At 44.9% G+C, this 57671-nt stretch carries 58 protein-coding genes (1 of these 58 running past the window's edge); 11 read left to right on the top strand and 47 right to left on the bottom strand.

The features are described from left to right. The 15 genes from pgsA to D8Y20_RS13725 all read right to left on the bottom strand — a co-directional run. Positions 1 to 244, bottom strand: the 5' end (the start) of a protein-coding gene (pgsA, locus tag D8Y20_RS08455) for a CDP-diacylglycerol--glycerol-3-phosphate 3-phosphatidyltransferase (protein ID WP_121542684.1). 326 nt of this gene lie to the left of the window's left edge; the window shows 244 of its 570 coding nt (coding positions 1–244); the start codon lies at positions 242 to 244; its stop codon lies beyond the left edge, outside the window. 66 nt (positions 245 to 310) lie between these two features. Then, positions 311 to 619, bottom strand: coding sequence for a DUF3467 domain-containing protein (locus D8Y20_RS08450; protein WP_121542682.1), 309 nt, complete (start codon positions 617 to 619; stop codon positions 311 to 313). A gap of 69 nt (positions 620 to 688) precedes the next feature. Then, positions 689 to 1480 (bottom strand): nucleoside triphosphate pyrophosphohydrolase, encoded by a 792-nt coding sequence (gene mazG, locus D8Y20_RS08445; RefSeq protein ID WP_121542680.1) that lies wholly within the window; start codon positions 1478 to 1480, stop codon positions 689 to 691. Between the two features lie 248 nt (positions 1481 to 1728). Continuing rightward, on the bottom strand, positions 1729 to 2391 hold the full coding sequence (locus D8Y20_RS08440) for an Arm DNA-binding domain-containing protein (RefSeq protein WP_121542678.1): 663 nt from the start codon (positions 2389 to 2391) through the stop codon (positions 1729 to 1731). A gap of 629 nt (positions 2392 to 3020) precedes the next feature. Continuing rightward, positions 3021 to 3359, bottom strand: a complete 339-nt coding sequence (locus tag D8Y20_RS08435) for a hypothetical protein (protein WP_121542676.1) — start codon at positions 3357 to 3359, stop codon at positions 3021 to 3023. Positions 3360 to 3471: 112 nt separating this feature from the next. Beyond that, positions 3472 to 3672 (bottom strand): hypothetical protein, encoded by a 201-nt coding sequence (locus tag D8Y20_RS08430; protein WP_121542674.1) that lies wholly within the window; start codon positions 3670 to 3672, stop codon positions 3472 to 3474. 11 nt (positions 3673 to 3683) lie between these two features. Further along, positions 3684 to 4676, bottom strand: a complete 993-nt coding sequence (lpxK, locus tag D8Y20_RS08425) for a tetraacyldisaccharide 4'-kinase (RefSeq protein ID WP_236075356.1) — start codon at positions 4674 to 4676, stop codon at positions 3684 to 3686. Between the two features lie 14 nt (positions 4677 to 4690). Continuing rightward, positions 4691 to 5269 carry a hypothetical protein gene (locus D8Y20_RS08420; RefSeq protein WP_121542672.1) on the bottom strand — a complete coding sequence of 193 codons (579 nt, stop codon included), beginning with the start codon at positions 5267 to 5269 and terminating at the stop codon, positions 4691 to 4693. Positions 5270 to 6253: 984 nt separating this feature from the next. Next, positions 6254 to 6760, bottom strand: coding sequence for a hypothetical protein (locus tag D8Y20_RS08415; RefSeq protein WP_121542670.1), 507 nt, complete (start codon positions 6758 to 6760; stop codon positions 6254 to 6256). Between the two features lie 93 nt (positions 6761 to 6853). After that, the gene (locus tag D8Y20_RS08410; RefSeq protein WP_236075355.1) at positions 6854 to 7837 is read right to left on the bottom strand and encodes a CinA family protein; all 984 of its coding nucleotides are present in this window, start codon (positions 7835 to 7837) and stop codon (positions 6854 to 6856) included. Between the two features lie 11 nt (positions 7838 to 7848). Beyond that, on the bottom strand, positions 7849 to 8337 hold the full coding sequence (locus tag D8Y20_RS08405) for a phosphatidylglycerophosphatase A (protein ID WP_121542666.1): 489 nt from the start codon (positions 8335 to 8337) through the stop codon (positions 7849 to 7851). Next, positions 8321 to 9250, bottom strand: coding sequence for a thiamine-phosphate kinase (thiL, locus tag D8Y20_RS08400; RefSeq protein ID WP_121542702.1), 930 nt, complete (start codon positions 9248 to 9250; stop codon positions 8321 to 8323). The genes D8Y20_RS08405 and thiL overlap by 17 nt, the downstream gene beginning before the upstream one ends. 34 nt (positions 9251 to 9284) lie before the next feature. Beyond that, positions 9285 to 10511, bottom strand: a complete 1227-nt coding sequence (locus D8Y20_RS08395; RefSeq protein ID WP_121542664.1) for a transcription antitermination factor NusB — start codon at positions 10509 to 10511, stop codon at positions 9285 to 9287. Positions 10512 to 10626: 115 nt separating this feature from the next. Then, positions 10627 to 11865, bottom strand: a complete 1239-nt coding sequence (locus D8Y20_RS08390) for a multiheme c-type cytochrome (RefSeq protein ID WP_236075354.1) — start codon at positions 11863 to 11865, stop codon at positions 10627 to 10629. Positions 11866 to 12234: 369 nt separating this feature from the next. Continuing rightward, positions 12235 to 12633, bottom strand: coding sequence for a hypothetical protein (locus D8Y20_RS13725; protein ID WP_236075353.1), 399 nt, complete (start codon positions 12631 to 12633; stop codon positions 12235 to 12237). Between the two features lie 537 nt (positions 12634 to 13170). On the opposite strand from D8Y20_RS13725, the gene D8Y20_RS08380 reads away from it, so the two are divergent. Then, positions 13171 to 13632 carry a response regulator gene (locus tag D8Y20_RS08380; RefSeq protein WP_121542662.1) on the top strand — a complete coding sequence of 154 codons (462 nt, stop codon included), beginning with the start codon at positions 13171 to 13173 and terminating at the stop codon, positions 13630 to 13632. 124 nt (positions 13633 to 13756) lie between these two features. On the opposite strand, the gene D8Y20_RS13530 is transcribed toward D8Y20_RS08380, so the two are convergent. From D8Y20_RS13530 to sixA, 12 genes are all read right to left on the bottom strand, one after another. After that, positions 13757 to 14011 carry a hypothetical protein gene (locus D8Y20_RS13530; RefSeq protein WP_147434045.1) on the bottom strand — a complete coding sequence of 85 codons (255 nt, stop codon included), beginning with the start codon at positions 14009 to 14011 and terminating at the stop codon, positions 13757 to 13759. An 88-nt stretch (positions 14012 to 14099) separates the two neighbouring features. Further along, complete coding sequence (locus D8Y20_RS08370) at positions 14100 to 14399, bottom strand: amphi-Trp domain-containing protein (RefSeq protein ID WP_121542658.1); 300 nt, start codon at positions 14397 to 14399, stop codon at positions 14100 to 14102. Then, on the bottom strand, positions 14386 to 15756 hold the full coding sequence (locus D8Y20_RS08365) for a metallophosphoesterase (protein WP_161957602.1): 1371 nt from the start codon (positions 15754 to 15756) through the stop codon (positions 14386 to 14388). Before D8Y20_RS08365 ends, D8Y20_RS08370 begins: the two co-directional genes overlap by 14 nt. 2 nt (positions 15757 to 15758) lie before the next feature. Beyond that, complete coding sequence (locus tag D8Y20_RS08360) at positions 15759 to 16460, bottom strand: histidine phosphatase family protein (RefSeq protein ID WP_121542654.1); 702 nt, start codon at positions 16458 to 16460, stop codon at positions 15759 to 15761. Between the two features lie 12 nt (positions 16461 to 16472). After that, positions 16473 to 17672, bottom strand: a complete 1200-nt coding sequence (locus D8Y20_RS08355) for an HprK-related kinase B (protein ID WP_121542652.1) — start codon at positions 17670 to 17672, stop codon at positions 16473 to 16475. Position 17673: 1 nt separating this feature from the next. After that, positions 17674 to 18570, bottom strand: coding sequence for a GAK system ATP-grasp enzyme (locus tag D8Y20_RS08350; protein ID WP_121542650.1), 897 nt, complete (start codon positions 18568 to 18570; stop codon positions 17674 to 17676). Further along, a complete protein-coding gene (locus tag D8Y20_RS08345) occupies positions 18563 to 20191 on the bottom strand; it encodes an aminoglycoside phosphotransferase family protein (protein ID WP_121542648.1) in 1629 nt (542 codons plus the stop codon). The genes D8Y20_RS08350 and D8Y20_RS08345 overlap by 8 nt, the downstream gene beginning before the upstream one ends. Before the next feature lie 112 nt (positions 20192 to 20303). Then, a complete protein-coding gene (locus D8Y20_RS08340; protein WP_121542646.1) occupies positions 20304 to 21134 on the bottom strand; it encodes an arsenite methyltransferase in 831 nt (276 codons plus the stop codon). Positions 21135 to 21148: 14 nt separating this feature from the next. Continuing rightward, positions 21149 to 21796 carry a peroxiredoxin-like family protein gene (locus D8Y20_RS08335; RefSeq protein ID WP_121542644.1) on the bottom strand — a complete coding sequence of 216 codons (648 nt, stop codon included), beginning with the start codon at positions 21794 to 21796 and terminating at the stop codon, positions 21149 to 21151. Continuing rightward, the gene (gene arsS / locus D8Y20_RS08330; protein ID WP_121542642.1) at positions 21796 to 22761 is read right to left on the bottom strand and encodes an arsenosugar biosynthesis radical SAM (seleno)protein ArsS; all 966 of its coding nucleotides are present in this window, start codon (positions 22759 to 22761) and stop codon (positions 21796 to 21798) included. The genes D8Y20_RS08335 and arsS overlap by 1 nt, the downstream gene beginning before the upstream one ends. Before the next feature lie 113 nt (positions 22762 to 22874). After that, positions 22875 to 23429 carry a pentapeptide repeat-containing protein gene (locus D8Y20_RS08325; protein WP_161957601.1) on the bottom strand — a complete coding sequence of 185 codons (555 nt, stop codon included), beginning with the start codon at positions 23427 to 23429 and terminating at the stop codon, positions 22875 to 22877. Positions 23430 to 23533: 104 nt separating this feature from the next. Further along, entirely contained in the window at positions 23534 to 24004 is a 471-nt protein-coding gene (gene sixA / locus D8Y20_RS08320) for a phosphohistidine phosphatase SixA (RefSeq protein ID WP_121542638.1), read from the bottom strand. 78 nt (positions 24005 to 24082) lie between these two features. Here sixA and map point away from each other — a divergent pair, with 78 nt between their 5' ends. Beyond that, the gene (gene map / locus D8Y20_RS08315; RefSeq protein ID WP_121542636.1) at positions 24083 to 24835 is read left to right on the top strand and encodes a type I methionyl aminopeptidase; all 753 of its coding nucleotides are present in this window, start codon (positions 24083 to 24085) and stop codon (positions 24833 to 24835) included. 248 nt (positions 24836 to 25083) lie between these two features. Continuing rightward, the gene (gene typA, locus D8Y20_RS08310; protein ID WP_121542634.1) at positions 25084 to 26901 is read left to right on the top strand and encodes a translational GTPase TypA; all 1818 of its coding nucleotides are present in this window, start codon (positions 25084 to 25086) and stop codon (positions 26899 to 26901) included. 260 nt (positions 26902 to 27161) lie between these two features. On the opposite strand, the gene D8Y20_RS08305 is transcribed toward typA, so the two are convergent. The 11 genes from D8Y20_RS08305 to D8Y20_RS08255 all read right to left on the bottom strand — a co-directional run bounded on the left by D8Y20_RS08305 (position 27162) and on the right by D8Y20_RS08255 (position 39279). Continuing rightward, positions 27162 to 28475: a diguanylate cyclase domain-containing protein gene (locus tag D8Y20_RS08305; protein WP_121542632.1), complete on the bottom strand. Its 1314-nt coding sequence runs from the start codon at positions 28473 to 28475 to the stop codon at positions 27162 to 27164. Positions 28476 to 28873: 398 nt separating this feature from the next. Continuing rightward, positions 28874 to 29491, bottom strand: a complete 618-nt coding sequence (gene coaE / locus D8Y20_RS08300) for a dephospho-CoA kinase (protein WP_236075352.1) — start codon at positions 29489 to 29491, stop codon at positions 28874 to 28876. Beyond that, a complete protein-coding gene (locus D8Y20_RS08295) occupies positions 29484 to 30257 on the bottom strand; it encodes an A24 family peptidase (RefSeq protein WP_236075351.1) in 774 nt (257 codons plus the stop codon). Before D8Y20_RS08295 ends, coaE begins: the two co-directional genes overlap by 8 nt. After that, complete coding sequence (locus D8Y20_RS08290) at positions 30257 to 31630, bottom strand: sigma-54 dependent transcriptional regulator (RefSeq protein WP_121542630.1); 1374 nt, start codon at positions 31628 to 31630, stop codon at positions 30257 to 30259. Before D8Y20_RS08290 ends, D8Y20_RS08295 begins: the two co-directional genes overlap by 1 nt. After that, positions 31623 to 33170 (bottom strand): histidine kinase dimerization/phospho-acceptor domain-containing protein, encoded by a 1548-nt coding sequence (locus tag D8Y20_RS08285; RefSeq protein ID WP_121542628.1) that lies wholly within the window; start codon positions 33168 to 33170, stop codon positions 31623 to 31625. The genes D8Y20_RS08290 and D8Y20_RS08285 overlap by 8 nt, the downstream gene beginning before the upstream one ends. A gap of 141 nt (positions 33171 to 33311) precedes the next feature. Next, positions 33312 to 34505, bottom strand: a complete 1194-nt coding sequence (locus D8Y20_RS08280; RefSeq protein WP_121542626.1) for a type II secretion system F family protein — start codon at positions 34503 to 34505, stop codon at positions 33312 to 33314. A gap of 52 nt (positions 34506 to 34557) precedes the next feature. Next, a complete protein-coding gene (pilB, locus tag D8Y20_RS08275; RefSeq protein ID WP_121542624.1) occupies positions 34558 to 36255 on the bottom strand; it encodes a type IV-A pilus assembly ATPase PilB in 1698 nt (565 codons plus the stop codon). Beyond that, entirely contained in the window at positions 36255 to 37139 is an 885-nt protein-coding gene (locus D8Y20_RS08270; protein WP_121542622.1) for a shikimate dehydrogenase, read from the bottom strand. Before D8Y20_RS08270 ends, pilB begins: the two co-directional genes overlap by 1 nt. Before the next feature lie 72 nt (positions 37140 to 37211). Further along, positions 37212 to 38252 carry an AI-2E family transporter gene (locus D8Y20_RS08265; protein ID WP_121542694.1) on the bottom strand — a complete coding sequence of 347 codons (1041 nt, stop codon included), beginning with the start codon at positions 38250 to 38252 and terminating at the stop codon, positions 37212 to 37214. Then, positions 38245 to 38448, bottom strand: a complete 204-nt coding sequence (locus tag D8Y20_RS08260; protein WP_121542620.1) for a hypothetical protein — start codon at positions 38446 to 38448, stop codon at positions 38245 to 38247. The genes D8Y20_RS08265 and D8Y20_RS08260 overlap by 8 nt, the downstream gene beginning before the upstream one ends. Before the next feature lie 3 nt (positions 38449 to 38451). After that, on the bottom strand, positions 38452 to 39279 hold the full coding sequence (locus D8Y20_RS08255; RefSeq protein ID WP_121542618.1) for a sterol desaturase family protein: 828 nt from the start codon (positions 39277 to 39279) through the stop codon (positions 38452 to 38454). Positions 39280 to 39448: 169 nt separating this feature from the next. Here D8Y20_RS08255 and D8Y20_RS08250 point away from each other — a divergent pair, with 169 nt between their 5' ends. Both D8Y20_RS08250 and D8Y20_RS08245 read left to right on the top strand, forming a co-directional pair. Next, positions 39449 to 40141: an OmpA family protein gene (locus D8Y20_RS08250; RefSeq protein ID WP_121542616.1), complete on the top strand. Its 693-nt coding sequence runs from the start codon at positions 39449 to 39451 to the stop codon at positions 40139 to 40141. A 238-nt stretch (positions 40142 to 40379) separates the two neighbouring features. Beyond that, positions 40380 to 41312 (top strand): homoserine kinase, encoded by a 933-nt coding sequence (locus tag D8Y20_RS08245; RefSeq protein ID WP_121542614.1) that lies wholly within the window; start codon positions 40380 to 40382, stop codon positions 41310 to 41312. Positions 41313 to 41395: 83 nt separating this feature from the next. Here D8Y20_RS08245 and D8Y20_RS08240 read toward each other — a convergent pair whose 3' ends face one another. The 4 genes from D8Y20_RS08240 to D8Y20_RS08225 all read right to left on the bottom strand — a co-directional run bounded on the left by D8Y20_RS08240 (position 41396) and on the right by D8Y20_RS08225 (position 45367). Beyond that, on the bottom strand, positions 41396 to 43330 hold the full coding sequence (locus D8Y20_RS08240) for a DEAD/DEAH box helicase (RefSeq protein WP_121542612.1): 1935 nt from the start codon (positions 43328 to 43330) through the stop codon (positions 41396 to 41398). Between the two features lie 192 nt (positions 43331 to 43522). Continuing rightward, complete coding sequence (locus tag D8Y20_RS08235) at positions 43523 to 43804, bottom strand: hypothetical protein (protein WP_147434043.1); 282 nt, start codon at positions 43802 to 43804, stop codon at positions 43523 to 43525. 24 nt (positions 43805 to 43828) lie between these two features. Then, positions 43829 to 44957, bottom strand: a protein-coding gene (gene prfB / locus D8Y20_RS08230) for a peptide chain release factor 2 (RefSeq protein ID WP_201265589.1) whose coding sequence is annotated in 2 segments (ribosomal slippage) — positions 43829 to 44881 and positions 44883 to 44957 — 1128 coding nt in all. Because the reading frame shifts where the segments join, the coding sequence is not laid out codon by codon here. Between the two features lie 215 nt (positions 44958 to 45172). Then, complete coding sequence (locus D8Y20_RS08225; protein WP_121542606.1) at positions 45173 to 45367, bottom strand: hypothetical protein; 195 nt, start codon at positions 45365 to 45367, stop codon at positions 45173 to 45175. 223 nt (positions 45368 to 45590) lie between these two features. Between D8Y20_RS08225 and D8Y20_RS08220 the strand changes: the two genes are divergently transcribed. Further along, positions 45591 to 45974, top strand: coding sequence for an RNA-binding S4 domain-containing protein (locus D8Y20_RS08220; protein WP_121542604.1), 384 nt, complete (start codon positions 45591 to 45593; stop codon positions 45972 to 45974). 8 nt (positions 45975 to 45982) lie between these two features. On the opposite strand, the gene D8Y20_RS08215 is transcribed toward D8Y20_RS08220, so the two are convergent. Then, positions 45983 to 46384 (bottom strand): glutathione S-transferase N-terminal domain-containing protein, encoded by a 402-nt coding sequence (locus tag D8Y20_RS08215; RefSeq protein WP_121542602.1) that lies wholly within the window; start codon positions 46382 to 46384, stop codon positions 45983 to 45985. Between the two features lie 443 nt (positions 46385 to 46827). On the opposite strand from D8Y20_RS08215, the gene D8Y20_RS08210 reads away from it, so the two are divergent. The 5 genes from D8Y20_RS08210 to D8Y20_RS08190 all read left to right on the top strand — a co-directional run bounded on the left by D8Y20_RS08210 (position 46828) and on the right by D8Y20_RS08190 (position 50753). Beyond that, positions 46828 to 47784, top strand: coding sequence for a 3'-5' exonuclease (locus D8Y20_RS08210; RefSeq protein ID WP_255418416.1), 957 nt, complete (start codon positions 46828 to 46830; stop codon positions 47782 to 47784). Then, on the top strand, positions 47784 to 48197 hold the full coding sequence (gene arfB, locus D8Y20_RS08205) for an alternative ribosome rescue aminoacyl-tRNA hydrolase ArfB (protein ID WP_121542598.1): 414 nt from the start codon (positions 47784 to 47786) through the stop codon (positions 48195 to 48197). The genes D8Y20_RS08210 and arfB overlap by 1 nt, the downstream gene beginning before the upstream one ends. A 254-nt stretch (positions 48198 to 48451) precedes the next feature. Then, a complete protein-coding gene (locus tag D8Y20_RS08200; RefSeq protein WP_121542596.1) occupies positions 48452 to 49321 on the top strand; it encodes an MYG1 family protein in 870 nt (289 codons plus the stop codon). A 111-nt stretch (positions 49322 to 49432) separates the two neighbouring features. Beyond that, positions 49433 to 49744, top strand: coding sequence for a DUF167 family protein (locus tag D8Y20_RS08195; RefSeq protein WP_201265588.1), 312 nt, complete (start codon positions 49433 to 49435; stop codon positions 49742 to 49744). Positions 49745 to 49967: 223 nt separating this feature from the next. After that, entirely contained in the window at positions 49968 to 50753 is a 786-nt protein-coding gene (locus tag D8Y20_RS08190; RefSeq protein ID WP_121542594.1) for a spermidine synthase, read from the top strand. Positions 50754 to 51061: 308 nt separating this feature from the next. Here D8Y20_RS08190 and D8Y20_RS08185 read toward each other — a convergent pair whose 3' ends face one another. The 4 genes from D8Y20_RS08185 to D8Y20_RS08170 form a co-directional block, all read right to left on the bottom strand. Next, positions 51062 to 51733, bottom strand: a complete 672-nt coding sequence (locus D8Y20_RS08185) for a glutathione S-transferase (RefSeq protein WP_121542690.1) — start codon at positions 51731 to 51733, stop codon at positions 51062 to 51064. Between the two features lie 48 nt (positions 51734 to 51781). Next, on the bottom strand, positions 51782 to 54031 hold the full coding sequence (locus D8Y20_RS08180; protein WP_121542592.1) for a peptidase U32 family protein: 2250 nt from the start codon (positions 54029 to 54031) through the stop codon (positions 51782 to 51784). A 152-nt stretch (positions 54032 to 54183) separates the two neighbouring features. Then, positions 54184 to 56790: an ATP-dependent helicase HrpB gene (gene hrpB / locus D8Y20_RS08175; protein WP_121542688.1), complete on the bottom strand. Its 2607-nt coding sequence runs from the start codon at positions 56788 to 56790 to the stop codon at positions 54184 to 54186. Between the two features lie 322 nt (positions 56791 to 57112). Then, positions 57113 to 57574 carry a VF530 family DNA-binding protein gene (locus D8Y20_RS08170; protein WP_121542590.1) on the bottom strand — a complete coding sequence of 154 codons (462 nt, stop codon included), beginning with the start codon at positions 57572 to 57574 and terminating at the stop codon, positions 57113 to 57115. Between the last annotated feature and the right edge of the window lie 97 nt (positions 57575 to 57671).

The raw sequence follows: 57671 nt of genomic DNA, 5'->3' as shown, positions 1-57671 counted from the left end.
GCATCACCAGGGCTGTTGCAACCAATAATTTATCAGCAACGGGATCAAGAAACTTACCGAAGGCCGTTTCTTCACCACGCGTGCGAGCAAGATAACCATCTAACCAATCCGTAAACGCAGCCAATGAGAAGACAATCGCTGATACCCAGTAAGCCAATGGCGTTGCCAGATAAAACACGGCGATTAACACAGGGATAAGCACAACGCGCCCCAAGGTTAACTGATTAGAAATTGTCCACTTCATGTGCTTAAGTATCACTGCTGACTGACGCAGGTAAAGCAGCAATCATTACTTCCTTCAAATATTTCACTAATGTGTCAATTCCTGATCCGGTTTTGTAATAGGTGTTACAGTAGATATTTCTCCAAACACCGCCTCATAACGCGAAACATTTTCAAGCAGTGCAGCAGCAATGCGTTTTGCATGAGCGGGCGTGACCACAACACGCGCGTTCACAACAGCGGCAGGGGGGCTGGTAAGAATAAAATCAAGAATGAATTCCTCAGGTGTATGGCTGGAAATGAAATGATTGGCGTACGTGCCACGCTGTACATCTTCAGGCACCTGAACTTGTAACTCCTGTAGTGTATCACTGTTGTTTCCGTCTTTGCTTGCCATGATGTCATCCCTTATATATAGCGTGTAACTATTTGTTTATATTTAGTAATAAATTGTTTTAGATGTATTTTATTGCATGCTAGCTTTAACTTCTTCATACAATGTTTCCATTGTATCCAGGTCCATATTCGCTAATGAATCACCACGAGAATCGGCCAGTTTTTCCATACCTCTGAATCGAGACGCAAACTTACGGTTGGTTTGCATCAAGCATAACTCGGCGTCGAGATCGAGTTTGCGTGCAAGATTGGCCAACGTAAACAACACATCACCGAACTCATCTTCAATACGCCGGATGTCATTCTGATTCACAACTTCATGTTCGAGTTCATCGAGCTCTTCACGCATTTTCGTCATTACATCTTTCGCTTCAGACCAGTCAAACCCAACACGTGCTGCACGTTGCTGTTGTTTTTGAGCGTATTTCAGCGCAGGCAGAGGAGGGATTTCATCCATCAGGCTTTTACGATCTGCATGTTCGGCTTCCTTAAGGCTATCCCATTGATCCGTCAGATCATCAGGTTTTGCATCTTCAAAGACATGTGGATGCCTATAAATCATTTTATCGATTAAAGTATCGATAACATCGGCAAAGTCGAACTTCTCAGCTTCTTCTGCAATGCGAGCATAAAACAGCACCTGAATTAATAGATCTCCCAATTCAGACTTAAGCGGTTGCCAATTGTCATCAGAGTCGGCCAGTTCAATCGCTTCAATCACTTCGTGTACTTCTTCAAGTGTGTAACGTCGCAGGGAGAGCAGGGTTTGCTCTTTATCCCATGGACACTCCTTACGTAAAACCTCCATAAGGGCATATAGTTTTTCGTAATAATTATCCTTACCTTTAATTCTATCTGGCACCTGATAACTCCATACTTTACATAATATCCATTATGCGACGTTATATATTATTGTGCTGAGGCGATTAAGCTCTCATGTGAATATCGCCCTACAATGCATTATTACACTGATCACCCGCTTAAACGAAAATAAATGAGCAGAGAGCATTCTACATCACCTCTATTCTGAAACTAAATGAAGGAATCCAATCTTATGTAACCATCACCATAATACTACGATGAATTAAACAGAACATTATAATCAGATAACTACTCCAGTGCAGAATGTTGAATGCCGGGAATCCACATGCGCCCATGTACAACATCCAGACCGGGCTGTGTTAATTGCACAAGCCATTGATCGACATTTTCAATATGCACGGCCTGTTGTTCATATAACCATGCGATATCTGTTCTTAGTCGATCAAATGAAATTCTAAACCCATGTTCTTCGAGTTGCTGATGCAGAGCACATTCTTTGATCGCATATGAGTTGCTCTCAGCAATAGCTTTCAGAATCGCCAGACGACGCAGTTCCAACTTCTTCTGCTCAGCCTGATCCAGAACTACAGGCTGTCGATTTGGAACAGGACGGGCTTCATGCACATGCGGTTGTTGATGTGTAGTTGTCGTGTTCTGTTGTACAGCAATTTTTCGTTCCAGTTTCTCTTTTTTCTTAATCAATCCAGGATCAATATTTTGAGCTAGCAGTGCTTTGGCTTCCTCGCGTTTCAGGCGCGCTTCATCGAGACTTACCGATGGATAAACCCCGAACGCCAGCGTCTTCTGTTTGCCATCAAATCGATAAGCAAGCTTCCAATATCGACCAGATGATTTCACTAAAAGATAGAGACCGCCACCATCACTGACCTTAAATTGATTCCTGCCAAAAGGTACTTTGGTTTCACTAATTTCAGATTCAGAAAGCGCCATCAGAAAGCCTCATTGTTGGTTCTTTTAATAATTGTATTTATCTAAAAAGAACCAACAAATCAGTGTTAAAATGATAGTTGGTTCATTTGTTGGTTTATATTGTAATGAATAAGTTTGATATGGCAAGGAATATGCACTCTATGTCTTTTATAGAAATAAATGCAACGCCTCAAAGTTGGTTCTTTATTGACCGGCATTGATGTTGGTTTCTTTTGTGATAATCCAACAAGAACCAACAGATAAAAAAGAACCAACAAATCACCGTGTTGGTTCTTTTGTTAGAGCACACTGCGGTTGTATTATTTTGTTGAACAACCAACAAACGGTTCAATGCAATCCTTTATTCATAGCGCGCTCAAAAATGACCTTATATAACAAACGTCACAGCGATATTGGTGCCCTTCTGGTGTCTTGGTCTGCGAATCATGATGCAAGAGCTCTCAGGTCAATATATGGCTTCAAATGCTGGATTTATCATTTATTACAAGCGTGTTAGATTATTTATTACGAATATTTCTTTATAAATCAATTTAACATGCTGATATATAAGCGTTTTAATGATTCATAGCGCATGTTGTACCCAGACGCATTATTATCAGGCTGCTGCATGTATATTTTTAGTAAAACCGTTAAAATTTCTTCAAGCTAATCAGCTTGAGTTGCTGCTTCGGGATAGTTTCGCTCAACAGTTTCGTTATATATAAAACTGTCATGCCAGCGAAATATGTGCGTGAACGTTCATTACTTCTGGGAAGTGTTTTCTGGATAAAACCTGACCACATCATCTGATGATATTTAAGATCATAAATTAATAACGCAGCGCCCATCTCGCAGCTGGTGATCAGACATAGATCAACACGTATAAGCTCAAAGTAACGCTGCAAGCGATCCTCTTCTGAATGAGCCTCTTTAGTTTTTGTTTCACTCTGTTCCTGATTAATTTTATCCTGTTCATTATTGCAGAGCATCAGATACCTGCTATTCGGAAATGCCGCTTGCTGCTCTGTTACATCCGATGGTGTGCATCGATCATCAACGTATTAGGGCAGCTGAACAGTTAGTACGCCCCCTACTTCTCTTTCACCAATCCAGCGCAGACACATCTTTTTTCTCTTTGATGATGACTTTTTTTGCTCCGCATACCGAACAGTGGAATCTACTCACATTCGCTACAAGTTCGTCGACAGATGTGAGTGGCGTTCTATGCAACACCTTCTCAACGTGTTGGCAGAAGTCACAACTCTCACAGTATAAATAGTAATCAGGTGTATCTGTTGCCATCTATATCTCCATCACGCTTTTACTTTGATAACTTTTACGATCTGTTCGACAAGGCCATCTTCTGCTTCGATCTGTTGTTCAAGGACCCACAGGGGCATATCACAGGGCCAGAGAGGCAGTAGTTTCACCGCATCCTTGGCGGTGGTCACCATGGAGCGATGTGTTTGCAACAGCTGTTGAACATCTTGCCGTGTATAAGCGTGATGATCGGCAAAACGATCATATTGTGCAATATCAAAACCAAGCCGTTGAAGATCGGCGATCACACGTTTAGGCCGCGCAATCCCAGTAATCAGATGAATGGGTTTAGATGCTTCCAGCAGCACATCATCCTGAGCATTCCAGTCCCGAACCAGTCCCGCCGAGGCGGACCAGTGCCACTCTTGCTGGTTTGATAAAGAGATAGCCTCAGCCAGGCCACTCCTTACAATAATATCTGCCCGAGCTAATGCACTTACGGGCTCTCTTAATGGGCCAGCCGGTAACAGACAACCATTACCAACCCCTTCCGCCGGCACCAGTACGATATCACACACACGCGTTAACTGCCGATACTGAAATCCATCATCGAGGATAAGTATATCCCCATGGTCAGCCGCCAGGGCGGCCCCTGCAATGCGATCGCGCCCGGCAATGACCGGACAATCTGTTAAACGATATAAAAGAACAGCCTCATCGCCCACTTCATGGGCTTTGGAGTATTGTGAAATAAGATGTGGTGTTTGGTTGTTGGCACCATCACCGCGCGACAAGAGTACAGGACGGAAACCCTCTCTTTTTAACGCAGTCGCCAACCATGCCACAAAAGGCGTTTTGCCACTGCCACCGACGGTAATATTGCCCACGGATATCATCGGGATAGATGGTGCAACCGCCCTTTTCAGGCGCTGCTGCTGATCAAACCTTGATAGGCCTGCATAGATAAAAGATACAGCACGAAGCAACAGATTCGGGGCGCGCCTGGTATTCCACCACATGTATTCAATGCGCTGATGCAGCATCATCCTCTACCTCAACCTCAGAAAAACTGGCTGTAGAGCACCAGTGCAAGAAACAGGAATGTACCCGTTAGCATCGAATAGATCACCCGTTTACGTTGTTTGGGCAGACTTAAGCCCATCATTGTACCGCTGAGTATCGTTAACATCATCACCACCACCATCGCGATGACAGAATAGTTGAATGAATCCTTTCCATTGCCTTTGTGCAGACTCATGAATCGCCCATACCAGCTTGGTGTATAGACTTTAATCACTGCAACATGCTGATCACGCGTGGAGGGGCGAATTTTGAGCCATCTATTTTCACCGTCCCAAAAGAGATAATAGATATCCAAATCGGAATCCCATTTTAACTTGGCCCTGCCCAACGGCGCACTGATCTCGCGTTTTGCCAGTGCGTCTTTGGCAATCTGCTTTAGTTTATCTGCATTCTGCTGCATGGGTTGATCGAGAGTAATACGAAAGCTATCAGTCGAAGTCTCCGGTTTGATATCGGAGATATAAAGCACACCGGTAATAAAAAACATCACCGTCATTGGAAAAATAACCGAGGCCATCATGATGTGCATTTTTATCAATGTGTATCGTTTAATCATGACCCCTTCTCCAGTGCGTTCATTGCATAACTATCAGCCTATAAGCTGATCATAGCCAGCTCATTATTCCAGTGACACCATACGATTATCTTTGTGAGGAAAATCTTACCGTTTGTTGCGGTGGCGTGATATTTTTGCCGCATATGATGCATCGACTGCCCCAGAAACCGTTGATACACAACAAATCTTATTTTGGCATCTGATATGCTTTATGTTTATTACAATGTTCGTTGCACTGGCATTGTGACTTGTATGTCTGGGCCGATGAATACTGATCGGGAATTTATAGACTCTGGTTGTGCGATTCCCTGCACTGGGAAACCAAATACCAAGGTTGCGATGCCCACCTTTTTGTAAGGGTTCAGTTCATATAGGTCACAACGCCAGTGCAATGCACAAACAACTCCCCAAGGCCTGCCAGCCCCCTCCTCTTTTTCTGGCAGGCCTTTTTGTTTCTCTGTAGCTATTATTTCCCAGAGCCTTATGCGTCGTTTTTTCAGACGTTTAAAAGTAAACAGTGGTGAATACTGGATTCATATCCTCATCAACCCTTAAGTCAGCGTTTTTATTATAAATCAGTCACTTATAAGTGATCTTATCCACCAGGAGCGTGTTGATGTCACAAAAAGTAAAAAGTATTTCATTATTGAATCATAATATTGGCAATATATATCCATAACATACTGTTTTAAAAAGCATATATTATTTATGCATAAATTTTATGCAAACAACCTGTTGTATGTCATAAAGCCTTAAAAAAGCCCCTTTTACGAACTCTATCCACACAGTTATACACAGGTTATGTGCACAACTGAAAAAGCCTTTGTATTATAAGGCATTTGCCCAAAACAGGGCTCTGGAAATCGTGTTTGTCCTCTACATTCCGACACTTTTCCATTCCGGTGTTTTCGCATGTAGCAGTCGATCATTTTCCAATTAATCGGGGAAAGTTTGGAATTTGTTACGATTACCTATCACCTTAGTTCACTTACTAAAGGGGCCACCACCAGAATAATTAAAAGTGCGAACAGGCTTCACTTCTTTCTCGATTGTTGTTGAATACTGTATATTTGTAACGATGCTTTGCAGGCTCATGCTCACAATTGGGGTGTTTTTATATTGCGCATAAATAAGCGTTTCTGATTTGCCTGTATTGGATAACAAAATATCGGTTTTTGTAGGTTGCCCCCAGGATCGAATCACATCTTTTTTGCTCATGCCAACAGCAAGTTGTTTAAACCTGATCAATTTACTTACTTCGGCGGCCGTCAATGTGCCATGCCCTGCTTTTGAAGCATCATGCGCAGAGTAATCATGCATTTTTCGATGGCTGACTTCTTCCCCTGCATTACAAGGTTCATTTTGCCAAACGACTGAATCGAATGCTCCAGGCCCTTTGCATTTATAAATGCTTCCAGCGTATGAAAGTGCAGGGCCCATCAGCAGCAACACCATGCTCCATGACAGCCCTTTCAGAAATTGTATGGTCATCTCATCTCTCCCAACCCTTACCCAATGCTGTATGAGTATAGCAGAAAAATGCGTACTTAATTTTACTTATCAGAGAAATATTAGGTTTTAATTTCAGACTTTTGATTTTTCAAGTTTGTGTAACATTAAAGTCAGAGACTGGATCACTGCCCTGCTCTGGATTTCATGGCGAGCACCTTGTAATTGCAGACAGCGACTCGTTGTACTCTGGCCATCTTGTGCAACGGCTACCCAAACGGTGCCAACCGGCTTTTCTGCGCATCCACCACCGGGGCCTGCGATGCCACTGGTGGCGATGCAGATATGTAATTGATCTGAATCACCGGCATCCACCCCGCCATTGGCCATGGCTATCACAACATCCTGACTGACTGCACCGAACTCTTCGATCAATTCGGGATCAACATCAAGCTCATCCTGCTTAGCCTGGTTGCTATAGGTGACCCAGCTGCGATCCACCACCTCGGATGAACCGGGTACGCGGCATAAGCGTGATACAATGCCACCTGCTGTGCAGGACTCCACAGTGCGAATCGATATTCCTTTTTCTTTCAGGGTGTTTATAACCTGTTCTTCAATCATCAAACCGGCGTTATTCAGGCATGGAATCTGTGCCGGTTTATCCAAACTGGCGCTCATACCGGGCTCTAGTTTAATCGGCAGCGCATCGCTGGCAGCAATATATAACGGCAATAACGGCTCTCCATTATTCAACGCCGCCAGCCAGCTATTGCGTTGATAGGCGATCTCACCGATGGGCAATAACAGTGTTTGATGATGATCATGTTGAAAATGAAGTGCGTGACGTGTTGGATTATCCAGAGTGATCGGCGTGCCCGGAACTTCCTCAATAAAAGGTTCAGCGACAGTATTCAGCTCTGCTTCTGTAGCAAAAAATATCTGAATGTCAGCCTTACTGTTTTTCCATGCACCCGACTCAAGCAAACCAATACTGACATCCGTTGCACCCGCAAATTGTAGCCATGCGCTAAGCCAGCCGGTGGATATACCTGCACTCATCAGGTTTTGCAGGCCGGCATCGCTGATGATCAAGCTAGCCTGAATAGAAGGTTTCAAGGCGGACATTATTAGCTAAGCAGCTGAAACAAGACGGTAACGGCAATGGCCCCCATCACACCTGCAACCAGATCATCGGCAATGATAGACCACCACGGAGCCCCCAGTTTTTCAGCCAGCGAAACAGGCCATGGTTTGAATATATCAAACAGGCGAAATGCGATAAAAGCAAATACCAACGTCTGAACACTATGACCAAGTTCAGGCACAAGCATGGCAAGGCATAGCCATTGACCAGCCCATTCATCAATGACAATCCAGCCGGGATCTTTATCTCCGCTCAGGGTCGGTATTACCTTATAACATACCCAGCAACCAATAATGGTAACAATCAGCGTAGCAACGAGCAGCGTGTCTGTGCCTGCATACTCAATAATCAACCAAGCTGGCAACAGGGATGCAATTGAACCCCAGGTGCCCGGTGCTGAGGGTAACCAGCCGCTGCCAAAACCTGCTGCGATCCAATGATTGATTGTACGCTGATCAGCTGAAGTGGTCATAACCTTTACTCCCGATATCTACTTTCTTGCCATTCAACAACAGAGCTACGCCCGGCTTTTGTCTGCAATGGCCGATCTTCAGTGCCAGTTCATCCGGGAACGCCATATGCGCCGGCGCTGTAAAGAGCAGTGCATAATCTTCACCACCCTGCATAACGTTGTTCAGTGCTGCCGATTCACCCAGTTGATCAGAGAGATAGGCCCAGTCCGGTACCTTGTTGATCTCAAGTTCCATGCCAATCTTTGATGCATGGCAAATGTGTTCTGCATCCTGCAACAAACCATCACTAACATCGATGCAGCAGGCGATACCGCGCTCTCGCAAGGCGATACCAGCTTGCAGTTGCGGCGTGAGTGTTTCGAAATGCTGAATGAATAGACCATCGTACTCTTTATCAAACCACTGCTTTAGCCCGGCAGCATGAAAGCCCAGTTTACCGCATAACCAGACGACATCACCCGTTTTTGCTCCATCCCGGCGCATGGCGCTACCTGCTGGCAGTTCACCTGCAACCGTAACCGATACCGCATTGGTGGCACTTTTGCTCGTGTCTCCACCAGCTAATTCAACATCGTAACGTCTTAGAGCAGCAGTAGCGCCCTGCCCCAATAACTCAACCGCAGTGCTATCAACCGCCATCACATTCAACCAGACGCAGACAGGTTCTGCACCCATGGCAGCCAAATCGGACAGGGCTGAACAGACAGCCCGATCAGCCGCCTTATCGAGTGAGAAATCATCAGGCCAGTGTACGTTCTGTACCGAAGAATCTGTACTGACCACCAGCTCACAAGCTGCTGTCGGTTTGTGAATGGAGCCATCATCACCAATACCAAATGATGTGAATCCTTTTGCACTACCACCAGCACCTTTAAACAGGCGGTTGATGAGTTTAAATTCGCCTTCCGCCATCAGAAGCACTGGCTGACAGATTTATTTTGTTGCACTAGGCGGCACACTTTGTGACGCAGGCATGGAAGAAACCATCATGATCCATGCTTGGAAGCAATCGCGTTTGGTCAGTGATGGTGAGGGTATGCTTCAAGCCATCAAATACTTCTTCATTCTCCTGCGTATGAATCGAACAGACAGCATAGATCATGCTGTTATCGACTTTTAGCACCCTGAGTGATTCGTTCATCATCGCACCCTGAATCTGAGAGAGTCTGTTCACCGCTTCCTGATTTTGAAGGTATTTGGCATCGGGATGACGACGCAAGATACCCGATGCAGAGCAGGCCGCATCCAGGAAGATGGCATCAACACTATTGTCTTCAAAGCTAAGCTCCATCGCATCACCTTGCAGAATCTCAACATGTTCACAGTGCAGGCGTTTCAAATTCTCCTGCAATCTGGGGATACGTTTTTCACTCAGTTCCACTGCCACGATGCGGGCCTTGGGAAAACGATGCGCTAACAGGGCTGTTTTACCACCGGGTGCGGCACAGACATCAAGCAGTAGACCATCAAAGTCATCCGGTAGTTTCAGCGCCATCACTGCCGCCTGTGCAGCCTGGTCCATGACAGTGAATGCACCAGCATCAAAGCCGGGTAGAGCCGTGACATCAGTGCCAGACGGCAATAACACGGCAAATGGCGACAGAGCTCCTGCTTCTACATCAATACCGGATGCTTGAACCTCAGCCATCCAGGTATCCCGACCTACGAACAGGGCTAAAGAGAGTTTTGGTGGTGTTTTTAGAGCGGCACCGAGTGATTGTACCTCTTCAGCGCCAAAGGCATCTCTCCACTGGGCATAGATCCACTTGGGTAGTTCGGCACGCTGATTGGGTTTGAGTTTTTTAGGTACCTGGTTCACGCTCACCTTGCGCAACACCGCATTTACAAACGGGGCGGCTTTAGGGCTGAGCTGCTTGATTGCCGAAACTGTTTCAGAGACAGCGGCATGTACGGGTACACGCATATGCCGCAATTGATAGGTGCCGACTGCGAGTGCGGCATAGGTAAAATCGTCGGGCTTGGTTTTAATAAAGCGGGAAAAATCGGCTTCCAGAGAAAAACTGCGGCGCAATACACCGTAAACACATTCATGCAGTAATTTGCGATCGCGTAGCTCCAGATGCGCTGCGGCACGTTGCATCACAACATCAGCCTTCTGCTCATTATGCAGGACCTGCTTTAAACATTCGATTGCTGCTTTGCGTACCTGCATGGTTGGGTCCCGGTGAAAGAGTATGATAAATCAGAAGATTGGTAATGCGGTAAAGCCTTCACCACTTCTCTTATAAAGAAGTGAATTATGGTGGCCTACAACACTAGAGCAAGTATCAATGCGCTTGGTTAAGGGTAATCACCTCTTCATAGAGCAGATAATCGTTTTTAGCAGTCTGTTCATTGGCCTTGCGAATATGTGCTCCAGCTACAGCAGTCAGATCATCTGATAGCAGGCTCTCATAAATCCCTTTGTAAAAATTATCGGGAATCACCCGTACCCTATAGCGCACACTGCGGGCGTCTGTTGGTAAGGGATTGAGTAAGAACTGGCGTGTTTCACCCGGCATGATGCGGGTATCACGCAACTCTTTCCAACCATCACCCTGGTAAGCAACCTCTCTAATGATCTCCCACTGCTGATGTTGAATGATGCTACCTTTACCGTTCAAGGCTTCTGCTTCAACAATCACTTTGGGTGTGACATACGTTGGAAATGCGTGCCCTATCCATGTGGATGCAATGCTGAAATAGACACTGTTCTTTTGCTGAGTGAGTGAAAAAGTGAGCCCCTTTTTGACCATTTTTGGATCGTGGATACCTCTGAATTCATGGGCTCTATCCGGCATGTGACAGACTTGACATGTTACTCCTTTATCGGGAAAAGAGCTGTTTTTCCATTCTGTTAAGGTGTTTTCTAAAGGTTTTCCATTAATTGCCATATAGTCAGGAAACTGATGGCATGATGCACAAAACTGCGACTGTTCAAAGTCCTTGGTAGCTGTGAACCCGCCATGGGCCGGAGTATCTTGTTTACCTACTGCTCCACTCACTCTGGGTGGTGGCCCGAAACGATCGCCATTACGTACATGACAAACGGCACAACTCACGCCGGTGTGTCTCAGAGGGAGCCGTTTAGCATCTGGATCATTCACATCATAATCGGCATCAGCATCAAATCCTTCGGCATGTTTCAGACGCAAGAGAATCGAATCATCCATGTCTGTTGAATCTGTATAAAGTTGCTCTTTCAAGGGTGCATGGCACACCAGACAATCATTGGCATAGGCAAGCCCCTGGCCCGGAAACTGCCCCACTAGACCTGGTGAGTAGGCGTGCGCATGCAGACTCTTTTTCCAGACATTAAATTGAGCGGCATGGCATTGTGCGCATGCCTCCGGACGCAGATCTTTTTCAAGTTCAGACCAGTTGTGAGAAGATGGAACTTTTGCCGATGGTTGATCCCAGTAGCCAAGTGGCAGACCTGGATCGATGGCTGCAGCCATCAGCATCAATCCGCCAATGATAGAGATCACTGCCAACACGGACTGCTTCAAACTCAAGGGTTTCGTCACTATGACTCCATACTCATTTTATAACTGACTAGTCCAGCTGCGCACCGTATCTTAGTCAGCTTAAACATATTCTTGGCAACAAATACTCCAAATGCATATATAGAGCGTGGTCTATTTCGAGGGTACGGATGTTTGTTTACCTCGGCTTGATTTGAAGCACTGAGTTATCTTTGGCTCTTTTTTTGTGGCGCAAAAAGCAGGATCCGTTTGGACAAGCTTTAGATCGCCCGTAGGGTAAGGTGAGGCTCATCCAATTCAGCCATTGCGCCAAATGCTGATTCAAACAATCCGTGTCCCTCACCCTTCGAGCAATTAAAGCTAATTCAATCAAAAGACCGCTATCACGGTAGCGTCGCTACTTAGCTCCTATTACTTTGCGCGTTGTTCTTTCATGAACTGCATACGATAGGCGCGATAATATGCCGCCATCGCAGTGAGTTCTTTTGAATTTTTTCCAAACTGTTTTCCTTTCATTGGATTAAGCATGCAGTAGTTGATCATCTGATCCAGTGTCACTACATCACCTACCATCTTGACATAATGTGGGAAATTCTGATTACGATCTAAATTCAACAGTTCATGATCTGCATGACATGAGAGACATGCCAATCCTGATGTACCTAAACTTTCATCTTTCCACATTTTGGCACCGAGGGACGCAGCTTCCTGATAGTTTTTGAATGCAGGTTTGCGAATCGGTGTCTTTTGATTAGCAGCATCCTCATCCATCGAGCAAGGGTTCTTCATGGAACAAGGATTGGGTTTCATGCTGCAAGGATTGGAGTGTTTTTTCATGGCGCATGGATTGCATGGGTTCATATGTTTTTTCATGCTGCATGGGTTACACGGATTCATATGTTTTTTCATGCTGCATGGGTTACACGGATTCATATGTTTTTTCATGGCGCATGGGTTACACGGGTTCATATGTTTTTTCATACTGCATGGGTTACATGGGTTCATATGCTTTTGCATCCCGCATGGATTGCATGGGTTCGCATGTGACCCAGCCAGGGCCGGGGTGCTAAACAAACCTATGCTGATAAGCATGGCGTAAATTAATCTTAATATATTATTCATCGATATCTCCTCCATCATAAATGCCGGTACTCCGGTCATGATGTGGAAGTCGGCATTGCCTCCCGCTTCTTACAACAGATGTTAGAAATATCTCCTGCTATTTAGGAGATGGGTTCTATTCGCTTGCGTGTATATAGATTATCCCGCAAGTTGCATGCTCCCCAACAATAACCATAATAATATTATAGTTTGGTTTATTAAAATCCTATGCTATAAATTATATCCATGATGCTGCATGTAATTGATGATAGTGAACTCATTCGCGAAACCACTGACGCCATTCTTTCTGATGCAGGCTATCGCGTATGTTATTTTGAATCAGGTAATCAATACATGCAATATCTGAATTCCGCCAGTTTTGAGTCTCCTATCGCTGTTATTAGCGACATCTCAATGCCCGGTATCAGTGGTTATGATTTGGCATTGGCGATACGTAAAGTCTTACCGTTCCAAATTATCTTTTTTATCTCAGGAAATGCTTATTGCGAACACAACAAAACAGCAGTTCAAGAGACCTGCATGGTTTTAAATAAGCCTATTCATCCAGAAGCCTTACTAGAAAAGGTCAGAGATGTCATTCTACCATGCCACAAACACCTTTCTGAAAAGGCAAACAACCCACGCTCAACATGCGTGAATGCCGGGTTATATGATTGTCCGTTTTGTTCACGTAACTTGCTTACATAACAATCACCTTATCAATGATTGTCCGTTTTCTAAGCGTTGAAAAACACCGTGTGACGTAAATGACCCCCAAGACTCTGCACGTTTTGCACGCAGAGTCTTGGGGGGCAACGATTGAGATAAAGAATTAATGCCCTTTAGAACAAGGATTACACGGATTCATTTTATGTTGCATATCGCATGGGTTGGCATGCTTTTTCATGGCACATGGATTACATGGGTTCATCTTATGTTGCATGGCGCACGGGTTACATGGATTCATCGTTTTTTTCATTGAGCATGGGTTGCACGGGTTCATATCATGATGGCCTGCAAATGCAGGTGCAGCAGACAGACCCAAGGCAAGCAGCAGTGCGATAGCTAATGTTGTCATTGATTTCATATTCATATCCTCTCTTGAATTACTGATGCTTAGACGAGAGTAGACTGTAATCCTTACAGTTCAATAACAGTATTTTGATAAAATAGGCTTAGCCACCCTTTCTCTTTTCTTTCTGTTTGCTGCGAATGGCTAATGATTTTTTTGCCGGCTTCGTATCAACATCATCATGCCATGTCACGCGGATATTTATGCGGTTGCGTCCTTCTTCCTGAGCAGCAGCAAGCTTGAAATGCAGCAACCCTTTTGGAATCATGATAATCTCATCACTGTCATCGCTGAAACTTAATTCACCACTTTCCAGGCCATCGGTAACCGCTTGCATAAGGCTTCGCAGAGATTTTGTATCTTCCAACGATTCATGATGAAAAACTTTCTTACTTTGTTGCATGAAAATCTCCTGCGTCCGCCAAGATGGATTCGGGATGAAACACTTTAATATCGCGATAGTCTGTACTGATTCCTAGAATATAACCGGAGGGTTGAACAAGGGTAACGCCAGCACCTGCACCGCGTAGCCCTTCTTTTCGTCGGGAGTGACGATCCAATGTCACATCACATTCAAAATGAAGCAGTTTTTTTCGCAGAGCAATACGTTGACCTCGATGTAAATTACGGTGTCCATGCACGATGGCATGTATACCCGCATCACGCACTTGTTTGGCACCAATTCCGGACAATGGCATATCTATCGTACGGTATTTGGTACGGATAGTGTTCGCTACAGGTCCGTAATAAAATTCAAAGGGACTCCCCTGAATCTGTTGCTTGAACTGCTGATTCAAAAAGCCGGTATTATTATCACGTAACATCACTGCAATTCGGTCATCGATACCTGCGTGTACGAACAGGAATGAACCCTTGCGATATGCAAGTCGCATACGCTTGAAAAACCAGTAGAATTCCCCTTCTTGTGATAAAAACAACTGCTGCCATTTAACTGCTGCTGCATAGGCTTCACGCAGACTCAGTCCGGCCTGTTCACACAACATCTCGAAGCGCTCAGCCTTATGTTTAATTTTAGCCATCTCCCTGCTGATAGATTCTGGAGGCATCACCCATGAGGCCATCTCTGGAAACTGCTGCCACCAGGCCTCAGTCGGAAACAAACGTTTGATACAGGTTTCTTCATCAGGCATCGCTTTCAGCGCATTGTTGTCAGACAGATACTCATCCCGAATTTCAAGCAGAAAAGGAATCGCTTTGGCTCCCATTCGGATAAAAAAATGACCGTTATGTGGATCTTCTGTCTGGCCTACACTGCGCATACCGAATAAAACACGAATATCATGATTACCTGCTAGGAGTCGCACACGTGCTCCTGTTTTGATAAACATGTGCAATACACGCAACAGACGAAGATTACTCGGACCTTTATCAAAGAAATCACCGCCAAAGATAAAGAGCATGGATCGTCCCTGTTCTGTAAGTTTAAAGTGATAATCATCCTTACCTGTTTTCTTTATACCGCCACTGGCAACCAGAGATGCTAACAGTGCATCACCATCAGCATGTAGATCGGAGATAAAAACGGTCGAACGATGTGGCCACTGCCAATCATGCGATTGCAGTAGTGATTTTACCGTACTTCGGCTTTTCAAACCGCTGGTCTTGCGTTGCCTAAGTCCGTGTTTACTACAATCAAGCCAGTCACGCGTGGTCTCAGGCAAGGCTATAGGTAAAGAATCATCCAGCCATTTGAGGCCATGGTAATCGGGTAGAGAACATTGCTTTTTCTTGTTTGTCATCATTAGTCCGTATAATTTGAATGCTGCGAACGTATTTTCCATTCGCCTGCGCGGTGTTGCCACCCTGTATCTTCATTCAGTGTAAAATAGATTGGTTCAGCGTGAAACATGCTAAGTTTTTTAATATCATCAAAACCCAACATGGATTGATCACAAGCAGCGTGCCGAAATGCTGCCCCGTGACCTATAAATAACTGCATTAAGGATGCATTTTCAGGCAGTGTAGACATTACCTGATTGATGTAGGCCGACACGCGTTCGCCTGCCTGCATCAATGACTCTGAACCCGGATATGGTAGCCGATAATAACTATCAGATTTCCACCCGGAAGGTGGTCTTTCATAACGAGGATCATCCTGCACGACCTGTTCGATTTCGGAGATAGAAAGATTGGCCAGACTACCAACTGATCGCTCACACAACTGCTCTGTTTCGACCAGTGAATAGCTTTCATTCGGAATAATAGTTGCCAGTTTCCGACGAATAATTTCTGCGGTGCTCCAGGCACGCAGCAGAATTGAGCTGTGTAGTGTAGGAGCGATGGTTAAATCATGCTGCTGACTGAATCGAATGAGTTTCGCGATACAGTTTTCCACCTGTTCTTCCCCTTCATTTGTAAGAGGAAAAGGTTGATAGGCTCCCGGTGTGGCGGCTTGATGATGATAATCCCCATGCCGAATAAAGACCGCATAATTGGTACTCATATATCTACCTTATTAAACCGGATATCTTATTTTAGGCCCATCATCGACCCTTACTGTTTCGGAAGCTGATTTTGTGACTGTATTGTATGATGGTGAGATTTCACATAACTGCTGTAGACAAAATTGTTGTACGCATTCAAAATCAACACGACCGCTCACTTCATAGACATGAACCCCTGCAAGCATGCAAATATAGGCATCTCGATTCAGATGCGTATGATCACGATAGAAACTACCATCGGCATATTGATAAAATGGCCCTGAAGATTTCATAATGGCATCGAGCAGTTCGCTTCGTTCTGCCAGATTCACCTCGGTAACCTGTGTTTGAACCTGACTATCGTGTGACCAATTCAGAATCAGAAAGTGTGCCAGTTCAGGCTCAGCGGAAAAACGTGATTCACCATATACCGCGGCAATATCGACATCATACTTTTCTTCCAGATTCCACAATGCTTGCTGTGGTATGTCTTGTAACTCGGCAATGCGCTCTTGGGGTAAGATCTCTTTCAATTGCGGGTTATGCAGCAGCGTACCTGGATTCACACGCGGAAGTTTAGGGATGCCACGCGCACACATGCCCTCTTCATCTGCACGAATAAATAGGCGATCATTCGTGACATAATCAAAACGCGGATCAGACATCAAATGCAGCATCGTGGTCGATTTTCCACCACCGGAAAAACCGGCAATAGCGATAGCTCTATTATTTTCAGCCAATGCTGCTGCATGACAGATTAAGTAACCACGTTGCTGTAATAGGTTTATATATTGGTTATTAATGAAATTAATCACTTGATTGCTATTCGTAATACATGGGCCTGCTGCAATCCGATGCTGCAAACTTTGCAAAAAAGTCATGCCGGTTCGCACCTTATAAATGCAACGTCCGTCATCCAGGTCGAGATATGCATCTTTCTTTCCACGTTTACCTGCTTCACGTGACCAGTCATGCAACGGCAAGTCAAGATTGATGACTGGAGATTCTATCGCTACTACTTCTATCGCAATACCATCATTCACAGATGAAGTACTCTTAATAGGAGACACGATATGTTGGAAATAATGACGCAATATATTCAGCAACTGCATTGAATTGCTTCGAATTAGAATCTGCATTTCTGGTAGCGCCAGCTCTAGTGTCTCTTCACACAGGCTAACATCTGCAAGCATCGTGCTGCGCAGCTCTTCCTTAGTTATTCCGTGACTCATTTTAACCACCTTTCAATGTTTTTACTGCATAGTCAACATAGAGCGTTGCAACATCAATACCGATTCCCTCTTTTGCACCTCGAAAACCTCCAAAAGCTGACACTTCAAAGACTATGGGCCCCGTTTCTGATTCAGCCACATCGACAGTAGTGAAGTCCATATTAAATGGTTTCTGAGCCGCATAGGCCAGATCAATCAACTCCTGTGAAGGCTTATATGCAGCATATTTTCCACCACTGAGGATGGTGGTATTCCAAGTATCCGACTGCGATACCCGCGCATATGTACCCAGATATTCACCACCTAAAAAGACCATACCAAGATCTCGGCCCGGCAGAACTATTTTTTTCTGGATATACATCATCGGGTGCTGCTGCTGAAAGCTGGAAATCTGCTGGCGTTGCACTGTCTCTGAATCAGCGGCATCAATTACCATCATGCCGCGCGCCTTGGTTGAATAAAGTGGTTTGAATACTGCGCTACCAAAGCGGTTTACCATTTCAAGCGCTTTTTCACTATGTTCCGTAATGCAGGTCGGAGGCATCGGGATTGCATGATTATGGAGGGTAACGGTGCAGCTTAATCGGTCAATCAGGCGTAAGATATTCAATGCAGGGCTGAACACGCGTACACCTGCAGCTTCTGCTACACGTAACAACTCCAGTCGATCAAGTGAATTGGGACTATATTCCGAACCTATTTTTTTAACCAATAATCCATCAAAATCGCACAGATTAAGACCTCCGTACCGTAAAGCATTATCGGCCAGATCAAGCCACACATCCTGTATATCAATCACAGGGCATGGTGCCCCGGTGCGCATCATTACCGCTTGGGCAAGCACTTCACTGGACCATTTCCCCGGCAAACCGATGACTCCAATTTTAAGGTTAGTCACTGAATATCTCCTTGATTGGCAATCGGTAACGCTGGGGTTTCTTCATGTCACATTGCGTTACCTGTAACAACAGATAGTGCGCACGCAAAAACATACGCTGTGCCATGGATTCGTCCAGAATAAAACGTGTTGAGGTAGCAAATGAGCGCGCCAGGCCAAGAGCCAGGCGAACCTCAAATGTATGGTCATTGTTCTTTTTTGCATACTTTCGTGCAATAGCATAAAAATCACACACCTGTTTACGAATACGGCGGCGAATAGAGCTATCGAACACCTGCAATCGATAATTTGAGACCATAAATACCGACACATCCTGTACATAATCCATATAGGTTGAGCGATGCAGGTCGATAAAACGAATGCTTTTGCTTTCCGGGTCATACAGGATGTTATCAACATTGAAATCGCCATGGATCAGAACGCTGTTCGGAAGAGACAGCTTTTTCTCAATTTTTTCAGCAGCTACAAGCAACGACTCAAATGTAGATAGCGTCGATGCACAAATCCGTGCATTGCCCTGCCGAAATGATGGGTGCACGGCATAAACATCAGCCAGACGTTTGCGTGTCTGGCGAATAAAACCGGCAGAGACAGGAATATTGGTTCGGCTAGTTTTCCAAACCGAGGTCACTGTTTTACCAAGCGCTTGAATCGCCTGAGTCATCATACGCATCGGTTCATGCAGTACAATTTGCTCCAGCGTCATCCCGTTCAAGTGCTCAATCAATAAGGATGCTCCATCACTGCGTTTGTTGTAAGCCAGTACTTGCGGTGCCAAACCTGGATACACTGCATGCCAGGTTTCCACTCCATGCAGTTCTTCTTTAAGTTTGCGTTTCTCTCCACTTTTATAGATCACCCGAGGCTGATCACTGTCTATCTCTTGAATTGATGAGATACCACTGCCAGAGCGTGTTTCTGCAAGCTGCTGAATATCTATATTGTCCATCATATTTTCGCCCTTCCAGGCGGTGATAGTCTCCTGCATTGCGTGATAACGCTGCATATCCATAGGTTGACCAATATTGTTGGAAATAATCGATTCGCTGATGCGCAACAGTGCATCACCCATCTGGCCAAGGCTATGCGCAACAAACAGACCGGTAACCAGATCTTCTGTATATTTTTTCTGCTTCAACTGAGCTGTAAACGCTTTCAATAACTTTTGAGAGATTCGGTTCAGTTTGTACTCACCGTGACCGATTTTAAGAGCAAGTCGTGTATCACTTCCCATCAAGGCATCTTCAATCAGCACCATACTTTTACAGACCTGTCGCAGTGCCGGCTGATAAGCTTTCAAATCAAGCCGGTGATTATGCCGTAAATCACCAAGTTGCTGTATGCAATCACGAGATAGAATCGTGATATTTGTAAGCTCTGTTGCAATAATACCGACAGTGCGAATGGTCACGCCTTCACCAATCTGGCTATCACTCAGCATTTCTATGCAGCTGTTTTGAATGCGCAGGTTAAGATTATATGCATAACCTCGGCGTTCCATAACACGCTGAATCAGGCTTGCATCTTCCTCTTCGGTATATTGTTGCAATAGCTGTATCTGGGAACCGGATTCCACCAATAAGAAAAGGAGATTATTACGCAGCGTTTTCGCTAAACGCATGAGAAAATCAACCTCACTCTCTTCTTTGTTTATATGAAACTTTCATAGTTGAAAACATACAGGCTAACATACAGAATACCATAGAAATTGCAGGGTTTGAGACCTTAGACTATCAGCAAGAAGCCCCTGAACAGCAACCGCCCGGCTTCTTCGCTTCAATGTAAGCCGATACAACATACGCTTCCACGCCCCGACCGGGTGCCCAGTCACGAATAAATTCGCGCGAACTGTCTTTTGGAATAATACTAATTTGCTCAAAACCGGCATCGGCCATCATGATCTCCAGCACATCAATCATGGATGCACCAGCCATACAGCCTGCATGCAATATCGGATCATTTTTCATCTCATCCGGCATCTCCGCTGTTGCCACCACATCGGAGATGGCCAGGCGTCCACCCGGTTTCAACACACGAAATGCGTCAGCAAATACCAGTTCCTTATGCGGTGAAAGATTAATCACACAGTTAGAAATAATGATGTCGGCAGTGTTATCTGCAATCGGCAGGTATTCAATCTCCGCAAGGCGAAACTCTACATTGCTGAATTTTCCTTTTTCGGCGTTGTTACGCGCTTTGGATAACATGGTGGGGGTCATGTCGATGCCAATCACATGACCGCTTTCACCAACTTCACGGGCCGCCAGAAATGCATCAAAACCACCACCGCTACCAAGATCAATAACCACTTCACCCGGACGCAGTGAAGCAATTGCCCGCGGATTACCACAGCCAAGGCCCATATCGGCACCATCCGGTACATTAGCCAGGTCATCTTCAGAGTAACCCAAGCGTGTGGAGATCAGTGTATTGATCGCCGCATCATCAGAGACGCCGCAGCAACTGGATTCCACACCGCAACAATCACCATCATTACTGGCATCTGCCACTTCCGCATAAGATTTACGCACGTGCTGACGCACATTATCAGCTTTTACACTCATTGTTTTCTCCGTAGTTAAATGGTTTTCAATATTTTTATTATGTCAGATGGTTCCATACGTTTGGTATAATCCACATCTACAAAAGCACTCATCACCTTGCCATCAGGTGCAATAATATAGGTCGCAGGCATAGGTAGTTCAAAATGATCATTGCCGTGACTGGCTGGCAAATCGATGCCAAAACTCTCATAAATAGGCCTCAAGCTTTCAGGTAAGGTGAATACCAAACCATATTGCTTGGCAGTTTCATTGTTCTGATCACTCAACAGCGGAAACGTAAGGTTTCCTTTATCCCGCGTTTGCGCAGCAAATTCCGGCAGTTCGGGAGCTATGGCGATCAATTGAGCGCCCGCAGCTTCAATGTCAGGCAGCGCTTTCTGCAAGGCCTGCATCTCCAAATTACAGTATGGACACCAGCTGCCTCGATAGAATGTGATAACAACCACACCACGCTTTAGCGCTTCAGACAATTTTACTTTCTCCCCATTCAGTTCAGGGAGATCAAAATCAGGAGCATGTTGTTGTCCAGCTTGTAAAGCCCGTTCGGTTAAGCCTGAAGATTGTAGTATCTGCACCGCATCATTCATGGTCCTTACAATATTATCGGGAACCTGGGCTACGAATCCGCGGTTAAACGCTTCAAGTTCATCATGTAGTGCCATCACTCCTCCAATGCTCCGCCGCAACTGGAACCCTGGCCGGCAGTACAGCCATAACAGTGATCCATCACAACAATTGAAGATCCGGAGATCTCCTGTTCAATCAGTTCAGAAAGGTGCGTAGCTAAACCACCCTCTCTGTGTATGGGAAGATTCAGCATTTGATTAAAATCACAATCATAAACATAACCTCTCCAGTCCACGCTTATTAAGCTTTTACACATCAGTCCATCGAGGTTTTTTTCGCTATAAACTTCTTTAAGTAGCTGCATATAAGATGCGAATTTTCCTTGTGAAATAAGTGTACTACCAAAACGTTTTATGGGCATATTGGTGATGGTAAAGAGTTGATTAAAAACAATGCCAAAACGCAAGTGCAGTTCGCGTTTATAAGCAATTTCCAGTTCACTCTGTGAAGGCGGCAGGTTTGCCCCCTGTGGATTATAGACCAGTGTTAATGTTAAACCTGAACCCTCGATACCATACCCAAGTGCATTCAAACGCTGAATGGCTCTAATGCTGCTATCAAACACCCCTTTACCACGCTGAGCATCAACATTATCACTCAAATAACAGGGCAGCGACGCAACGACTTCGACCTTGTATTTCGCAAGAAACTCAGCTGTATCACTATAGTTTTCTTCTTCCAGAATGGTCAGATTACAGCGATCAATGATACGCACGCCCATAGCACTAGCCTGCTCTACGAGGTAAACAAAATGCGGATTCATCTCCGGTGCGCCACCGGTCAAATCAAGTGTTTTGATATCTTGCACACGCAAGTAGTCAAGCACGGTTTGCACCGTTTTTTTATCCATAATTTCGGTGCGACGAGGACCTGCATCCACATGGCAATGTAAACAGGTTTGATTACATAAATAGCCTAAATTAACTTGCAGCGTATTGAGCTTTCCACGAGTGATGGCAGGGAAGTCAGTCTTCTCCAATAATGGCAGTGTTGCATGCATATATACAATATCCTCTGTTAAATTAAATTTGAATCAAAGTGAAGTGTATGCTGAGTCGACTCAAACGCATTTACATTACAGGAAATATCATCACATGATAAAAAACCGTTGGATCAGGAACGATAAGCGATATCACCGGCGATAAAGGCTTTCTTCAATTTCCATTTAGAGATATTTGCACCTGTTCGGTCTGCACGGGTTAAATTAGCACGTTTCAGGTTTGCACCACGAAAATCTGCATCACGAACGTTGGAGAATGAGAGGTTGGCTTCGTTCAATATTGCACCACGAAAATCTGTACCTTCAAGGTTACAACCCTGCATATTGGCATCAGAGAGCTTGGCATTTCTTAAATCCAGACCGGACAAGTCCAGACCTCTTAAGTCCACACCTGTCAATGACCAACCACTGCTGATGCGTGCGCGCAATAGATCCAGGTCAATGCGAATGCCATGCTGATTGGTATTAATTAATACCGCCCCATCAAGACTTACACCTTGAATATTGGCATTTGATAAATTAGCTCCGGAGAAATTACAATTCGAAAGATTGGCTCCTGACAGATCAGCTCCGGATAGATCCTGATTTGAAAAATCCAAGCCGGACAAATCTGCACCAGCTAAGCTATTCCCAGCCTGTATTGCAGCAATTACCTCTGAAACTGTCATATCCCCTCCCATGAAAGATTGTGATGTTAAAAAGCCTGTGTCAAAGCGCAAGCAATAATTACAAATCAGCACCCGATAACTATACTAATCAACCATTGCATACGTTAATGCTTGTCATCAAGCAGTGTTGGATTGATCTGCCATAGGATTGACCAACCAGTTTCTCTGCATTCAAGACATACAACGCCACCATTGCAAAAGTGAACCGCTTCACGCTGTGGATCACCACAGATAAGCAATCCGGCCAAACGCTGCATATATGGAAGATGACCAACCAGCATAACATCATCATTCATACTGGCCAGATGAGCAGACCAGGTAGATGGATCATCATTGGGGCCAAGCTCAAGCGCTTGTTCACAACGGATGCCGCCCCAGACTTGAGAAAATAGATTGGCACTCTGTTCTGCTCTTAAGACACCACTATGCACAATACGAACCGGTTTTGGTTTCTCAAACAGGCTTAAAAATTCAGCAGTACGTGTCACATCGTTATGCCCCTGAACAGACAACGGGCGTTTTGGATCTTCTTGTTTCTCTTTAGCTAAACCATGTTGAACCAGATATAACCGCATGAGTATCCTCCAACAGATGACCTAATCAACAGATTACGTCAGCATACGGCCACCCTACAAGTAATTTCAGGAGTCAGCATGGTTAGCATCAAAACAGAACAAGATATCGAGGCTATGCGGCCAGCATGTCATCATGCTGCGGATACATTAGTCATGATTGAGCCTTATATTAAAGCAGGCATCACCACCGATGATATCAATGATCTGGTACATGATTTCACGATCAAGGCTGGTGGCATCCCTGCCCCGCTCAACTATCACGGTTTCCCCAAATCAGTTTGTACGTCGGTAAACCATGTTGTCTGCCATGGCATCCCCACCAATAAAACACTCACAGATGGTGATATTGTTAACGTCGATGTCACCACCATCATTGATGGCTGGCATGGCGATACGAGTAAAACATTTTACGTCGGGAAACCCAAAGTTAAAGCTGAGAAAGTAGTGGAAACAGCACGCAAAGCACTGGAGCTCGGTATAGCACAAGTGCGTCCTGGCGCAACACTCGGAGATATTGGCCATGCCATTCAAGTCTATGTGGAAGGCGAACGAATGTCGGTTGTACGTGAATATTGCGGGCACGGTATTGGTCGCGTGTTTCACGAAGACCCACAAGTGCTGCACTACGGTAAAGCGGGCACAGGCATGAAACTCAAAGCCGGCATGGTCTTTACCATTGAACCGATGGTGAATATTGGTAAAGCGGCAGTAAAACTCCTGGGCGATAAATGGACCGTGGTCACGCGCGATAAAACACTCTCTGCTCAGTTTGAACATACGCTGGTTGTTACTGAAACGGGCTGTGAAATCCTTACTGTTCCTTCATTATAAACATTCAGTCTTCAAGTATAAGATGATCTTTCTAATGACAGAAAAGAAATCCCTTTGGAGCACAAAGAAAACCTAATCAAACCTTAGAAAACGATTGTTTAAAAAACGTTCACGATGATAAACCTTGATTTTTGTCTGTGCCTTTGTGGCTTCGTGGTAGATATTTTTTTACAACCAACATCTTATTACTTCCAAATAGATGGTAAAACGCTAATATGCGCGCCACTTAGAATTAGAGGTTATTATATATGACACGCAAATTACGTAATATCGCCATCATCGCTCACGTTGACCATGGCAAAACTACACTGGTTGATGAGCTACTGAAGCAATCTGGTACGATGGACAATCTCCGTGCAGACATGGAAACATGTGTTATGGATTCCAATGACCTCGAAAAAGAGCGCGGCATTACCATTACTGCAAAAAATACTGCCATTCGTTTTGGTGACACCCACATCAACATTATTGACACCCCCGGCCATGCCGATTTCGGCGGTGAAGTAGAGCGTGTATTGAACATGGTTGATGGTGTGGTTCTGCTGGTTGATGCCCGTGAAGGCCCAATGCCACAGACCAAATTTGTTACCTCCAAGGCATTGGCTCTTGGCCTCAAACCTATTGTTGTAATCAATAAAATTGACCGTGAAGGATCCGATCCTGATGCCGTAGTTGACCTCACATTTGACTTGTTTGCATCACTTGGTGCAACCGATGAACAGTTAGAATTTCCTGTTGTCTATGCATCTGCTAAAAACGGTTATGGCATGCTTGATCTGAATGAAAAGTCCGACAACCTGCTCTGCCTGTTTGATACAATCCTTGAACATGTTCGCCCGCCTGAATGCGATCCTGATGCACCTCTGCAGATGTTGGCTACGACCCTGGATTGGGATGAATACATCGGACGTGTTGTGATTGGTCGTATTGCTAACGGACGTGTGAAAGTTGGTGAAGAAGTTACCGTTATACACGCCGATTCCAGACAGGAAAATTTCAAAATAAGTAAACTACTTGGTTTCCTCGGTCTGAACCGTGTTGAAATCCAGGAAGCGGAAGCAGGTGAAATTGTTGCCATGGCCGGTATTGAACACATCAATATTGGTGAAACGATTGCATCGAAAGAAACACCTATTGCACTTCCAGTGATCCATGTGGATGAGCCTACCCTCTCTATGGAGATACACGTCAACAAGTCTCCATTGGCTGGTACTGAAGGTAAATTCATTACGACGCGACAGATTCGTGACCGTTTGATGAGAGAGATTCGTACCAACGTGGCGATGCGTGTAGAAGATACTGATTCTGCAGATGTATTTAAAGTATCCGGCCGTGGCGAACTACACATCGGTATTCTTTTAGAAACCATGCGTCGTGAAGGTTTTGAAATGGCTGTATCACGTCCAACCGTGATTATTCGTGTAGAAAATGGTGTAAAAGAAGAACCTTACGAGCATGTAACTGTTGATGTAGAACAGGAATATCAGGGCGCTGTGATTGAAAAGCTTGGTAAACGTGGTGCGGAAATGACCTCCATGGCGACCAATGCAGATGGTTGTACGCGTATTGAGTTCATGTGCCCTACGCGCGGCCTGATTGGTTATACATCTGAGTTTCTAACGGATACCCGTGGTACTGGTATTATGCATCATGTCTTCCATGAATATGGTCCATTCATTGGCACTCTTCCTGGCGGCCGCATCAATGGAGTTTTGATCTCCATGGAAAACGGTTCATCTGTTGCTTTCGGCCTGTGGAAACTTCAGGAACGTGGCAGAATGTTTATTGGTTCCGGTGAAACAGTGTATGAAGGTATGATCATCGGCATCAATAATCGCGATGCAGATATGTGCGTTAACCCGATCAGAGAGAAGAAACTGACCAACGTACGTTCGTCCGGTAAAGATGATGCAATTGATCTGGTTCCACCTTTGAACCTGAGCCTGGAACGCGCTATCGAATTCATCTCTGATGATGAGCTGGTAGAAATCACTCCAAGCTCTATTCGTCTGCGTAAACGTCTGCTGAAAGAACACGAACGCAAACGCGGAACACCTAAAGGGTAAACTTGTAATCACACTAAAGGCCTGTCCCAATGGACGGGCCTTTTTTTTGGTTCACCGTGTATTAGTGAAGATCATCACAATGGCACTGTTCGGTGTTGCTTAGCTATAAAACAGACTTAACTACGGAACGAATTTTTACGCATTGATTACTTCTTTTTCAGTAAAGTAGCTCTGCTTTATAATCAATCGATTCCATCACCATGAAATAATCAGTCCACACCATTCATATTTTTTTAATTCGCCTGCCCTGGATAGCTTATCTATTCTGATATTCGGTAGCAGGTTCTGCCACTTTCTTTGGCTTGATACATTGCAGTATCAGCTCTGCTAACAATGCCTTCCACATCTTGATCGTCTGGGGATGCCAGACAAATACCGATACTTACGCCTATCGAGTACTGTGAGTCATTCAGAGCTAAAGGCTTACCAATGGCAGTAATTATTTTTTCTGCCATCCGGCATGCAAAATTTCGGGAATTGCCATCGAGCAGAATGATACTGAATTCATCGCCGCCAATGCGAGCTACGGTATCTGTCGCACGGGCACATTTCAGTAGGCGCTTGCTAACTTCGACAAGAGCCTTGTCACCCCACTCATGACCCAATGCATCATTGATCGGTTTGAAGTGATCAAGATCCAGCATCAATACAGCTATAAAGTTTTTGTTACGGCGTCCATGAGCAATAGCCTGTTGCATGTGATCAAAAAACAATGCGCGATTGGCTAAACCGGTAAGATGATCATGATAGGCCATATTGTTGATCTTCTCTTCTGCCTGTTTGCGTTCGGTGATATCGAGGTGTAAACCGACATAGTGTGTAGTGACATCATCATCGCCTTTTACCGCAGTGATCATCAGCCACTTGGGATATATTTCTCCACTCTTGCGCCTGTCCCAAACCTCTCCCTGCCATTTCCCGGTGCGCTTGAGAGTCTTCCACATCGACTTATAAAAACTCGCATCATGACGTCCCGACTTAAGTAGGCTCGGGGTCTGGCCAACGGCCTCTTCCATTGTATAGCCAGTGGTCTTTGTGAAAGCATGGTTGACCTTTAGAATCACTCCACTGGCATCAGTGATCACCATGCTTTCTTGTGATTCAAATGCGGCGGTTACGATATGCAGCTCAGCATCTGCCCGTATGCGCTCTGTAATATCATGGATAATTGAAAAGAACAGGCTTTTGCCCCTGAAACTCACCAGTGAAATGTGTGATTCTACCGTACGTATATCACCATTGGCCAAACGATGTTCAAAGGTGAATATATTCTCTTCTCCTACAATGGCTTTCTTTCTGTCGCGATCAATTTCTGACTCATGCTGTGCATTGATCTGGCTTACATGCATGCCACGCAATTTTTTCAGCGGATAGCCATAAAATTCTGCTGCTGCAGGGTTAGCATCCAGAATGATACCGGCTTGATAATCAATTAATAACATGACGTCATGATGTAGCTCAAAAAGCTGGCGAAAATACGCTTCGCTTTCTCGTAAGTTATCATCACTAAGCCGCTGTTGATCTGAGAGAGGTCGTGCTATCCACGCCTCGGGTATGATTCCAGATTTATCCATGGTTTAAAGGGTAATGGAGGTTTAATCGTACTGGGTAACCGCGCATTAGTACCTCCTTTCTATCTTAAGACGAACTGCAGTTATCGACCGGATACTCTAGTTACAAAACATAGATGGCTAGGAAAGTGCTGGATTCTTGCATCTTGCCAAATGCCCTAGCATTCCAAGTAAAAAACTGAGGCGTTATTTTTCTATGTAAATTGAGGATATAGAAAAACAGGGGCAGAAGTCCAATGACTTAATTTATGGGTATTTGATAAAAACGTTATCCTGGAGTGATGTTACGAGACTATTGGTCTTCTAATTCATATCACAAGTTTGGGCATTTATCCGAGTTTTTTTAGAAATAGAACGCTTCATAAGCGCCCACACATCGCAAGCAACAGTGAACCATTTCTTTACGCATTGAACTGCTTCGATATAAACGAATGTGTTTCAATAACCTTTTCACGTAACGACTCAAAATTATCATTATTTAAAATAATATAATCAGCAGATTCCCGGCGTAGCTCATCGCTACATTGACGCGCTACGATGGCATCGAATTGTGTATTGTTGCGATCGCCTCTGGCTATTACACGTGCACGTCTGAGCGCAAGATCAGCCATGACCACAAGCACCGCATCCATACGTGATACACCACCGGATTCCAATAACACCGAAGCTTCGATGATCGCATAACTGCCATGTTGCTGCTGTAACCACACATCTTCCTGATCTCTAATGAGCGGATGCATGATGCTATTCAGTCTGGCTGTTTCTGTTGCATCAGCAAAACAGTGCTCGGCAAGCGATGCCCTGTTAAGTGAGCCGTCGGAATTTAATATGGCATCACCAAAAGCCTTGGTCAATTGCTCTAAACCTGTGGAACCGACCGCCACAACATCGCGCCCGACCTGATCCAAATCCAATACAGGCACGCCCATTTCTGCAAATATTTTAGCAACACTGCTTTTTCCACTACCAATACCGCCGGTCAGGCCAACGCTTGCAATCATGCTTGTGCTATCATCCATTTATTCCGGCAAATTGAAGGTACCAATCAAGAATGATATCCCCCCACACAAACCAGATCATACCGGCTGCGGCAAGGTAGGGGCCAAATGGAATCTCAGTGCGCAAACCACGCTTGGCCAGTACAATGAAAATAAGCCCAACGATAGTACCTACAATAGAAGATGCGAGTACAATGAATGGCAGAGCCTGCCACCCCATAAAGGCTCCTAGCATGGCCAACAGTTTAAAGTCCCCTGCCCCCAAGCCTTCACGCCCGGTCAGCATGAGGAATAGTTTGGCCACAAGCCAGAAAACACCATAGCCAGCCACAACACCAATCAATGATGATTGCCAATCACCCTGCCAATATGAAAAAATCAACCCGATGGCAATGCCCTGATAGGTTAACACATTGGGTAAGAGATAGGTTTCCATGTCAATCGCACTCAATACCCAGAGTAAGAAAAATAGCGTGAGTGCAGCCAGTAGAACCAGCGAGATACCATAGTGATAGGCCAAGCCTGCTGAACCAAGCCCCATTGCCAGTTCCATCAGTGGATAACGCCAGGAAATGGAGTGCGCGCAATGTCGGCATTTCCCCTTCAATATTAACCATGACAACAGAGGGATATTATCATACATCGCTATAGGATGATCACAGTGAGGGCAATGACTGCCAGGAAATGCTATCGATTCATGTAATGGAATACGGTGCACACAGACATTGGCAAAACTACCGACAATTAAACCGACGATACCAAATAAAATAACTAGTTCCATACCCATTATGTTTCATCCTCTGCTGGTAATGGTTTTTTCAGTCGATAGCGCAAGGAGCGGAAACTGATACCTAACTCAGCAGCGGCCTTGGTAATATTGCCATCGGTTTTGGTCAGTGCTTCATCAATTAATTGTTGTTCTGCAGTCGCCATAAAACTGTCCAAATCATTATGTTCTGCCTGCATACTAGCCAATGAAATAGATGTAAGGCTATCAATGCCGGAATACATCTCATCCAATAATGATAGATCCAAATCTCCGGAATCCGACAGTGCCAACATACGTTGCATGATATTCTCCAGTTCCCGCACATTACCCATGAATGGTAATTTGCTGAGATATGGCAAACATTCATCACTCAATCGCGCTTTCCCTTCACTGTATTGATGTATAATACGCTTGGCCAGCATGGGGATATCTTCACTGCGATGGCGAAGTGCAGGCATATGTACAGGTACCACATTGAGTCGAAAAAACAGATCTTCCCGAAAGTTCCCTTGCTCGACTTCAGCTTTCAAATCGCGATTGGACGCAGCAATAATACGTACATTTACATCCCGTTCCTGATCATCACCTACGCGCCGAATACGTTTTTCCTGCAGCGCTCTGAGCAACTTCACCTGAACAGATAGCGGCAATTCCCCCACTTCATCGAGAAACAGTGTGCCGCCATCAGCCGATTCCATCAGTCCCTTACGATCAGAATCAGCACCGGTAAAAGCCCCTTTACGGTGACCGAACAACTCAGATTCAAACAGGCCCTCGGGGATAGCCCCACAATGAACCGGAATAAACATCGCTTTGGCACGAGGGGAATGGGCATGTACTAATCTTGCAGCCAGCTCTTTGCCTGTACCCGATTCTCCAGAAATAAGTACGGTAAATTGAGATTTTGCAGCTCTACACAAACGCTGGCGAACCCGTTGCATTATCACTGAATCACCGATTAACATCTCTGTTTCGTCACTGCTATCAGGACATGGTAAATCTGTAGAAACTGATGTTTGATCTGCATTGGCTTCATCCAGAGCCAGCTCTACAGCCGCAGCCAATTCTTCAACAGAGACGGGCTTGGTTAAATAATCAAAAGCCCCCTCTTTCATCGCCATGACAGCGGTATCCGAACTCGCATAAGCTGTGAGCAATAACACTTTAGCATAAGGTTGAGACTTTCTACTGGCCGCAATTACATCGAGCCCTGCATCACGACCTTGCATGCGTAAATCGGTTAGCACCACATCAAACATATGTTTCTGCAATAACACTTCAGCTTCAATCGATGAACCGCAAGAGATGACTTGGTGCCCTTGTAACTCAAGCCCCAACGATAACACTTTGCGTGCATTCAACTCATCTTCTACCAGCAAAATATCAGCCATGCTTAACCTCCATCCTTGACGTTTCTACCGGAGAAATAGCCAGCAAAGGCCCCTCTACTGTAAAGCAAACTACGCCTGCATTTGAATGCGCTATAATTGTCCAATCATTGACTGAACAGACATGTTTAACCGTGGCCAGGCCCAAACCTATGCCTGCCGAACGCCCACTAACAAAGGGCTCAAATAGATGTTCACGCACAGTATCTGCAATTTCACCTTGATTACTTACGTCCAATTTCCATCTGTTCTCATCACTGCTCAACGTTATCTCTACAGGACTATCTTCTTCAAGACGATTTGCCAGGGCATTCGACAGCAAGTTGTCCAATACCAGCCGAAAATGATCTCTATCAAGGCACACTTCATCTACATCCGTGTTCAGATGTATATATTGACGATCTTTTTCATCAAGCAGTTGCAACGAGGCATGAATCAAATCCGACATGCATGTGAGAGATTCAGATGCGTACAATGGTTTAGAATATTGTAACATCATGCTGACCAGTCGATTCAAGCGTAACATTTCATCATGAAGGATGCCCTGCACCTGTTTGGTATTGGCAGGACTCTCCCCCATGATCTCAAGGCCATAAGCCATGGTTTGAATCGGATTGCGAATTTCATGCGCTAACATCGCAGCCATTTGCCCCAATGCGGCCATTTTCTCTTGTTGAATTAACTGTTCTTTCAATTGTTTCACTTCACTGACATCTACCACCGTTAGTAACCAGATAGCATGATCTTCAACCCATAATCGTCGCACAGCCAACAACAGTGCCTGATCATCTCTGCCATACTCACACTGAAAACTGTTTGCTTTTGAATCTTGCAGAGCCTGATGAAAAAAGTCAGCCAACGGAGGGAATAGTAAAAGTGTTGCGAGCGAATCACGTTTTAATAATGTAGTGGCTGCCATGTTCATATCAATGAAGTGCAGATGTTGATCCAGAAGAATCACGCCTTCACCCATCTCAGCCATAATTCTGTCGTGCAGGTCTTTAAGTTTGCGATGCTGTCGAACGGCTTGATTGCTACTAGCGCTTAAGCTGGCATGACGACGCGCAATAAAGGCCATTACTCCGCCAACAAGTATGAGAGCAGATACCTGCAAAAGCACATGTAATGCCTGTTGGCTGGTTAGAAAGGTATCATGACGCAACCATAATTCGCCATAGACGGCCAATAAATATGTGACACATGCAAAGGTACTAATGATTAATGGTAGCAGGCGCTGTGCATGGACACCTGATGCAATGACTATCAGGCCGAGTAAAATTGCAAAAGGACTTGAGTTGCCACCGGAAGCGAGGACTAACAGGCTGGCAAGAACAGCATCCGAGCCATACTGGAAACACCATTGATTGAAATGTGAAATATGAGAAAAACTTAAAACGGCTTGCATGGTTAATAGAAAAACACTCGCAATGCCGATCAGCATCATCAATGTTTGGTTTGCAGTTGAATACATAGGGTAAAACCATATGGACAGAACCAGTGCAATCACTGATATCGCCAGCGCACGGTAAAAAATCACCTGCATATCATGCCTGTACTGTGTATCCCATTTGCCATATTCGCTTTCCTTGTGTCGCGCATGAGCTCTTGTGCCTGATAATATTTGTGTAGAAACAAATTGTTTTTATGCCATAGCGGATGAAGTCATCAACCTTGAATATGCCGATTAGACGAGAGAGGCCATCTGGAAGATTGGCAGGTACATTGAGACCACCAAGCCACCAATAACCACACCAAGGAATGCCATAATTAACGGTTCCATCAATTGCTGCATATTGTTTACAGCGGTATCAACCTCTTCTTCGTAGAAGTCGGCAATTTTTGCCAGCATATCTTCCAGACTACCTGTCTGTTCACCGATGGATATCATTTGCGTTACCATCAGTGGGAAAATTTTACTGGCTTCTAATGGTGCCGTTAGTGTCTGTCCCTGCGAGATGGAATCTTTGGATGATAGAATAACCTGTTCAATCACTACATTTCCAGATGTCTCAGCCACCGTATCGAGTGCTTCCAGAATGGGTACGCCGGCCGCAGACAAGGTTGAAAACGTGCGGCAAAAACGTGCGACAGATGCTTTGCGCAACACATCCCCCAAGACAGGTAATGCCAGTAATAGTTTATCCAGTTGGTAGCGGCCATTCGGCGTTTGGTACAGTGCTCTAATAGCTAATACCAGCACAATCGGGGTACCGATAATGAGATACCAGAATTCGACAAACACATCGGATATCGACATGGCAATTTGGGTGGGCATGGGCAGCTCCCCACCAAGATCAGCAAACATCTCACTGAAAACAGGAATGACAAAAATCATCAAAATGGATGTTACAATAAAGGATACCACCAGAATCGCGATCGGATAAACCATCGCTGATTTGATTTTAGCTTTCAAGCTCAGGGCCTTTTCTTTGTAAATACACAGGCGGAGTAAAATTGTATCAAGAATACCACCCTGTTCGCCAGCTTCTACCAAGGCACAAGTCAAACGATCAAATTCTTTAGGAAACTTCCGCATAGTTTCACCAAGTGGATTACCGCCCTCCAGATTAACACGCACATCATTCAGCAATTTAACCATGGCCTTTTTTTCAGCACCACGTTCAGCCAGTTCAAAACATTGCACCAATGGTAAACCAGCGTTGATCATGGTCGATAACTGGCGAAAAAATATGGAAATATCCTTGTCATCCACTTTCTCCGGGAAAATCACAATCTCAATGGGTTTTTTCTTAGCTTTGATATCAACCAAGCCTTTACGTCGCAAAATGGCAACTACAATTTCACGATTGGTGGCCTCTAACTCACCACTTTGAGATACACCCTGTTTGTTTTTTGCTGTCCAAGTAAATTCAGGCATCAGTTTAACACCATGTTATCATTAGCTTTATTTATGATCATTATCGCTTTCATTAGCTGGCCACCGTAACCCTTAAGCACTCTTCCAAAGAAATTTCACCGGCGTGTACTTTTTCTAAAGCCGCCATACGCAATGTCTTTACACCTTTGCTTACTGCAATTTTATTGATCTTGTCGGAATTCTCTCCCGCATAAACAGCTTCACGAATTTCATCAAAAACGGGCATCACCTGATAGATCCCTGTGCGCCCTTTGCAGCCAGTACCATTGCAAGCCTTACATCCCTTACCGGTCATCGTTTGAAATCCCGCCAAATCTTCTTCAACAACGCCTGCATCCAGCAATGCAGCAGGTGGTATATCCATCGTAGTTTTGCACTCACTACAAATGCGACGCGCTAATCGCTGCGCTGATATGAGGTTAATAGCCGAGCCAACGAGAAAGGACTCCAACCCCATATTGATCAACCGTGTCATCGTTGAAGGAGCGTCATTGGTATGCAGCGTCGCCAATACCATGTGCCCGGTAAGCGCTGCCTTGATACCAATAGCGGCGGTTTCATAATCGCGTATCTCACCAATCAAAATCACATCTGGATCCTGACGCATAAACGAACGCAATGCGGCAGGGAAATCCAAGCCTATTTCTGCATTAACATTGACCTGATTGATACCCATAAAGTTAAACTCAACAGGATCTTCGGCGGTTGAAATATTTATTCCGGGTTGATTCAATTCAGCCACCGCAGAATAGAGACTGACGGTTTTACCTGAACCGGTAGGGCCAGTCACCAGCACCATGCCATAGGGCTGATGAATCGCATGTTTCAACCATGATAGCGATTGAGGATCATATCCCAGCTTGGTCATATCCAGTTGTAAACTGGAGGGATCAAGCAATCGCATCACCACTTTTTCACCAAATAAGGTCGGCAGTACAGAGACGCGAAAATCAACCGTTTTTGCCCGCGATAAGCGCAATTTAATACGCCCATCCTGAGGCAAGCGCCGCTCTGAAATATCCAGTCGCGCCAGAATTTTTAAGCGCGACACGATGGCATCACGCATTTTCATGCTGGGGCGCATGATCTCATGCAACATGCCATCAATACGATAACGAACCCGTAAAATTTTCTCATACGGTTCTAAGTGAATGTCCGAGGCACCACGTTTGATCGCATCCATCAAGATAAGATTCACCAGTTTTACAACCGGTGCTGCTTCAATTTCTGCCGAAAGTGAAAATGCATCAATATCATCCTCACTGGTATCGACAACCTCTACATCTATCGCTCCAAGATCTGCCATGACCTGTTGCAGTTGTGAATCGTTATCACTCAATTCATCAAGTTTTTTACTGATCTGCTTTTCAGTTGCAATAATGACTTCAACATTGCATCCAGAGATAAAAGAAATCTCATCCAGTCCATTGATATTGTATGGATCGACCACTGCCAGCTTGAGTGCATTTCCAGTACGCTTAAGGGGTAGTACCATATTTTTTCGCAAGACATTAACCGGAATCTTGGTGACATCCGATTTCACCATGACCTTATCCAGGTCAATAACCGGACAGCCAAAAGAGCGAGCCATAAATTTCACCAGCTCAAGTTCATCTATAATATTCTGGCGCACCAGTTGGGATGTTAATGTATCGCCATGTAACTTGGATTCACGTGTGGCTAAATCCAGCTGTTCACGTGTAATACGCTTATGCTTGAGTAATATATCTCCTAATCGAGAATTACTCATTAGCCTATCGCCCAGCCGGAAAGAGGCCTTACCTGGCGTTTTAAATCTTGCTGCATCTGATGAAGTGCCTGCGTAAAGTCCGGCATATCGCAATCATGCCACCATGCAAAAGAAGCGGCTCCTTGCGCAATCAACATCGGCAACCCATCCACACTTAAACGTCCGGCTAAGGCCGCAGCTTCAACAAACGTTGTTTTTCCATCAGGACGATATACAGCATCCATAGCGATACCATCTCCGCACAATACAAATGGAAATTCCTGTCCGGTCTTTAAGCCGATGCTGGTAGTATTGATCAACAAACGTGAATCCCGGCAGACATCACTTACCTCAGATTGTTGCCAGGCAATAGGCTGACAGTGAAGAGTTGGATACGCTTCTTTCGCAAAGCGGAGAAAGCCGGCCAATCGTTCTGGATTGCGATTACAGATATTCACCTTACTGACATTCAGTGCGTTTAATGCATGCAGTACAGCGCGTGATGTACCGCCTGCACCAAACAACAGTGCTTCTTTACCGGCCATGTCGAGACCTGAGGCATCGACAACTGATTTAAATCCACGCCAATCTGTATTGGTAGCAAGCCACCCTTTTGCGTTACGGCGTACTGTGTTTACCGCTCCTATTTTTCTGGCGTCAGCATCAGCGTCAACCATCTGAAAAATAGATTCTTTGTGTGGGACGGTGACATTAAATCCCTCTACGCCCAAGGCCCATAATCCATGCATAGCCTGTGTGAGCAATTCAGGTGCCACACCGAATGGAACATACACCGCATTGATATTATTAGCCTCAATAAAGCGTGATTGAAAGCGTGGTGAAAGAGAATGCTCAACTGGCCAGCCAATGATTCCATATGTCTTGGTAGTACCATTAATATTCATGTTGTCAGCTTATAAACAGAATGATGATGTGTCAAAGTTTGTCACCTCATGAACCGGAACTTATCTTTTTCGTTACCGCTTCGCTTCCGCTTGTTTGATATCAGGGCCTAACAATATAGCGACCCATTGGGTCTCCTGGCGTGATTCCAGCGCCAGTTTGATGATCATCGTCAACGGTACAGACAACAGCATACCAACAGGACCAAGCACCCAACCCCAAAACACCAAGGAGATGAATACTACCAAAGTTGATAAGCCAACGCCGCGCCCCATAAATTTGGGTTCGATCACATTTCCCATGACAACATTGGCAATAATATACCCCAATCCAGCCAATAATGCGTCACCGCCACCGAGCTGTACTAATGCCAGTAACAGCGCCGGAATTGCGGCAATAATGGAACCGATATTGGGTACAAAATTGAATAAAAACGCAACAAGGCCCCATAGCAAAGGATAATCGACTCCGATCACAGCCAGCCAGATAGCAATAAATATACCTGTAGCAAGACTAATCCATGTCTTGATTGAAAAGTATGCTCCAACACTTGAAATAAATGTTTCAAAGCCATGTTTTGATGGAGCATTTTCATCCATAGCAGACCATTTATGTGGTAACGCAGATGCTTCGATCAATAAAAATATTACAGTAAGTACAATCAAAAACGTATTCGCCAAAGCGTTGCCAAGCCCTGATAGTAATTTGCCAGCCATGCCCATCGCCGCAGATGGATCGAGCACATCCAGCATCGATTGTGATGATACAGCCAGCCCCATGCCTGAAAGCCACAAAAGTGCATCGGCAGTCAATGCTTTCAAGCGCTCCTGATAACTTGGTATATTATGAGAGAAGTCGGCCAGTGATGAGCTTACAAATGCAGCAATCAGCAGTCCTATCAATACAATTGCAAGCGTAATGCATAAAACCGCAAGCCCTGCAGGAACCTGTTTATGGATTAGCCAGCTCAGCATCGGCAAGCAAATAATCGCCACGAAAGCGGCCAATAAAAATGGCACCAGCAATGAAGCTGCAGCTTGCATGCCTGCAATCACCACGACAAATGCAGCCGATGAGATCAACAAACTAGCACTGCCTTCAGCGGGTTTATTCATATGCATTCAAACGTGGATCATCAATATCAAATTCGTTTTCGCCGCTAGCAAACATCAATTTTATATAGGGAATACAACCTTCACATTCAGTACCACAATGCGTGGCAGCCTGAGCTGCTTCAAAATTTTCATACTGTTTCAATTGTTCAAACGTTTTATTGACGCATTCACAGCGATTTACTTTGCTATCACACACGGTTCAACCTCTCCGCTTTATTGATTTTTTCAGCATCGGATACTGGCCGATATTACCGCTAAACGGCAAGCGCAGCATAAACCCAATATGATGCGTTGATGCATCCTGTAAATGTTCCAACCCAATCACCATATCAGTATGACCTAGCGTTGGTTGCGCGCGAAACGTGCCAAAAAACCGATCCCAGAGTGACAGATTAAAGCCAAAATTACTATTAGTTTCAGCCTTGATGATAGAGTGATGAATACGATGAACATCAGGTGTAATCACCAACCATCGTAATATCGCATCTAGCCTAAGTGGTAAACGTACATTGGAATGATTAAACATCGCCATTGCATTAAGTATTATTTCAAACATTAATACTGCCAGAACAGGTGCCCCAAGCAGTACGACAGCACTGATTTTAATCAATATTGACAGCATGATTTCAAGCGGATGAAAGCGCAGTCCGGTAGAGACATCAATTTCCTTGTCAGCATGATGCACTATATGCAAACGCCATAACCATGGCACCGCATGAAAAAGCACATGTTGTCCATATACCACTAAATCCAGCAAGATCACTGCGAGAATAACGGATACACTCTCATTCCATCCCAGCCAGTTAAACAGTCCAAAGCTATGACTGTTGGCCCACCATGCAGCCCCTACCGCACCAGCAGGAAATAGTATCCGAACCAGCAACATATCCAACACAATGATGCCAATATTGGCTGGCCAGCGTTTATACCCCATCACCAGGGCTCGACGTGGGTATAAAAATTCAGCACACGCCATGCTTAATAAGACCGTGATAAAAGCAGTCAATCTAAGTAAGGATTCATCCATTGCGCCACTCTGTATAAAAAGTCACCTAGCTGCAAAAAAGTTCACTACCAGTGCGTTTATTCCGCTTGGGTTTATCGCCTATACTATATAAGCTTTGGCTATAGTTAGGTTTCACTGAGAGAAGTATCATTTGGTTTTCGTTGAAGATTAGAATAAATGGAGAATTATCATGAAAAGAATTGTATTCATTGCTATTACTGCAAGCATTGTATTGACCAGTTGTGCCAGCAATCCAGTTGTTGACCCGAATGATCCAAACAAAAACACCAAGCAGAATGCCGCTATAGGTGCTGCTGTAGGTGCACTTGCAGGTGCTGTTATCGGATTTCAAAATGATCATTCCGGTGGTGCATTACGTGGTGCTTTGATTGGTGGTGCTGCAGGTGGAGCACTCGGAGCCGGTACAGGCATGTATATGGATAAACAGGAACAAGAATTTAAACGTGCCCTGGCTGAAGAGCAGCGTAGATCACAGATTGAGATTGAGCGACTTCAAAATGAGAACCTCAAGATCACCATGAATAGTGAAATATCTTTCGCGTCCAACTCAGCAAAATTAACCCCCTCCTTTCATAACACGCTCGATAAAGTAGCTGATATCTTGAGCCGTTATCCACGCACTTCGATCAACATTACCGGTCATACGGATAGCCGTGGCTCAGCCCAGTATAATCAGCAACTATCCGAGCAGCGCGCTCAGGCAGTGAAATGGTATTTAATGGATCGTGGTATGGCATCCAACAGGATTGGCGTGGAAGGCCGTGGTGAATCTCAACCAAGGGCATCCAATGACACACAAGCAGGCATGCAGTTAAACCGCCGTGTTGAAATGCTGATTATTCCAAACAACGATATTCAGTAAGCTGCAATAACAAACTGTCCAACATCAAAGCCCACGGATGAATCCGTGGGCTTTTTTTTGGTTCATCGCGCATGAGCACCATCCTACTAATGAAGAACCCTTTTAAGCCTCGCTAGCAGCTGCAAATCAGAGATATTTTAAACTCACCGGGTCGCTTGATGATAAGCATCGTCTTTTATACGCTAGTGGCTCCGTAAAAGCTGTATATGTTGTAGGCAGTAGCCGTTATGATTCGCTAATGTCTGTATATACTGAACTCACACACGCTGATATCAGCACAATTCTGGCTGATTACAATATTGGCACCCTCTCCTCTTTTGAAGGCATTGCTGCAGGAATTGAAAATAGTAATTTCTTTATCGATACCGATCAGAACAGACGATATGTGCTCACCATCTTTGAACGCCTGGAAGCTGATGAACTGCCGTATTTCATGTATCTGATGAAGCATCTGGCCTCAAATGGTCTGGAGTGTCCGGATGTAATGCAACGCAAAGATGATTCATTATTATTTGAAATAGATGGAAAACAGGGCTGTATTGTATCGTGCTTAAGCGGCCGTACGCTTGATGAACTCAACGAAGCACAATTGACATCATCCGGTCAGGCTATGGCTCAATTGCATCTGGCGGGTTCTGATTTCACTATGCACAGAGACAATCCGACCGGACCGAACTGGTTGGCAGAACACATTGCTGCCGTACTCGATAAAACAGTTGAACTATATGGTAATACCGCAGCTGACCTATTGCGTTCCGAACTAAATTTCCAATCAACCTGTGAACTGCCGGCTCTACCATGCGGCGTTATTCATGGTGATCTGTTTGTAGATAATATTCTATTCGAAGGAGACCATGTATCAGGCATTATCGACTTTTATTATGCCCACGACTCATCGTTTGCAATGGATATTGCCATATCCTTAAATGCTCAGGCTGTACTGTTATGTGATGCAGATGATAGACGCATCAAAGCCTTTATGAATGGTTATCAGTCTGTCAGACCACTTGAGAAAGAAGAATTACATGCGCTACCTCTCTTGTTGAGGCTAGCCGCGTTACGCTTTTGGGTATCACGCCTTTTTGATGCTATTTTCCCACGTGGCGGAGCCATGGTTCAGACCAAAAATCCGGAAGAATATCGCCAGAAATTACAGTTCCATCGAAATTAGAAGCCGCAAAAAAAGGGCGGGGATAGATTTACTATACCCGCCCTTTCTAGCATCAGCCAATATTAATAACTCTCGCTTATGCGTTATTTTTTATTGCGACGAGGTGGCTTTCTGCCACCAGCATTGTCCGAGCGACCACGGCCACCATGCTTGCCACCACGAGATGGACGACGATCACCATCACTACCACGTCCGGGTTTGAACTGTTTATGTGGTGCTCTTTGTGGAGTAGCAGCACTGTCAAGCAGGCTGGCATTGAGGCGTTGCCCGCAGACCTGAATATTTTTCAGCTCATTGAAGATCGCTTTCGGCATACCGTCCGGCAAATCAACGATACTGTAATCATCAAGAATTTGGACACGCCCGATAAACTCACTTTCCAAACCAATTTCATTGGCAATTGCACCAACAATATTGCCTGGCTTCACACCATGAACTTCACCAACATCAAGCCTGAAACGTTCCATACCCTGTTCAAGTTTTGGACCACGGGTAGATTCACGTCTTGGTTTAATATCTTCATCTTCATACTGATTACGTGATGCTTCACGGCTACTTCTGCGTTTATCTTCAGGCGCATCAAAGCGTGGATTTCGCTCTGCGCGTTGTGGGCGCTCTGATCGATCTCTGCGTTGTGGTTCATCCTTAAGTAGCAGCGCCTTATCACCCTGAGCCAACTTCGCTAATGCAGCAGCAATCTCATTGGCAGGTACATCATGTTCTTTTCGATACTGCTCAACAATCTCAGTGTATAAGGTCAGACCTTCACCTGATTCCAATGTTTCAGTGATACGATCCTTAAACTCTTCAATACGTTTATCGTTAATGCTTTCAGTTGTAGGCATTTCAAACTTTTCAATGCTCTTCTTGGTTGCTTTCTCAATGGCATACAATAGGCGCTTTTCACGAGGTGCAACGAACAGAATTGCATCGCCTTCTCGTCCTGCACGACCAGTACGGCCAATACGATGTACATAAGATTCTGTATCCTGTGGAATATCATAGTTGATAACATGCGAAATACGTTGCACATCAAGACCACGCGCAGCTACATCTGTAGCCACCAGAATATCGATTTTACCCTGCTTCAAACGGTTGACCGTATTTTCACGTGTCTTCTGAGCAATATCACCATTAAGTGCTGTTGCTGAATAACCACGAGCAGAAAGCTTTTCAGCCAGTTCTTCGGTAGCTGTTTTGGTGCGCACAAAAATAATCACAGCATCAAATGCTTCGGCTTCTAATACACGGGTCAAGGCATCAACCTTGTTTCTACCACTCACCATCCAGTAACGCTGACGAATAGTTTCGGCCGTTGTTTCTTTCATTTGAATGCTAACATGTATTGGATTAGTCAAATGCTGCTGGGCAATTTTACGGATAACCTGTGGCATGGTGGCTGAAAACAGTGCGATTTGACGCTGCTTAGGTAGCTGCTCAAGCACCCACTTCACATCATCAATAAAGCCCATACGCAACATTTCGTCGGCTTCATCGAGTACCAGTGTTTTTAAATTACTTAAATTCAATGTTTTGCGACGCATGTGATCCATCACACGTCCTGGCGTTCCCACCACAACATGCACACCGCGTTTAAGTTGACGCAACTGAATTTCATAACTTTGACCACCATAAATAGGCAGCACATTGAAACCTTTCAGATGGCGTGCATACGTCTGGAATGCTTCTGCAACCTGAATCGCCAGCTCACGTGTTGGAGCCAACACCAGCACCTGTGGATTTTTTTGGCTTAAATCGATATTGGATAAAAGCGGCAGAGCAAAGGCACCTGTCTTACCAGTACCAGTCTGAGCCTGTCCGATCACATCTTTGCCATCGAGCAGCAGTGGAATGGTTTGCGCCTGAATTGGAGATGGAGTTTCATAACCCAATGCTTCCACGCTTTTAATCAGCGGAGCTATCAAGTTTAAATCTGAAAATTTAACCTGTACGGGTTCATCTAATTTAACTTCAACCTTTTCGATTGTTGTCTTTTCTTCCTGTTCTTTTGTTGTCATTTATATACACCTTCGGATATTACCGGAGGCGAAGGCTGCCTGTATCATGATTAAGAAACCATTAGTAAGTGTTCATACTTTTAAGAGCATTGAATAGATATCCAATTATTTTTTTATCGACAAAACAGAAAACAAGACAAAAACACTAATAAATACTTGTATATCAGCACGTTACAATAAATTATTAAAGTTCTATAGCGGCCAGAGATTGATGCCTTGGAACATGAAAAAAAGCGATGAGACAGCACACAAAATAGAAACTATCACATAAAAAGGTTTAAAACCGACCTGTTGCGTCTGTTTAAAACCGATATATGCACCAATGCCAGTAGCAAAAAAAGCAAACTCACTGATCACCAGAAGCGTAAGCAAAGGCAAGGCAGTGACACCTTCGGCATCCACCTGTTGTCCCATAGTTACGACAACAAAAAACACCAAGCCCAGTGGCAATGCAACAAATGGAAAATGAATCATCTGCATAACGGTTAAAATAAAACCTTATTCGCCATCGTTTTCACCGCGTTTGATACCCATCAATTGAGCCTGAATAAACGCATCAATATCACCATCCAGGAATACCTGTGTATTACCGGTTTCCATACCGGTGCGCAAATCCTTAATGCGAGACTGATCCAATACATACGAACGAATCTGGTGACCCCAACCGATATCGGTTTTGGTATCTTCCAAGGCCTGTTTTTCAGAATTCTGTTTTTCTATTTCCAGTTCGTACAGGCGTGCTTTTAACATTTTCCAGCAAGCTTCACGGTTTTTATGTTGAGAACGGTCATTCTGACATTGAACCGCCACACCTGTTGGAATATGGGTCAATCGAACAGCTGAATCGGTTTTGTTAATGTGCTGACCACCGGAGCCACTGGCACGGTAGGTATCTGTACGTACATCGGCCGGATCAATATCGATATCAATGTCGCGATCAATATCTGGATAAGCAAACACGGATGAGAATGAAGTGTGGCGACGATTACCTGAATCAAATGGTGATTTACGCACCAGACGATGCACACCAATTTCAGCCTTTAAAAAACCATAAGCATATTCGCCCTTGATCGAAACTGTTGCTGACTTAATACCGGCCTCTTCACCATAGGTGCATTCCATCAACTCCGTTTTAAAACCTTTGCGTTCAGCCCAGCGCAAATACATGCGCAATAACATTTCAGCCCAATCCTGTGCTTCTGTACCACCGGAACCGGAATTAACATCAAGAAAGGCGGATTCCATATCGGTTTCACCGCCCAGCATCTGGGCCAGTTCGAGAGCTTCAACCTGGCGCTGTACAGCATCAAGGCCTTCGATCGCTTCAATCTGAGAATCACGATCCTGCTCTTCGATACCCATCTCAAATAACATGGATGCATCTTCGTGCTCACTAAAAGCTCGTTTATAATCCACCAGCACTTTTTCCACACGTGCGCGTTCCTGCATTAATTGTTGCGCTTTTGCCTGATCATCCCACAGAGAGGGATCTTCAATACGTGCGTTTAACTCACGCAGATCCTCTTCTTTGGCATCAACGTCAAAGTGACCTCCGCATAGCATCAAGTCGACTGGCATAATCCTCTGCCCGTGTTCTAAATCCTGCGATCTGATCTTCAATGGTCATTGTCTAACTCCAATGTGTGTTTAAAAGATTGTGCACGTTACCGCTCTTCTGTTTCAAATCAACCAACATTTGAACACAATAAGGTCCTGATGCATCAAGCAGCATGCTTGCGAATACACTCATCTAAGCTCAAACACCATACCGATCTAAATGAATGAATATCGATATTATATGACGTAGTAGCTTATAGCGAATGCATTGCTACCCCAGTAACACTATCCGTTTAAAAATTCCTCAAGCTTCTCTGCTTCTGTCTTCTCAACAACAACTTCGGTCACTTCAGTATCAACAGACACCTCTGAACCATCCTCATTTCTTTTCTCAAGTTTACGCAAGCGCTTCTCTTCATTCTTTTTCTGCTTAGCGAGTTCTTTCTGTCGTTTCTCAAATTTAAAATTAGCTCTGGCCAAGAAGGCACCTCCAAGCGGTAGTGTGTTCGGCCACGGCAATGCCTTTGAAGCGAACAGTCGCCAATGCTGCCGCTCTTTGATGCTGTTGTCTCAAAAATAATCGTACAATTTACTTCATGTTCGCATCATCTACTGATGAAAACGCTAATAAGCAGAAAACAAGTGATTGAATCCATAGGTTTTTTCCATTGTTGCATGCAGGTGAGCAGCATAGCATTTGCTCATGTCTAAACAGATGGTGCGTATCGATAAATGGTTGTGGGCTGCCCGCTTCTTTAAAACGCGCAGTCTGGCCACAGAAATGGTCAATGGTGGCCATGTTCAGTGTAATGGTGATCGTTTAAAACCATCCAAAGGTGTACAGATTGGTGATATGCTGAAAATCGTGCGTGGACAGGAGCTCTATGCCATTACCGTAACGGGCCTGGCTGAAAAAAGAGGTTCAGCGACACAGGCGCAAAGCCTATATCAGGAAGATGAAGAAAGTATCAAAGCCCGACAAGTGCAGCACGAGCTACGTAAACTCAATGTATCCCCTGCCCCGGATAAACGGCCGGATAAAAAAGCACGCCGACAGATCATTCGATTCAGACGAAAAGAGGATTAAACGTTCTCTTAACCCTGTTTCAGAGCCGGATCAAACTGTTGGTTCAAATATGCGACGATCTCGCTGGATTCGTATAACCAGGTGCTACTTTCATCATCGTGATCAATACGCAAACAGGGTACTTTGATAGCCCCGCCCTCTTGTTCTAGCGCATTGCGATGTTTACCACCACGGATTTGAGCATCACGATATTCAAGTGGAATATTCAAACGGTGCACGGTACGACGTGTTTTGATGCAAAACGGACAGGCGAAGTACTGATACATCGACATCGACTCAACCTGCTTGTTGATTTCGCGTTGCTCTTTCACATCCCGTTTGATTTTGCGCGGGCTGGTCAAATAACTGACAAAAGCCATCAGACCACCAACACCTTCACGAAATATCTTTAACAGTAACGCTTTTATCATTAGAACCCCTTTATAAGCTTGAATCGTCGCGCCACGCTAGCAGCAGGGTAATCGCATTAAAACACTCTCTGTTTCAAACTATATTCAGTATTTTTTCACCACAAAGGGCGCAACGTTACGCAAAGTAAAGACAAAAACAGACCTGATTACTTATGAAACTCAGCCATGCCGATAATCGATCACAGACATGCTATGGTAAATTTCCAATTATATTGGGACGTCTAACATTCATAGTAATATAGCTGAGTTTTTGTACGTGATCAGTAAAACCGTAGCCACGAATTTTCACGATTAAAAATCTATGGTTATTGCCTTATTCGCGTCCATTCGTGAGTCGTCCCCTAGAGGAGCTTCTCTTGCTACGCAATTCACCTTATGGCTCGATTGTGTTTTTACTTTAGTTAAAGCCAGCAATCGACCCGGTTTAAGAAACCGTTAGAAACGTGCATGATTCGGAAGATAATGAGGAAACTAAATATATGAATGATATTGATGCCATCAAGCATTTAGAACAATCCGATCAATACAGGGTCATTGAACGCCTGCAAGCGCCTGATCGCTACAGTGCAGGTGAGCCTACAACACCACGTATTGGTATCGTGATTGATACCGAGACCACAGGCCTGGATACCAGCAAAGACGTCATTATCGAGCTCGGTTTTGTTGCGTTCGAATACGATGCAGGAAGCGGCCTTATTTATAGAGTGATGCATACCTATGACGGCTTTGAAGATCCAAACGAACCATTGAGTGATATCGTCAAGCAGATCACCGGCATTACCGATGAGATGGTCGCAGGGCAAAAACTCGATGATGATGAAATCATACAGTGGCTGAACAAATCTGATCTTATTATTGCACATAATGCCGGTTTTGATCGCCAGATGATTGAACGGCGCATGCCTATGGTCAAAGAGACAAACTGGGCCTGCACCTTCAATGATATCCCCTGGCAGGATGAAGACATCTCCAGCCTGAAACTCGATTATATTGCCTATAAGCTGGGTTACTTCTTTGATGGCCACCGCGCGGTGAATGATGCCCAGGCAACCCTTCACCTATTAACAAAAGCCCTGCCCTGTTCCGGCAAACTGGCCATGGCAAGCCTGCTTGCATGTGCCAGGGAGAAGAGCCAGCGTCTGTTTGCGATCGGAGCTCCCTTTGACAAGAAAGATGATCTGAAAGCACGCGGATACCGCTGGCTGGCCGATTTTTCTTATAAAGATCAGTTTGGAAAACCCAAAAAAGGTGTCTGGAGCACCTCAGTATCAGATGCCGATAGTGAGGCAGAACATCAATGGTTAACAGATGATATCTATGCAGGAAAAAAGGCACCGTTTCGTCATATCGATCTTACTGCCCGTAACCGTTATTCACTCAGAGAATTCTGCATAGACTGATGTTAAAGATATCCGAGTCAGTCAGCATTCAGGATGATGAAATTGAGCTTTCAGCCATCCGCGCTCAGGGCGCTGGTGGTCAAAACGTCAACAAAGTATCCAGCGCTATTCATCTGCGTTTTGACATTCATGCATCCTCGTTGCCGCAGTTTTACAAGGAACGGCTATTACAGCTCAGAGACCGCCGTATCAGCAGTGATGGTGTGCTCATCATCAAAGCACAACAGTATCGCAGTCAGGAACAAAACCGCACAGATGCATTGAACCGACTTCAAGAGCTGATTAAAAGTGCCACAGTTGTGCTTAAAAAAAGGCGCCCGACTCGAAAATCTTACAACTCCGTCAAACGTAGGTTAGAGGGTAAGAACAGGCGCAGCCAAACAAAAGCTCTGAGAAAGAAGGTGGATGAATAGTTGTGTGCTTCCTCTACAGATGATCATGGGGGAGCGGATATCACAGATGCCTTATGGTTTGCGAAGTAAGTTTGAGCTAAACCAATTTTCAACCAAATCTAAGGCGTCAGTCTGCTCATAAACAAACTGCCCCCTTATTTATTTAGATGGCTTCCTATAAGATCTGCAAAATATTTTCACATATTAACGGTGGCCAGAACATTAACGTTCAACTAGCGGTCACCCTCATCTCTTTCTAACATGGTATTAAACAAATGAATGATAAAACGATAGTAACCCACAACGGAAACTTTCATGCAGATGATGTATTCAGTGTCGCTGCACTGAAAAGCATATTCCCCTCGTTCACGCTGATTCGCACGCGCGATTCTGAACTGATCGCTAAGGCAGATATTGTGCTTGATGTAGGCGGCGAATATGACCCGGAGAGAGGCCGTTTTGATCATCATCAACGTGGTGGTGCCGGTGAGCGCGATAATGGTATTCCCTACTCCTCGTTTGGTCTGATTTGGCAGAAATATGGCTTGGAACTATGCCAGGGTGATCAGGACATCAGTAATGCAGTTGATAAAGGCTTAGTCTCAACGATTGATGCCATTGATTGTGGTCATGTCGAAGGTGTTCCTCAAGGCATCAGCCTTAGCCAGACAATTGGCATGTTTAACCCTACCTGGCAGGAAGATAGTCACGTTGATGCATGTTTTGATGAAGCGGTTGAATTTGCCTCGCGCATACTGGCACGCTTTATTGCCGCCGCTGGCGGTGGCGTTCATGCCAAAGCGATTGTAGCCAAAGCGATTGATGATGCTGAAGATCCAAGAGTCATTGTATTGGAACAATATACCCCGTGGAAAAGAACAGTTCACACGCTGTCTGAGGAAGCATTATATGTAGTTTACCCATCGCAGACCGGCGAATGGCGCATTCAAACTGTGCCAACTGAGCCGGGGTCCTTTGAAAACAGAAAACCGTTGCCCCAACCATGGGCAGGCCTGTCCGATCAAGAGTTGCAAGCGGTAACAGGAATTGATGATGCGATGTTCTGCCATAATGGACTGTTTATTGCGGGCGCAAAATCATTTGAAAGCACGATGAAAATGGCATCCATTGCCGTTCAAGCATGATAAGGTGTGATCAAAAATAAAAATTATCTGTTCAGTTGCAACGCTACTTGAGTCGCTATTCATGAATCGATGTGATGATCCACGCAGAAAATTTATTTGCCGGAGGAGATGATGAGTAATCGTGTAAAAATGAATACCTTTTATTGCTGGGATGGCGATGTGTTGATTCTCAATATCCTGGGTTCACCGAATGCAAAAACGAACAAGATAGGCAAACCCAAAGGTAACCAATTAAAGGTTAATGTCGCAGCAGTACCCCGCGGTGGCAAGGCAACGGACCATATGGTGAAGTTTTTCGCCAAGGAGTTCGGAGTGAAAATAGCGGATATTGAAGTGGTGTTCGGGCGTATGAATGTAAACAAACAAGTCCGTATCAAAGCACCACAATCACTCCCCTCTGTCATTGCAAGGCATGAACAATAGAGGTTAAGGAAGTGCCAACGACATCTCAGATAACACTAAGACTGGATCCTGAGACATTTCCAACTTGGCGTCGTCGTTACTTTAAGCAGCTAATTTATCTTCAAAAACGACTAGCAAAACTACAAGGTAATGACAGCTTGGGTTGATAATCGACGACAAAGCTCCCTCTCTGCCATTGTAATGCACCGTTATATAACCGTATGTAAGAGGTATGAAGAATTCAATGGATATCAAAGGAACCTGTATCGCATCAACAGCCGATGAGCACGGCCAGATTCATGTTTACCAAACACGCAACAGCCGGATTCTCAGTTTTGACGGGAAAATCTATCAAAGTTGCATGAAACTCAATAACGTCAATGGATTACATCTCGCTTACACCCGAGCCATGATGGCAGGTCTGTTTTTTATCCCCAGCGTTAAAACAGCAACCATCATGGGGCTTGGTGCAGGCTCGATGGTAAAGAAACTACTGAGTAGTTTCCCCGCATTGAACGTACACGCGATTGAGTACAGAGCAGCCGTGGTGAATACCGCAAAAGAACATTTTCACCTACCCGCTAGTGATCATCTGTTCATTCATATCGACGATGCTGTGAACCACATAAAAAACACCGACATCAAAAGCGATATTATATTTTCAGATCTGTTCAACCCGGAAGGCATGGAGCCCCGGCAAGTGCAGTCGTCTTACTTGCGTGATTGTAAAAATGCACTCACCGAGCAAGGTGTGCTCGTGCTCAATATATGCAACACCTCTTTTCAATTGCGCGAAGTCTTAGATCAACTGCTCATACAAGAGTTTAACAACCAACTGCTTAGATTCGACGTTGATGATGGAAACACCATTATATTCGCATTTAAAAATGACATCCCATTGATCGAAAGAGAAGCACTGCTCACCAAAGCTCAAGCCTTGCAAGAAAAAATGAACATTCCGATGCAACAATATGCTGAGTTGCTTCTGCGCACACAGGGTAATCGCATTATAAAAAGCAAAGACCTTTAAAAGGTTTCCACCGCAACACCCCAGGGTGGCTACTCTCGCTTCGCGATTCACCTTCAGTACGCAGCATAAAGGAAACCCTTTATTGTAAGCGCCGGCATCCCGGTACGTGAGAGCTGCTTATGAACGATATATAAAAGGAAATTAAAACGCTCAAATGTATGGGATAACATGCGCGGCACCCTATCCCTCCATTCTGTTTGTTAATTTTTCGCTTTTCCTCTGCGTAACTTTGCGTACTCCGCGGTGAAACGCTTTTGACCTTGGGCTACTCCACTTCCATGCAGCGCATTCCATAGTTATCAATGCCTTTACTCACCCAATATACACAGTTCATGATGCTCTAGCCATAAGGGGTATTTGAACATCGCCCTGGCATAGAGTCGGCTTTGTAAATGTTGATTTAACCAGCGCTGCAGATGCATGTACGGGCCGTTCAAATACAGCTGTCGATTGACGCGGGAAAACTGCCGGACAAAAGGCAGTAGTGCATAATCAAGCAGGCTGGGTGTAGCGCCCATGAAAAAATCATGCTGCGTCAGGCGATATTCCAGCCCTTGAATAAACGGTTCACACAGCAAGCGACACTGTTCTTCATCGTCACCGTGAAAACGTTTGGCGCGTTTGTACTGTTCCAGCTGCGGTTTAAAAACGGCATCATTTTCATGGATGACAGCCAACATTTCCGCAAGCGCTCCCCCATCGCCATTCCCTTCCTGTGCATAGAGCAAATTCCCGGGATCATTGCGTTCCAGCGCCCATAACATAATTCCCAGACTTTCATCGATGACCCTGTTGTTATCTGTATCATCTAACACCAGAACAGGCACGGTTCCTTTAGGCGATGCGGCCAACATTTCAGGTGGTTTATCCTGCATCACAATGGCACGCAGCATGACCGGTTGTTCCGCCAGTAACAGAGCGAGCCTTGCACGCATGGCGTAGGGGCAATGTTGCAGAGAATAGAGGATTGGCAAAGTCATAAGATGAGAACTTTCCATACGTCAGTGGTGACGATGCCAGCCTCCACGCTACAAGCCCTGACTATATTGTGCGTTCGTAGATTCGCTAACCATTTGGTTTAATTGCTCTGCTGCCTGACCATCACCACTTAATAGCCGTTCAAAGTGCGCAATCAACGCCGCCTTGTCCAACTCAGGCTTGGAGCCCGCGCCAATATTGGTCAGATCAATAAAAAACTCATCAAACAGATCACCAAGGTCGTGAACGATATCAGCGTTTAAAAACTGTTCGTGATTATAGATGCTGGGGTAGCCGCCTTTTTGTTTATCAACGGCAAACGAAACCCCTTTCACATTCGTGATCGTGGTCGCTTTTGTGCAACTGAGCATACACCCATCCTCAATAGTGGGCTTTTTACAGCCTACAGTTTGCTGGAAAAAACACTGCCGGCTGGTCATCAATAAAATCGGATGATAAATACTGTATAGCAGCTTGAAGTTGCTTGGGCGGGCAATGTTTTTGATTTGCATACGGTTGATTTCGTTGGATATAAAGGCTCCGGCACAATTCAACTCCTCTTTCAGGGTTAACAGTGCATAGGAGTTGGTGGTATTTAAGAATGGACCGGCAATCCACTCGATACCCATTTCAAAGGCTTTATAGGCTACACCCGTGTTATTACTGACGATACGTTCAGGGCGAACCTGCTCCAGCAGTCGCACGGATTCATCGTAATCCTTACCAATTAAAATGGCAGGAAACCATGGAATCAGGCGTGGATGACGTAAGAACAGTTCGATGTGTTTATTACAGCCTTTTTTCAGGCTCTCTGGCACTTTGAAATAGACATCGGCATTTGTCCGTTCACATAGGTGAACATCTTTCTCATCGGCAATCAATATCGACATTGTTGTTCTTTTAGACGTTTTTGCATGTTTCTCTAACGGCGGAACATCGGCAAAGGGAACCCTGTCGATGGAATGATTTAACAGTGACGCAGCCTCATTTTTTAATGTCGTGAGCTCTTTAAACGGCAGCGTTAATCCATCATCCAGATCCGAGCATTCAAAGCCTTCAATGCGGTAATCATTGCCGGCAACGTTTTTAAAGCGTTTTTCCAATGTTGCCTGATGGATAGCCGATTCACTGGCAGCCCTGAGCAGTGATGGCGTTTGCACCTGATAAACCTTGTCTTGATCACCTATGGTCAGCGTCAAACAAAGCGGTGCGCCCAACTGACCTGAAAAAGCCAATACCAACGGCTGCTTGGCAATGCTGAGGTACTTAATCTTTTCTTTGAGCTCTGCCCCAAGTTCATTTTTCTTAGAGTACAGCTCCACTTTAATCTGCTCAATAGCATCAGGTGTGACAGCGTCACTTTGTTCAATGGCATGGTTCACGCTGTAATCGCGCGGGTTATCGATAAACATCTCTTTGCTGAGGTGCCCCTGTAAAAAAGAGTTGGTAAAATCCCGGTTAAATACGCGGTGCAGGTTCGAATCGTCGGCCAACAATTGTCCCGTATCCACAAACGCATCGACCTGCTTTCTCCATGTATCGACCACAGTATACACATAATGTGCATTTTTAATGCGGCCTTCTATCTTCAATGAATCCACTTGCGCATCAACCAGCTCGGGCAGATCAAAATAAGCAGAGTTATCTTTCAAATTCAGCGGGAAACGATTGCCCGCATCCGTGATTTCATACTCATCACGACAGGCCTGGCTACAACTGCCACGATTGCCTGAGTTGCCCACGCTAACGGAGCTTGAGTAACACTGGCCGGAAAATGCAATACAGAGTGCGCCATGCACAAACACTTCGGTGAGTACGTTGTGTTTGTGCGCGAGTGCCGTTAATGATTTTATTTCGCCAATATTTAATTCGCGCGACAGGTTAAGGCGTGATGCGCCGATTTTTGCCAGAAACAGTATCTGGCCTTCGTTATGTGTCGTCAGCTGCGTTGAGGCGTGAATATCCAGCGATGGAAAATGTTTTTTGACCAGATTAAAAATGCCAAGATCCTGTACAATAATGCCATCGATACCCGTGTTCACCAGCTTGTTCAGCAGCTTGATCAAACTGCGCAGTTCATGTTCCAGGATGACCACATTGACGGTTAAAAACACCTCGCAATCGTATTTGTGTGCCAACCGTAAAATACCGGAAAGATCTTCAAACGAAAGGTTGGCGGCGCGATTGCGGGCGTTAAAGTTATCCAGCCCACAATACACAGCATTTGCCCCGGCAATCACTGCGGCCTTAATCGCTTCAACATCGCCACCGGGCGCTAGTAGTTCTATGTTTCTTTTCATATTGCGGTTATTCACTCACTTTTGCATGATTAAAGCTGTCTGAATACCAGGACGATGGTGTCTTGATAAACGAGCCATGACGAGACGATAAGGCTGACCAATTAAAGGTCAATGAATCAGATCTATCGCCTTTTCCGCGCCTTACAGTTTTCCTATTTACGATTCATCTGTTTTTTGGTTTTGCTAGTTGCCTGTGCGGTGAATGGATCATCCGGCCAGTAGTGGCGTTTATATTTTCCACGTAGCTCTTTTTTTACATCGTGATAGGTAGTGTTCCAGAAGCTGTTTAAATCTTGTGTGACCTGCATTGGCTTACGTGCTGGTGATAACAGATGCATCATCAGTTTACAGTGACCATTGAGTATCGTGGGTGTGTCGTACAGACCAAATACCTCCTGCAATCTGACAGCAAGGATGGGTTGCTCCGGATCGCTATAATCCACTGACACGGAGGAACCACTGGGTACGCTGATTCGCTCTGGCGCCAGTTGCTTGATCAGTTGCTGTTGTTGCCAGCTGAGCTGATTTAAAAGCAGGCTATACAGATCCAGTTTAAAACACTGCTTGAGGCTGTTTTCATGGCTTAAGTGCGGTTGCATCCATACAACCAAGGTGTCGCTCAAATTCTGTTCTGAAAAATCGGGTAGAGATTCATCAAGCTGCTTTTTAACAGCAGGATTGTTTAGACGATGGTGGTTAATACATTGTACCCGCTGTTTAAGGTTCTCAGCCTTAACATTCCAGTTCAGGCACGCAAGTCCCCTATTCCTGATAGCCTGCATCAGGCACTGTTGTACCGCCTCTTGGTTTTTTCTGTTTTTTGCATCGTGCAGGATAGATTCTTGCAATACTACTTTTCCAATACTACTGGTCTGTTTGACCTCGACGCGTTGTGCGCTCTCATTCCATTCAACACGTTCTTCGTGTTGAATATACGCACTAAAATATTCCTGTAATTGTTCAGCACTGATATCCGCAGCCAGATAGATGCAGGCTTCGCCCTGTTTGGCATCAAGGTTGGCGACCACAAGATATTCATGCAGATGATGCTGCAAAAAGTGCGGAATAACCGCGCCCTTGCCGTTACTGAGCAGATAACGCGCCTCGTTGGGGTTACGCTGTTTGGCGATTCTATCGGGATAGGCGTAGGCCAAAAGCACCCCGCTACAGTGATTATCCGGTCTCTCTTTATTGACTCTCGCTTTGCTGCACTTTTTCACACGCCTGAAAAAATCATCGGCACTTTGTATGATGCGTTTGCATTGCTGGTGATCGATACCGGGATGCTTTGATCCTGCATGCACAAGCACATTCAGCCTGTCATGAATGTCAGCACTTTTTTCAGCGTTTTTATCTGAACGAGCGGCCTGAAACAAATCTTTCTCGGTGAGCAGGCTAGCGATTAAACAGGCATGATAAGCCTGATCCAGTTGAATGGCGGCCAACATCATGTGCGCTAAGCGTGGATGCGTACCCAGTTTCAACATGTCACGTCCGTGCGTTGTAATGTTGCCCGCCTCATCTAGAGCGCCGAGTTGTTGCAGCAGTGTCTTTGCCTGGTCGATGGCTCCTATTGGAGGCAGATCCATCCACTGTAATTCATTAACCTGAGTCACGCCCCAGTTTGCCAGTTCCAGCACCAGCGTTGATAGGTCGCTGTGCAGGATTTCAGGTGCTGCATGTTTGGCTAAACGTGGTTGTTGCGTGACAGTCCACATACGGTAACAGACACCAGCGGATAATCTGCCGGCACGACCGCTGCGTTGTTCTGCTGAATCCTGTGAAATGGAACGGGTATTCAGTTTGTTCATGCCCGAGGCTGGGCTGTAATCCATCATGCGCTCTAAGCCTGAATCAATCACGCAGCTAATACCTTCAATGGTGATACTGGTTTCTGCGATATTGGTGGCCAGAACAATTTTCCGCATGCCTTTATCACTGGGTACTGCGATAGCCAAATCTTGCTGCTGTTTGCTTAGGCTGCCATGCAGCGGTGCAATGATCATGTTCGTGATCGATGCGTGATCAAGTGTCTGTTTGATCTGTCTGGAGAGCTGGTTGATCTCTTTGACACCAGGTAGAAATACCAGGCAGTTACCCTCATGTTCATGAATGAATGTTTTGACCGTGTTGGTCAAATTGATCATCAGTTGCTGCTGAGGCCGTGTATTGTGTTGCCTGATCACGTTACCGAGATATCTATTCTCGACAGGAAAACTGCGCCCTTCACTCTGAATGATCGGCGCCTTATCCAACAATGTAGCCACAGCATCCGTATTGAGGGTTGCCGACATCACCAGAATTTTCAGATCTTCGCGTAAAATTTGCTGGCTTTGTAAGCACAGCGCCAGTGATAAATCGGCATGCAGGCTGCGTTCATGAAATTCATCAAAAATAACCAGTGCAGAGTTTTTAAGTTCCGGATCAGCCTGTAACTTACGTGTTAAAATACCTTCGGTGACCACCAGTATTTTTGTTCTGTCACTAAAACAGTTGTCCTGCCGGATTTGATAACCCACGCTTTCACCAACTTTTTCACCGAGCAAAAATGCCATGCGTGCCGCCGCATTGCGTGCAGCAAGCCTGCGCGGTTCCAGCATGATGATCTGCTTATCACCCAACCAGCTTTCACCTAGCAAAGCGATGGGGACAGCCGTGGTTTTACCTGCACCCGGTGGTGCTTGCAGTACAAGACGATTGTGCGTTGTTAATGTCTCTTTGATGTCGGGTAGCACATCATTGATCGGCAGACTTGGCATGGGACGGGTTGGCATGGTGAGACTATAGCTGAAGGCAAATCAAAATCACTTGCAGTGTGGCACCCCTTACATTTTGAGGCCGTCAGATAGCTGATTTTTTTTACGAGATAAAGAAAACCTTAGCCACTGATGGCCTAGCTCACCCTCTCTGGCACCTCACCATTTACCTTGTGCACACGACAGACACTGATAAAAAACATAAACCCTCAGCTGTTGAACTATTCGTGTTTATTCGTGTGTCGTCCCCCCAAGGAGCTTCTCTTGCTACGCAATTCACCTTCTGGCTTGCTTAAATTTTTGTCTATTCGATTCTTTTCAGCCTTTATCTAGCCCATGGATCAATCTTCTTTTTCGAGGGCTTCTCATCCCTCTTCTCTCTCGCAGGTGATCTGCTTGCACACTTTTCACGCAAGTATTCAGCAGACTTTTCTGCACGCTCTTCGCGTAAGCGATCAGCACCTTCTAAGCTCAGTTTTTTAGGCTCCCTCGACACTTGCTCTTCTGGAAAAACCCGCTCCCTTGGAGGTAATAAATACTCTTCATAAGATGCTCTCGGTAAGTTTTTATAGTCATACAGATAGAATGCTTCAACTTTTATACGCGCCCAATCTGTCTTCTTTAAAAACTTCACACTGGAATCAATGCTTGGATTCATCTTAAAGCAATTGATATTCAAATAGGCAAAAAGTATCTCAAAACCATAATGATCTACTATTTCAGTCAACAAGCTTTTCGTTCCAAGCCCGTGTAAGGGGTTGTTCGTGTAATCGATCTCATTGTTCATGAATATCATCCCCGTTTAGTAAATAACGATAATGTACCCCTAACAGCAGAGATAACACAGCATCAAACTACTGAAAGTGGGCAGCCCCCGTCAAAAT

Origin of the sequence: Mariprofundus sp. EBB-1 (assembly GCF_003665155.1) — a bacterium.
Classification (GTDB): Bacteria; Pseudomonadota; Zetaproteobacteria; order Mariprofundales; family Mariprofundaceae; genus Mariprofundus.
Note: the sequence above shows the minus strand (reverse complement) of the source record. Positions and strands in the feature narration are given on the sequence as shown.

Excerpts from the sequence above, each read along its gene's own strand:
- D8Y20_RS08450 (WP_121542682.1), bottom strand. The coding sequence starts at position 619 with ATGGCAAGCAAAGACGGAAACAACAGTGATACACTACAGGAGTTACAA.
- D8Y20_RS08440 (WP_121542678.1), bottom strand. The coding sequence starts at position 2,391 with ATGGCGCTTTCTGAATCTGAAATTAGTGAAACCAAAGTACCTTTTGGC.
- D8Y20_RS08435 (WP_121542676.1), bottom strand. The coding sequence starts at position 3,359 with ATGCTCTGCAATAATGAACAGGATAAAATTAATCAGGAACAGAGTGAA.
- D8Y20_RS08430 (WP_121542674.1), bottom strand. The coding sequence starts at position 3,672 with ATGGCAACAGATACACCTGATTACTATTTATACTGTGAGAGTTGTGAC.
- lpxK (WP_236075356.1), bottom strand. The coding sequence starts at position 4,676 with ATGATGCTGCATCAGCGCATTGAATACATGTGGTGGAATACCAGGCGC.
- D8Y20_RS08420 (WP_121542672.1), bottom strand. The coding sequence starts at position 5,269 with ATGATTAAACGATACACATTGATAAAAATGCACATCATGATGGCCTCG.
- D8Y20_RS08415 (WP_121542670.1), bottom strand. The coding sequence starts at position 6,760 with ATGACCATACAATTTCTGAAAGGGCTGTCATGGAGCATGGTGTTGCTG.
- D8Y20_RS08405 (WP_121542666.1), bottom strand. The coding sequence starts at position 8,337 with ATGACCACTTCAGCTGATCAGCGTACAATCAATCATTGGATCGCAGCA.
- thiL (WP_121542702.1), bottom strand. The coding sequence starts at position 9,250 with ATGGCGGAAGGCGAATTTAAACTCATCAACCGCCTGTTTAAAGGTGCT.
- D8Y20_RS08395 (WP_121542664.1), bottom strand. The coding sequence starts at position 10,511 with ATGCAGGTACGCAAAGCAGCAATCGAATGTTTAAAGCAGGTCCTGCAT.
- D8Y20_RS13725 (WP_236075353.1), bottom strand. The coding sequence starts at position 12,633 with ATGAAACCCAATCCTTGTTCCATGAAGAACCCTTGCTCGATGGATGAG.
- D8Y20_RS08380 (WP_121542662.1), top strand. The coding sequence starts at position 13,171 with ATGATGCTGCATGTAATTGATGATAGTGAACTCATTCGCGAAACCACT.
- D8Y20_RS13530 (WP_147434045.1), bottom strand. The coding sequence starts at position 14,011 with ATGAAATCAATGACAACATTAGCTATCGCACTGCTGCTTGCCTTGGGT.
- D8Y20_RS08370 (WP_121542658.1), bottom strand. The coding sequence starts at position 14,399 with ATGCAACAAAGTAAGAAAGTTTTTCATCATGAATCGTTGGAAGATACA.
- D8Y20_RS08365 (WP_161957602.1), bottom strand. The coding sequence starts at position 15,756 with ATGACAAACAAGAAAAAGCAATGTTCTCTACCCGATTACCATGGCCTC.
- D8Y20_RS08360 (WP_121542654.1), bottom strand. The coding sequence starts at position 16,460 with ATGAGTACCAATTATGCGGTCTTTATTCGGCATGGGGATTATCATCAT.
- D8Y20_RS08355 (WP_121542652.1), bottom strand. The coding sequence starts at position 17,672 with ATGAGTCACGGAATAACTAAGGAAGAGCTGCGCAGCACGATGCTTGCA.
- D8Y20_RS08345 (WP_121542648.1), bottom strand. The coding sequence starts at position 20,191 with ATGCGTTTAGCGAAAACGCTGCGTAATAATCTCCTTTTCTTATTGGTG.
- D8Y20_RS08340 (WP_121542646.1), bottom strand. The coding sequence starts at position 21,134 with ATGAGTGTAAAAGCTGATAATGTGCGTCAGCACGTGCGTAAATCTTAT.
- D8Y20_RS08335 (WP_121542644.1), bottom strand. The coding sequence starts at position 21,796 with ATGGCACTACATGATGAACTTGAAGCGTTTAACCGCGGATTCGTAGCC.
- arsS (WP_121542642.1), bottom strand. The coding sequence starts at position 22,761 with ATGCATGCAACACTGCCATTATTGGAGAAGACTGACTTCCCTGCCATC.
- D8Y20_RS08325 (WP_161957601.1), bottom strand. The coding sequence starts at position 23,429 with ATGACAGTTTCAGAGGTAATTGCTGCAATACAGGCTGGGAATAGCTTA.
- sixA (WP_121542638.1), bottom strand. The coding sequence starts at position 24,004 with ATGCGGTTATATCTGGTTCAACATGGTTTAGCTAAAGAGAAACAAGAA.
- map (WP_121542636.1), top strand. The coding sequence starts at position 24,083 with ATGGTTAGCATCAAAACAGAACAAGATATCGAGGCTATGCGGCCAGCA.
- typA (WP_121542634.1), top strand. The coding sequence starts at position 25,084 with ATGACACGCAAATTACGTAATATCGCCATCATCGCTCACGTTGACCAT.
- D8Y20_RS08305 (WP_121542632.1), bottom strand. The coding sequence starts at position 28,475 with ATGGATAAATCTGGAATCATACCCGAGGCGTGGATAGCACGACCTCTC.
- coaE (WP_236075352.1), bottom strand. The coding sequence starts at position 29,491 with ATGGATGATAGCACAAGCATGATTGCAAGCGTTGGCCTGACCGGCGGT.
- D8Y20_RS08295 (WP_236075351.1), bottom strand. The coding sequence starts at position 30,257 with ATGGGTATGGAACTAGTTATTTTATTTGGTATCGTCGGTTTAATTGTC.
- D8Y20_RS08290 (WP_121542630.1), bottom strand. The coding sequence starts at position 31,630 with ATGGCTGATATTTTGCTGGTAGAAGATGAGTTGAATGCACGCAAAGTG.
- D8Y20_RS08285 (WP_121542628.1), bottom strand. The coding sequence starts at position 33,170 with ATGCAGGTGATTTTTTACCGTGCGCTGGCGATATCAGTGATTGCACTG.
- D8Y20_RS08280 (WP_121542626.1), bottom strand. The coding sequence starts at position 34,505 with ATGCCTGAATTTACTTGGACAGCAAAAAACAAACAGGGTGTATCTCAA.
- pilB (WP_121542624.1), bottom strand. The coding sequence starts at position 36,255 with ATGAGTAATTCTCGATTAGGAGATATATTACTCAAGCATAAGCGTATT.
- D8Y20_RS08270 (WP_121542622.1), bottom strand. The coding sequence starts at position 37,139 with ATGAATATTAATGGTACTACCAAGACATATGGAATCATTGGCTGGCCA.
- D8Y20_RS08265 (WP_121542694.1), bottom strand. The coding sequence starts at position 38,252 with ATGAATAAACCCGCTGAAGGCAGTGCTAGTTTGTTGATCTCATCGGCT.
- D8Y20_RS08255 (WP_121542618.1), bottom strand. The coding sequence starts at position 39,279 with ATGGATGAATCCTTACTTAGATTGACTGCTTTTATCACGGTCTTATTA.
- D8Y20_RS08250 (WP_121542616.1), top strand. The coding sequence starts at position 39,449 with ATGAAAAGAATTGTATTCATTGCTATTACTGCAAGCATTGTATTGACC.
- D8Y20_RS08245 (WP_121542614.1), top strand. The coding sequence starts at position 40,380 with ATGTCTGTATATACTGAACTCACACACGCTGATATCAGCACAATTCTG.
- D8Y20_RS08240 (WP_121542612.1), bottom strand. The coding sequence starts at position 43,330 with ATGACAACAAAAGAACAGGAAGAAAAGACAACAATCGAAAAGGTTGAA.
- D8Y20_RS08235 (WP_147434043.1), bottom strand. The coding sequence starts at position 43,804 with ATGATTCATTTTCCATTTGTTGCATTGCCACTGGGCTTGGTGTTTTTT.
- D8Y20_RS08220 (WP_121542604.1), top strand. The coding sequence starts at position 45,591 with ATGTCTAAACAGATGGTGCGTATCGATAAATGGTTGTGGGCTGCCCGC.
- D8Y20_RS08215 (WP_121542602.1), bottom strand. The coding sequence starts at position 46,384 with ATGATAAAAGCGTTACTGTTAAAGATATTTCGTGAAGGTGTTGGTGGT.
- arfB (WP_121542598.1), top strand. The coding sequence starts at position 47,784 with ATGTTAAAGATATCCGAGTCAGTCAGCATTCAGGATGATGAAATTGAG.
- D8Y20_RS08200 (WP_121542596.1), top strand. The coding sequence starts at position 48,452 with ATGAATGATAAAACGATAGTAACCCACAACGGAAACTTTCATGCAGAT.
- D8Y20_RS08195 (WP_201265588.1), top strand. The coding sequence starts at position 49,433 with ATGAGTAATCGTGTAAAAATGAATACCTTTTATTGCTGGGATGGCGAT.
- D8Y20_RS08190 (WP_121542594.1), top strand. The coding sequence starts at position 49,968 with ATGGATATCAAAGGAACCTGTATCGCATCAACAGCCGATGAGCACGGC.
- D8Y20_RS08185 (WP_121542690.1), bottom strand. The coding sequence starts at position 51,733 with ATGACTTTGCCAATCCTCTATTCTCTGCAACATTGCCCCTACGCCATG.
- D8Y20_RS08180 (WP_121542592.1), bottom strand. The coding sequence starts at position 54,031 with ATGAAAAGAAACATAGAACTACTAGCGCCCGGTGGCGATGTTGAAGCG.
- hrpB (WP_121542688.1), bottom strand. The coding sequence starts at position 56,790 with ATGCCAAGTCTGCCGATCAATGATGTGCTACCCGACATCAAAGAGACA.
- D8Y20_RS08170 (WP_121542590.1), bottom strand. The coding sequence starts at position 57,574 with ATGAACAATGAGATCGATTACACGAACAACCCCTTACACGGGCTTGGA.